The sequence below is a fragment of the Planctomycetia bacterium genome, from assembly GCA_016795155.1.
GTDB lineage: Bacteria > Planctomycetota > Planctomycetia > Gemmatales > HRBIN36 > JAEUIE01.
Map to the genome: position 1 here is coordinate 57,672 of JAEUIE010000025.1, position 49,660 is coordinate 107,331.

The following is a 49,660-nucleotide window of genomic DNA, read 5'->3' on the forward strand; positions in this document are numbered from 1 at the left end:
TCATGCATCATACCTTTTATGACTATCAACCGAGCCGGGGCACCATTCCATCACGTGTGAACGGAGTGATGATCGCTACGGAAACCGGGCCAGCTACTTTTTATGCCATCGAAGGACTGCAGGATCGAGGCGTCATGTTTGTTTCGCCTCAAGATCAGTGTTACGAGGGCCAAATTGTAGCAGAGCACTGCAGGGATAATGATCTCCCCGTAAATATTGCCCGTGAAAAGAAACTGACCAATATGCGTAATGCCAATGCCGAAAAAACCGTGGTGCTCAAAGCTCCTCGTCAAATGACTCTGGAAATGGCATTGGAATACATCGAAGACGATGAACTGGTGGAGATTACCCCCAACTCCATCAGGCTGCGCAAGATGCTGCTGAAAGAAGCTGATCGCAAGCGCTTCGATCGCTCAAACCGGGAAGGATAAACAACCTTCCACTTACATTGCAAGACACACTCATCCAACAAAACAACCCCCAAGTATGACTTGGGGGTTGTTGCATTGTTTCAACCTCTTCGCATTAGCGGCTATATCCAGCCTGCTGAATACCTGCCTGCTTCATCATGGAATTGATGGCTTCGCCGGCAGCTTCGCGAATGCGTGGGTCTTCATGCATGCAGGCCTGACTCATGAGTGCCACCACCTGAGGCCGGGTTGATTTCAGGGAAGTCAATGTCCGGATAGCAGCGATTTTGACAGCTGGAGAGCGATCCATTTGTACTGCCGTCATCAGCGCGTCTTCTACATAGGGTCGAACGGTAGGAAGAGTTGCCTGTTCCAGACGCTGAGCTGCCCACTGGCGGTTTTCCACTTCCCTGGATTGAGCCAGTACATTGATCAGGTGTAGAGTGTTGGCTACGGCATCGCCCTGGCCGTTATTCATCTGGTACATACCCATCGAAATTTGAGCATTCATGCAATCGCCAAAAGGCTGATTCAAGCAGGCGAATGGCACCACTTGCGGAGCACTGTAATAGGCACGCATGGAGCAGGAATTCATGGTGCAGAAGGCAGGGACTTCAGGTTGTGGTGGTGGTCCGCCGGGAGTTCCATTGCTGGCACTCAGACGCACACCAGGAACTGGTACATTGATGTCGCAGGTGCGGGCACGATGACCTTTGATACGACGGCCATGGCCTGCATCACAGTTGCCATCGCCACACTTGCCTCGGCAAGCATCGCAACTGCCTTCCGCACCACCGCATTTGGAGCAAGTACCAGCTTTGTTGTCAGCACAAGGGTCGCAGGCTTTGGTTGCAACTGGTGCACACACTTTAACAGGTTCGCAGGCAACCTTAGCAGGTTCGCAAGCAACCTTAGCTGGCTCGCAAAGTACTTGTGCTGGTGCACAAGCCACTTTGGCTGGCTCACATGCTTTGACTTCCACTTTGCACGGTGCAGGTGGGCAGGCAGTCTTCACCGGTTCGCACTTGGCAACAGGTGCTGCACATTCCACCTTAGATTGAGCACAGGGAGTGCATTGATCGCAATGCAGGGTGACCACTTCGTTGTTATCCAGTGCCTGGCAACGGTGAGTCATTACGCCGTGCTTATCGCGAGCGGTACCAAGCACTTTGTATTTGCGAGCAACGCCATTTTCGGTCACAGTAATCACTTCACAGCCACCTACCAGTTCACGGCCTAATGGTGCAGTGCTTGCAACAGGAGCAGCGGTAGTTGCCTGAACAGGAACAACCGGTGCAGGGGTTTTGATGACTGCTGGAGGAGCAGATTTAGCTACATTAAGCGTGGGTGCTGTTTGAACAGCTACTGGCGAGGTGGTAACAGGAGTTATAACAGGTGTCGTAGTAACCACAGTAGTTTGCTTAGCGGCAGGTGTCGTTACCACTTTGGCAACTTGAGTTGTTACAGGCTTGGTAGCTACTGCAGGTGAGGTAGCAGCAACTGTGGAAATGGATTTTACTTCTTCCTTCTTAGTCATCACTGGAACCAGGCCGCCATCCATCGCAGCTACTTTGCTGGAGGCAGCAGTCGTTGTCGCTGAAGTGACAGGCTGAACAGCCTTCGTGGTTTTGACCATTTCAACCGGTTTGGTTGCTTTAGGCATTTCCATGACTACTGGTTTGGCAGGAGGAACTGGGCAGCCAGTGGGGCACGTACTATTGGTCCAGCGATAAATCTTGATGCGATCCACCGCTGACTTGGCCTGGAGGTTTTCAACGAGTGTCAGCTGAGCGTTGGAGCCAGTAACCTGAGCCTGCATGCAGGGTGAACCATCATCGAGTCGCCAGACCTGAGTAATCACGGCTTTTTCCGTGGGATAGTTCTTTTCCACCACGGTAATGGTTTTGCCCAGACGCTGGTCGAGGGCGGGGAAGGCATCGTCAGCAAATGCATGGCAGCTAGTGGCCAGCAGGCAGACGAGCAAAGCAGGTGCGATACGGGACATTGCCTGGCTCTCCTTGTTATGCCCCAACGCGCTGCCTGTCGAAAGGCCCTCCGTGAACCTGTGCGGGTTTGTCCACGGAGTCGGTGCGTGCCGGGCGCGCGGCTTCTTTCTGTAATGCCTTCACTATCGGCTGGGGTACTTGACAGGCATGAGACGAACGAACCGAAGATGCAGAAGATGCACAACACAGGGGATTGAGGATGTTCAACTTAATTAAGTTGACGATTAGGTAATTTGGGTAACATGAAACTTTCTTATTCCAGCACATAAAAAAATCGAGGCATGAATCTACATGCCTCGACTTTCGATGATTCTGATTATTTACTGCTTCTTTGGCAATGCCAAGCCGTTGATCTTCACTTCTGGCATCTGCAGATCAACCAGTACGGGTTCACGAGTGATAAACTGACCCGTGTTTCCAGCCACATCGGTTACTTCCAGCTTGAGATAGACCTGGTAAGGAGTGTTGGCTGGAACTCGCCAACGGAAAACACCATTATTAGGCTGCTTGTCAACCACCAGCTTCCACGGGCCAGTTGGATTCTCAGCCCACTCAATCTTGACTGGCCCACTAGCCAGATTGGCATCGATAGCATTCCATTTGATGTTTACCAGGTCTTTGCTCCCGGGAACCGTATCAAGCGGCGTGATGAGTTCGCAGACTGGTGCTGTGATATCAACACCGACACGAACCGCAGGCAACTCTCCAGAACTTGGAGCAGACTTTCCTAAGCCAGCACGATTCTTGACAACCATGGTAAAGCCGTAGATGCCTTCACCAGGAACATCAACACTGAACGGCCGGTTGGCATCTTCACGTTTATCAAGCAGTTGCCAGGTTTTTCCTGCATCCAGCGTGTAATAGAGTTCCAGGATGCCAACACCTGACGGGCCTGCTTTAACTTCAAAATCAAGATCAAGATGGAGTGAGTTGCTCCACAGCACTGGTCCAGCGTTTCCCCGTTGAAATCCGGAATAACCACCGGTTGGATTATTACCTGCAGTTACATTGGTTGCTGCCTGAGGAATCGTGGAGGCAGGCTTAAAACCTGTTGGTGCATTGTTGTTCGCTGCGTTGCTTGCAGGTGCAGGCAAATTGCCAAGTGCAGGTGCGCTGCCCAGTGCTGGTATGGGATTATTGGTGGAAACCGGTGGTGGTAAAGTACCATCCACTTTGGGTGCTGCTTGATTCTGAGTGGTATTGCTGGTGGTCAATCCCAATGGTGGAACCATAGGTGCGGGTGGCAGCATGGGACTCGTATTTCCACTGCTTGCGTTTGCCTGACCGGATCCAACCTGGTTAGAGGTAACCATGGTGGTTGCCTGGATTTCTGTCTGATCTTCACCCAGGTTTCCAGCTTTATCCTTGGATGTCACTCGAACCGACACTGTGCCCATGGCACCGGTATTGAATTGCTTTTTGCCATTGGCAACGGGTGTCAATGCAACGGCTTTCCAGGCATTGTCACCTTGAGCCCGGTATTGCAGGGTCAGGGTGTTCAGGTCGAGGTGTTCGTCCTGAACATCCCACGAAACAGTGATCTGATCGTTCATGCGTTCCTGTGCCTGGACTTTGACAACAGGTCGCTTGGTATCAACGATAATCTTCAATTGAGGTTGAAGATCAGTCTCTTTGGCTGGCACAGTCTGCCCGGTACGGTTTACATAGCTGACGCTAAACCAGTATGTGCCATCCTGTGGCGCCAGGTATTTGAAGAATTCATCGGAGGGTTTTGCCGTGGCTTCTTTCTTCCACGTTTTACCCTGGTCTTGCGATACAAACAGTGTCAGCGACTGAGCTTCCTTGCGGATAGGCTCCGTTAGCGTGATGGGAATCTGCCAGTCGCGTTCAGAAAGATGTTCGATATCGTCCTGCGCGAACACATTCGACGTGACGAAAAGACCAGCGAATAGGATGCATACCAGACGTTGCATCGCAACACCTCCCCCGTTGGACAGCCTGAATTGTCCGACATGGTTTCAGGCTGATGACGATCAACCGTTCAGGTCCCCACCTGCATTGATCGCACCCCTGCGCATGCGCAGGAGTCTGTTATGGTCGTATCGGTCTTGAGTGCATGAGACTTGATGGAATTAATTCTTTTAATAATTCATGCTCAAGAAAAAGAAGATCAACGTAGATTCGTTTCAACAATATAGGGTAGATAGGTAAAATCAACTCTTCACAATCAAACTGGTCGGCCCACAAAAAATCCACGAATTACTGCGATCAATACCAACAACAGTGTAGTGCCCACAAGACAGATGAAGATGATCCACTGTGCCAGAAACTTGTCTTCATGCAGGGTATCTTCCAGTTTCTGATATCCAAGGTTCAATAAGGTTTCCTGTACCTCAGGTGCAAGGGATACTTTGAGTGTACCACCGTAAAGCGTATCTTTCACGTTCGAACTGGAACGAGGCACCAGTTCTTCCTGGTACTCTATCGCATCTTGAAAGACACCATGGTTTTTCAGCCAATCCAAATTCACCGTCGGGTAGTGCATCATCCAATTGACAGGCATACGTTCATTAATCCAGCGATGAACGCTTTCAACTGCTTTCATATACAGTTGGCGATCAACATCTTTCTGACTCTGGCTACGTTCGCGATCCTTGACTTCCACAATCCAGGAAGTGGGGATACGAGGGGCATTGATGGTTGTCTTGACTACCCTGGTTGTGGATTTAGTGTTCTTAGACTTGGCTGTTATATTTGCCGAAGTAATGGCTTTGCGAGCTTCTTCCATACCGTCTTGAGCCGTTTGCAAGCTGTCTCGTATAGATTCACGAGCTTGATCAAGCCCGGAACGCAGTTCATCACGGAACTCATCAACAGCATCGCTGAAAGCATTTTTCGGACTATGCCGCTCTTCCTTCACGGAACCCATCCGCATTTTGGTAAAGCCCAGAAATACACTGACGACTACCAGCAGAACGCCCAGTCCAACCCACCAACTGGTTCCAGTGCGATGTGAGTTCTTGGATCGACGACCCATGACCATAGCAAGAACGATCAACCCACCCATTACGATGAAGATGAAATTGAAGTTCAGGTTAAAGGTGCCGTTAGAACTCATGATTTTTATCTGGGTTGAATGTCAGTATAGATCATTCGTTTAAAGTAGTTGTCGATTTATGTGAATATCAGGCGGTTCGCCACCGTAGTTTGCGGGAGGCTCTGGGCAGTGGCGCCGACCAGGGACTTGCTAATTGTATCACGATATTGGCTATGGTGAGAATAATCACTACAGCAGGAATTTCTCTACTGGCATTCAGATTTTCCGTGACTGCCTTTTCATTGCCCAGCATCATGATTCCAACGATGAGATAGCCCACAATTCCAGTGATCACGGTGGACCAGAAGTTGAAACGACTGGTGCGATAGCGCGGCGTTAATTCCCACCATCGTAGTGCAAACAGACCAACTCCGAAAAAGAATGCATGGTAGACCATGATCCAGAGCGTCTGCTGCCCAATCTGGTTACTGGTAATCGTGCGGGCATCGAAATTCAGTGGGCTCATGAAGCCTGACATGGCTCCGATGCCCAGGCCGCATGCCAACAGGATGGATCGCCGTGGCCAGGGGTCCCCTGGTCTTCCATCCCAGATTTTGCCGGTGATAAGAACTGTCCATGTCGTCAGGATCAGAGCGTTGAGCATCCCAAGATACTCACGAACGTGAAAATCACCTTTCACCGGGCCAACAATAGCTGCCCAGATCATAACACCGAGAACCGAAAACAGAGTGGCTTGAACCATAGACCAGAGCAATTCTGAGATCTTGTCTCGCCCCCAGCTGCCGGAGGAACTTAGTGGTACCGTGGCAGGCTTGCTTGGAGTAGCAGGGTAAGGAGTTGTCAACTGGGATGGGCTACCAGCCAGGGCAGCCACTGGTACAGGCATAGGTTTGGGCATGCTCTTAGGCACTGTCTTGCCTGCAATCTTAGCCACTTCTTCAGCAAACTGGCTGAAGGTCTGATATCGCTCTGCTGGATTCTTGACCAGTGATTTTTCGATGACTTCCTTATACTCCTTAGGCACCAGGGATAAATCAGCCTGGGAGGTGAGATGCTTCATCAATATCTCGCCCACTGTTTCACCATCAAACGGTAGTTTGCCAGTCATCATCTCATACAGCATGACACCGGCAGCATAGATATCAACCTGCTTGCCGTAGTTACCTGTTGAGATTTCCGGAGCCATGTAATGAACTGTACCGATCGATTGTGTCTGCGGACTTTTCTGAGTGCCACTGATGAATTTGCACAGACCGTAATCACCTACTTTGACCAGACCATTCTCGATAAAAACGTTGGCTGGCTTCAGATCGCGGTGCACGATTCCGCTTTCATGCAGCGTCTGCATGGCCAGGCAGAGTTCCTGGAAAATACTCTGCACCTGATCAATGGGTAAGCCTTCTGCGTGCCGGTTCAATACATGCGACAGGCTCTCCCCAGCTACATACTCCATGATGACCCAGTTATCGCCCTGTTCATCCATCTTGATGTCGTAAAGGGAAACCAGGTTTTGATGCTTCAGGTTGATGCACTGCTGCATGCCACGCAGTTCAACTTCTGCATTGCCGCGTACCAGCTTGAGGGCGACTTCCTTGCCTGCTTCAGAAACGGCATAGTAAACTTCACCAAACCCGCCCTGGCCAATGCCACGCTTGATGACATATCCCGATAGCGGGCGATCACCAGAGGTATACACGAACTTGGACATGACGTCACCTTATGATCACACGGTGCAAAGCCTGCTGTGCACCGTAATTAATTTCCGAGAAAACGCGGACCGACCGATTCCAGTTTCAAGCGTACTTCATCTACACAAATGGTTGATTTCATGGTCACCGGCGTACGTCCCTTGCAAGCCTGACCATCTATTTCGTAAGGCCCGGAACACTGTATAGCCAGGCTTTCCCCCTGACGCACAATGGCCAGCGGGCGTGACAACCCTGGCACCATCACATGTGTTCCTTCATGATCTCCCATCAGGCAAGCATCCGACATCAGTAAGACACCATCGATGCTTAAGGGCAGACGATGCCGACTGATGAGTTCAAGCCGGGCTGTACCACTGACAGCAAGGGGTTGCCTGAAGCGTATTTTGCAGGCAGTCCCCAGGGTCAACTCGTCGCCATCCTTGAGTACCACTTTTTCTACAGGTTTTCCATTTACCTGTACCTGACGTACTGCTTCGAGTACATACCCGCCTTCTTTATCGCGGTTCAAGTAGGCATGCAGTCGGGAAACATCAGCAAACAGGGGAATGTCAACGGTGGCATCTCCCGTTGCACGACCCAGGCTCACGCGAGGCGACAGACATAACAGATACCCGCCCACTCCATCAATCCAGCATAACAGCCGTCTTGGTGCATCTTCAATGGAATTTTGAGGGTTGGCTTTCTCCTGTGCCGGTGCCGCCGCACCATGATCAGGTCCATGCAGAACCGTCGGGGGTTCCAGCATACGCCAGGCTTTTGCTCGTGCTTTCCTGATCTCGGCATGCTCTGGAGCTAATGCAAGCAGGTTATCTGCCAGTTTTACTACTTGTCGCCAATGCTGTTGTTCAACGGCTTGATGCAATTGATCACATTGTGCCGGGAACTCTACCTGATGTCTTTTCCATTCGGCATGCAGGCTCACCAGTGTAGGCACCTTTTGATACGCAACGCGCTCAATGGTCTGAATGGCCTGGAGAAATTCCCCTTGTTGTGCATGGTCACGGGCTACCAGCCAGGCTCTGGCTGTCTGTTCGTATTGTTCCAGTTCCTGTTGGGAAACGGGTTGATGCCTCATTGCTTCGATGAGGGCAAGTGCTTCGGAAGGCTGTCCCTGATCCAGTATGGATTTGACACCCGATAGTTTCAGATGAACGAGTTCGTTTTTCACCAGATCAATATTGGCTTGCGCTACACCGGCTTCCCGGGCATACTTGAGATCTTTCAAGGCAGCATCCAGGTTATTCTGCTTGCCGAGTTGCTTAGCCCGTGCCAGGAACGCAATGCCACAACGTAACAGGTATTCTTGAGTGTTCTGATGTCTGCGCAGTGATGGATTCTGAAGCAGATTCCAGGCTTCATCCAGCTTGCCAGCTTGGAGGGCTGTGTTGATTTGCCGATACATAAGCCAGGACTTCAGCATGGTTAAGAAAACGCAATCACGGAAACATACCCAGTACAACCACATTAGGTTGCACGGGGTTACCGAATATATCCTACATTCAGGCTATCAGATGTTCGCTGAAGACGGGACTGGATTTATCACGTTCTGCTAAAAACTGTATTCATCTATCGTTCAAATAGAAAACCACGGCAAAAATGTACTTTTTGCCGTGGTTTCATGGGTATCCGAAATTAATTCTTAACACGTTCCAGGTATTCACCTGTGCGTGTATCAATCTTAATGAGTTCACCTACGCCAACAAATGGTGGCACGGTAACCTTAAGGCCAGTTTCTGTAATAGCTGGCTTATATTGTGCAGCTGCTGTAGCGCCTTTCATCGAAGGCTCTGTTTCCGTTACATGCAACTCTACGGTTGGTGGCAGTTCAACGCTAATCGGATTTCCTTCATAGAACACAACAAATGCCTTCGTGTTGGGTTTCAGAAAACCCATCAATTCGCCTACCAGTTCAGGCTGCAGGGTTACCTGTTCGAAGTTTTCACTGTCCATGAAAACATACCCATCGGTATCCTGGTAAATGTATTCCATTTCCCGTTTATCAAGAAACGCTGTTTCAACCTTGTCCTCAGGCTTGAAACGCTTTTCCACCACGTTACCGGTCTTCAGGCTTTTGATCTTCAAGGTCAAGATGGCTCGCCAGTTGCCCGGCGTATGGAGAGAACGATCTACGACGCTATACAAATTGTTGTCTTCTCCAACAATGACCATTCCCTTACGTACTTCACTGTATTCAATTGGCACGACCAACACTCCAAGAATGGATGCCCAGGCATCCTCACTATTCAGTAGAGCTATTGTTATAGGACGGATAGTAAGGTGGAGAAGGTGAAGGCCTAAACTTCTTTGCCATGTGATGATATCCAATGAAGAATATCTTCAACAAATGGACAACCAGGTTCGAATTCGAGCGTATGGTGAGCAGACGGATATTCAATGATTGTGCTTTTGTCAGATTTCTGTTCCAGCCATAAACGGGTATCTCGGTTTCGAATGATACGATCCTGCCCTGCCAGCAGCAACAGCGTGGGAACGGGTTGTAATTTCTGGATGCGTTGCACGGCTTTGTCCAACCAGAAACTTTCTACCAGCAACCGGGCAGTTGCATGGTGCAACGATAACGGATCATGCTTTAAGTAATCTTGATTGCCTGGCTGAGCAGTAAACAACTCAGGATCATTAAGCGGAATGGGAAAATTCTTGAGCGGAGTAATGTATCTGGAACGGGCTATGCCCAGTCGAACTGACAATGGCGGTGATACCTGTGGAAATAAACCGGGACACAAGAGCACCAGTTGATCCATCACGGGTTGAGGTTCCGCGCACAGCATGGCTCCCAGTTTCCCGGCCCACGAAGTGGCCAGAAGTGTTACGGGAACATTTAATCCATCAGCTTGGATCAATTCGCGGATGTCACTCAGCAATCGCTGATAACTGGGTATGTCGCCACGGTTCTTCCAGTTCAGCCCGGAGCCACGGCGATCCAGATAAGTAACAATATAACCCGCTTCAGCAAACTTGCGTGATGATTTTTCATACCAGCCACCATGACTTTGAATACCGTGCAGGCAAACAAGATGTCCTTTCACCTCGCCATCAGGAACATAGGCACGAAAGTGCAGCGGATAGCCATCACTGGCTTTGAAGATCATGATCCGAGAAGTGACATTAGCCAAGGATCACCACCTTGCTTTGGGTGACTCTCTCAACTGCATCGTGATGGATTTGAATGCCAAGTCCAGGCCCGTTCAATGCAGCGGCTTTGCCTCCCACGCCGAAGGTTATGTCGTGCATGCCCAGCGATTCTTTCACCAGCCAGCGATCGTACGAGCCTTCCAGAGCCAGCAAACCTTTTACACTGCAAGCGAAGTGCCTGCCCGCTGCAGAGAGCACCGCAGTTTCCCCCACCTGACAACCTAATTGCAAGCCCAAGCGATGTTGCTGAGCAAACTGGGCCAGTTTCAATGTCCTGATGAATCCTCCACATTTGGAGAGTCGCAGGTTGAACAAGTCTCCCCACCTTTCCTGCACACATTGCTGTGCATCTGCCATACCGCAAAGAGACTCATCCAGCATCACTGGCATGGGGATGGCAGCGCGAATCCTGGCAAGTTTGCCGATCTCCTCATGCAGGACAGGCTGCTCTACCCAACGAATCTGAAAAGGCGACAACTGCTCCCAGTGCTCGGCGACTTCATCCACCTTCCATGCCTCATTGGCATCGAGACGCAGTTCCATACCCGATCCCATATACTTGCGGATGGTTCGCAAGCGTGCAACATCGTTCTGGCCTGCAATCCCCACTTTCACTTTACATTGCTTGAAACCAAACCAACGCCGTGTCATAGCCTGCATTGCCAGTTTGAAGCCGGTCGCTGATGTGATAGCTACGCTATACTGAATCCGATCTCGCGGTTGAAAGAGTTCAGGTGCGATGATGTTAGTAACCGAACTGAGGGGCTTCTGAAAATAATGTCCCCAGGCATCCAGCCAGGCGAGTTCCACAGCACAGCGGACTGCATGGGTGCTGATGCCACGCGCATCGTCCTGCTGGATGGAGGTAATATTCCAGCTTTCAATAGCACGAATGGCTTCTTCAAAACTTGCTGGACTGATTTTCAGGGGAGAAAGGTCATTCTTTTGCAGCACAGCAAGTGCTGATGCAATCGTTTCACCCGTGACATAATCACGGGGAACTCCTTCGCCATATCCTACTATGCCATTTCCGAGATGGCATTCCATCAGCAGATTGTCCGTCTCACGACGTTCATGAGACGCATGCTTGATGGGCTTGCGTAGCGGAATGCGTATGTGGCGGGCAACCAGCTTCTGGATATTCATCCTGATTATTTAGTCTTTGCATTGCTTAATGCAAGCAGGGCAAAGGCGGTAACCAGGTTGGCATCGCCTTCCATCCATCGGTCCTGTTCGTTCACCCAGCTGCCGTCGGACTTCTGGGTTTTGGCCAGTTGCTGAATCAGGTCTTTGCGCCAGTCATGCTTGTTACCTTTGCTGTCTTCCAGGATATCCATGTCGAGAGCCAGCAATGCTTTGGTCATCATGTTGTAGCCATAGTACAATCCATGCTTTTCCCGGCCTGGTGGCATACCGACGTTCACTTCCATCGAGTAATTCTTCTTGATCCACTTGATGGCTTCCTGCACCCGCGGATCATTCTTGTCAACGCCTGCGTAGATCATACTTTTGACGCCTGCATAAGTAATACTGGCGTAACCCGGCCCGGGACTTGCATCGCTTTGATTGGCGTTGGCTTTGGTTTCGGCTGGATTGTAGATGAAGCTGCCATCGTTGTAGGTAGCTGCCCAAGGCTGATCCTGATGTTCTCCTTTGAGATTCTGACTTCGACTCAGAAAAATTGAAGCCTTTTTAAAAGCAGGATTATCGGATTTGACACCTGCTGCCTGCAATGCTTCCAGAGCAAAGCTGCTGTTGCTCATGTCAGGACGACTTTTGCTGTCGTAGCCAAAACCACCGTAGAATTTATCCTTCGTGGTCAATCCTTCGGTTTCATCCCATTGTAAGCCAATCAGGAACTTGGCGCCAGCATCGACCACCGATTGATACTTACCATCCCTGTTGGCAGCAGCGAATGCCATCACATTTACTGCTGTTACATAGTTCTTGAGTTGCTGTTTGGGGTTATTGCCAGCGATGTGTCCTTCTTTAGTGTTGATGAGTTTTTCCAGATATCCCAGAGCATTCTGAATCATGGGATCACTGATAGGCACTTTGCCGGTCTTGAGTAAAGCAGTGACCACGATTCCGGTGATTCCTATATGCCTGTCACCACTCCAGCTGCCATCAGGGGCCTGAGTTTTCCTCAGGTAAGCAATGCCCTGATCAGTCATTTTATTCCATGACTCAGAAGTATCTTGACCATGCAGAGAAAAGACACAAACTCCGGTTAATATCAGTACAAGACAGGCGCTTACAATACGCATGGTACATCTCACAGATACGAATTTGGGTGTCACTATAGTGTCTTCAAATGCCTCTATGGCACGGTAATTATAGACTGAACCACCATGATTCTATCTCGTGTCAGTGCAACCTATTGAGCAAAGACTTTCCTCAACAGTGCCAGACTCTTGGGGATGGCAGTCTCTGGCAATTCCTTCCCTTCAAACTCCAGGGACACAAATCCCTTGTAATGATGTTTCTTGAGCAAAGCAGCAATGCGTTCATAGTCGAGCTCAAGCGTGTACCACATGCCTCCACCATAGTAGGTTTTGGCTTGCACCAACACCGTGTCAGGTGCAAGTTGTTCGAGTTTGGGGTAGGGATCCTCGAGGAAATTTCCAGTATCCAGAGTTACCTTCAGCCATGGGGATTTCACGGCATCAATGACTCGTTTTACGCCTTCGGGAGTTAACCCGAGTCCCCAGTGGTTTTCCAGACCCATGACGACTCCACATTTCTCAGCCACGGGGATCAGTTTCTCGAAGCTGTCGATCACCCAGCCGAAGCCATCGTCCTCCGTATAGCCCTGTAAGCGTGGTTCGATGCCTCTGTTCTTCATCAACTCATCGAAGTTTTTGCTGGTGTTCCATCGACCGGTGTTAACCCGCATGGTGGGAATACCTAACCCATAAGCCAGTTCCAGGCATTTCGCTGTGTGTTCGATGTTCTTCTTACGCTCTTCCACACTGGGTGTAAGAAAAGTCTGATGGGTGGAAAACCCACAAAGGGATAGGCCATTGATGAATGCCCGACGTTTGAGCTTCTGCAAAGTTGCAGACGACTCATCAGTCATCTGTCGATGCAATATTTCGAAGCCGTCAAATCCCATTTCTCCTGCCTGGTCGATGTTCTTTTCCAGGTCACGCCAATCGTCATGTTTGAATTGCCAGAAAGAGTAACTCGAAACGCCGATCAGATTAGGACGACGTACAGAATGAGTGGAATCGCTGGCGAAGCTGAATCCAGGCAGGACCACACTTGCAGCCAGGGTGCCCAACAATTGACGACGATGGGTAAGCATGGATGACTTTCCTGAAGAGATGCAGTCGTTTTACATGAACAACACCTGTTCGCCATGCCAATCCATCTGAAGAAACCTGATTGATTGACTTGGCTTAACCCCACTCTTCGCTGTGGTTACCCATACAATGTCCGCCAGGGCCTTCGTATCTGGCAAGGATGGTTATGAGCCGGCTTGGATCAAATGTAGTACACCAGTTTCGTCAATTTTTCGGAACCAAATCGCAGCGACGGTTTGCCAAGGCAGCACTGCAGATTAATGCCATCCGTTACTGGGAAAGTGTTTACGAGAAACTTTCTGAACCCGAGATTAAGTCCACCAGCCAGAAATTGCGTGGCAGAGCGCGAGGGGGTGAAAGCCTCGACAAGATGATTCCTGAAGCTTTTGGCCTGGTATGTGTCGCCGCCAAACGCTCGGTCAACATGAGGCCTTTCGATGTGCAACTGGCTGGCGGTATGGTGCTTCACTTTGGTGCCTTGGCAGAACTTGCTACTGGTGAAGGAAAGACGCTGACAGCTTCATTGCCTACCTATCTGAATGCCCTGACAGGCAAGGGCGTTCATGTTGCCACGGTTAACGATTACCTGGCCAAACGTGATTATGATTTGAATCTGCCTATCTTCGATTTACTCGGCGTTTCAGGCGGCGTTCTCCAGATGAAAATGCCCGACGATAAGCGGTATACCGCCTACCGTCAGGACATCACCTACGGCATGGCGTCCGAATTCGGGTTCGATTTTCTGCGTGATCGTCTCAAGGTGCGTGGACAAGGGCAGACCGGAGGGATTCCATTTTATCGTGCTTGGGATGCGGATGGAGGCAATGAGCAACTCAGGCAGCAACTTGATGCCAACACCCAACGCGATTTTAATTACGCCATCGTCGATGAAGCGGATAGCATCCTGATTGATGAAGCCCGAACGCCGTTAATTATCAGTACTGCCAGCCGACCGGCGACCCCTGAAGAAAGCGTGGTCTATTACTGGGCAGACAAAATTGCCCGACAGTCACGTTACGAAGAGCATTTCACCTACGATCAGAAGAAGCAGAAAATTGAACTGACCGAAGCAGGCCGCCATCTGGCACGGTACAGCAACCCGCCCACAGGCGAACATTCACATGCCATGGATAAGCTGTTTGAGGCTGTTGAAAAAGCGATTTTTGCCCATGTACGTTATCGCAAAGATCAGCACTACATGATTCACGAAGGCAAGATCATCATCATAGATGAATACACAGGCCGTCGCATGCCGGATCGACACTGGCGAGCTGGTCTGCACCAGGCAGTGGAAGCCAAGGAAAATGTCCAGGTAACAATTGCCAGCGATCATGCTGCCCAGGTAACCTTCCAGGCCTTTTATCGCCTTTACAAGAAGCTGGCAGGTATGACGGGTACGGCTCACCCCAATGAACGTGAATTTGCGCGAGTTTACAAACTTCCCGTGGTGGCTATTCCCACCAATCGGCCCATGATTCGTCAGCAGTGGCCTGATACGGTTTTCCCAACAGAAGATGTAAAATTCCAGGCAGTTGCTGCCGATGTGAAAAAGCTTGTCAATCAAGGCCGCGCTGTGTTGATAGGTACCCGCTCGGTGGAAAAATCGGAACGCCTCAGCGAGAAACTGAAAGCACTCGATATCAAACATGAAATCATCAATGCCAGACATCATGAAACAGAAGCAATCGTAGTTTCCAAGGCAGGTGAGCCGGGTGCTGTTACCATTGCCACGAATATGGCTGGTCGTGGCACGGATATCAAATTAGGCAAAGGTGTCGCCGAGGCAGGTGGTTTGCATGTTCTGGGTACAGAACGACACGATGCAAGGCGAGTTGATCGACAATTGGCAGGACGTTCTGGACGGCAAGGCGATCCGGGCAGTTGCCAGTTCTATCTTTCCCTGGAGGATGAATTGCTCGAGGCATTAGGTTCCAATCGGCAGGAGCAATTAAAACAACTGGGCAGCAGCGGGAAAAATGTTGATTGGCAGCAATATCAGAAACTCTTTGAAATTGCCCAACGAAGGACAGAACGTAAGCACTACAAACAGCGTGTGGATTTAATGGTCTATGAAAAACAGCGTCAGGAAATTCTTAAGGAACTCGGTGCGGATCCTTATGTAGATTAAAAAAACCTGCGGAATGAACCGCAGGTTTGAATGTATTTTTCTCGCTGATCACTCTTTCTTTTCCTTTTCCTTGCTCTTGGAACTGCTGCTTCCCGAACTACGTGAGGAGCCGCTTTCCTTGGAGCCTGCTGAACTGCCACGAGGCGGTTCGGTCCTGGAACGGGAACCGGCTGCCTCAGTACCACTTGAGTTGCCTAAAGTTTTTGGTGGAGTATTCTGCTTGAGGGGCGGCAAGGTCTTGCTGCCTGGACCTCCCGTTGCCCCAGTTCCTGCCTTGGTTGGATCATTTTTCATAGGAGGAAGTCTGGTTTCACCAGTCTTTCCTGCTCCAGTCTTGGAGTTGGAATTTTCGTCATTGTCCCGTGTTTTACCTGCTGTATTTCCAGGGTCATTTTTCATGGGAGGTAACCGGTTATCACCTGTTTTGCCTGCACCCGTTTTGGATGATGCTGAACCAGTATTGCTCGCACCTTCCTTGTCTCGATTAGTACCGGCATTGGCATTACCAAACCGCTCCATCGATTTGCCAGCCGTATTCGGATTCCGATTGATTCTGCTGACACTGTTGCCTGGAATAGCTGGTGGCAGATTTGAAGGCTGTCCACCCAGAGAACCAGCAACAGGATTTTTGCCGGGCGTCTTGTCGCCATCATCAGTACCGCGGTTTGTTGGAATCTTAGACACGATAGGCGACTTCGGAATGTTTACGGTACGAATCTTGGTTGCAGTTTGGCCGGTATTGCCCGTCTTGCCTGGTGCAGTGCCATCACCTGCAACGCCACCTCGTTCTATCTTCACACGCTCCATACCGACTTTGCGAACCTCTGCAGCGGTTTTACCGAAATCGCGAGCCCTGACATCATTGATCTTCTCTATTTTCATGGGGGCATCAGGGTTCTTCGCCAGATTAGCTGTATACGTCTTCATCGGCTTGGCTAATGCCATCTGATTCACATTGACGTTGTTATTGACAATCTTCGTGTTGTTATTGTTGATGGTGATATTGTTGATAACCGTCTGCTGGCTCACAAATGTTCGGGCAGGGCGAAGATTGACATTGTCGCGGTAACGTTCGTATCCTAGGCGGACCTCAACCCCCCAGCGGGGATTAGTCCGTCGATAGTGTGCTTCGTAGTAAGCGAAGTCTCCGGAGTAAAAACGGGGGCCACGAGCTACCGTGAAATTAAACCAGGGAGTAATGCCAACCGACAGATAACTGGTAGCGTAATAGTCGCCGAAATAATAATGCCCGTAGGCTGGCCTGCAGAAGAAGTGTGGTGTAATCACGTCAATATCCAGACACACTGCTGGGCGATAGATGTAGCCTGGGCGATAAACCACTGCTCGATCAAAGTAGCATGGAGCAAACAGAATGCCTCGACGGCGAATCGACCAGTCCCAGTATCCATCGACGAAGATATAGCCTGATGGTGTCCAACAGTAAGTTGCAGGCACCCAGCACCAGCCGGGTTGACTTGCAATCCAGTATCCGGGTCTCCATAAATACCGAGTATCCCGATAAACATAAGTTCCGGGAACCCAGATGTGATCTTCTGAAGGTGCAGTGGGCGGTGCTCCGCGTTCCAGAGATTCCGGTGGAGCTTCATCAATGATCTCTTCGTCATCGATCTCTGCATTGGCCCAATATCCACTCACCCATTGGTGCTGGCCTGCTTTTTCATTCCAATAGCCGGGCATCCATTGACGGCCAGGCGGAAGAACGCGCCAGAATCCACTGATCCACATGAAATCATTTTTCTCTTCATCCCAGCTCCAGTAACCCCCGAGCCAGGCAACATTTTCGCCTTCAGGTTTTTCATCGGGAGGGAGTTCTTCTACCGGTTGGGGGGGCTTTTGCGGTATCAGCAAACCAGGCTTCGGATTGAATACGGTTGGCTGCCCGAATGCCTCATGGATAGGACCACGGGTCAGTACCTGCTGGCCATTTTCCATGGTACCATTGTTGGAGTTATCTGCTGCCCCCTGAGCAATGATTACTGGCTGCATGGTGGCAACGCTTAACAATGCTGCACCGATGGGTAACAGGCTCCATTGGATGATTTTCTTCAGTGTCATGTAATTCTCCTTCATCTCGTGAGCATGATAACGGGTGTGATAAATTTGCTCCAGCCCGATCACCACAGATACCCACTAGACGTGAAAACCATTAACATTTGCGCGAGAACTCAAAATTCACCGTTTTCTACGCTTACCCCCTGACCCCTCACCCCTGAATAAATACCTGCAAATCCATGACATTGGTTTCTGTTAATCCGGTTTTGAGCAACCCGCCTGTGGCCTGAAAAAATGGATAGGCATTCTGACGCTGTAAAAACTCATCGATTCGCAGTCCCTGCTGGTGAGCAAGCTCTAGTATTCTCATGTCTGCGAAAGCTCCTGCTGCATCGGTTGGTCCGTCTTCACCATCAGTACCAGCACAGAGTAAGGTAATATTCTCGAACAAACCAGGTTGGCTGAATCCTCTCTTCTCCAGTGCTGATAAGAATGCCAATGCCATCGATTGATTCCTGCCCCCTTTGCCTGGCTGAGCGGGAAGTTTCACTGTGGTTTCACCACCGGAGATAATACAGCGAGCCAAAGTACTATCAGCGACTGGCCAATGTTCAGCCATCCACTGACCTGTTTCAACCGCATCACCGTCCCAGCACTTGTCAATCGTTTCAACTTGATAACCCATACGCTCTGCCAGTGCAGCAGCAGCCTGGACTGCCAGTGCATTGTTGGCAACGATCTGATGAATAAGCCTGGGTGATTCAACAGGCTGTGTTTTGAGTGTTTCGGGATGTTTGCCTGCTGCTCCTTGCTCAAGATACTTCAAAACAGAAACGGGAGCGTGGGATAACAAATCCTTGCGGTGTAAAACCTCCAAGGCCTCTGCAAAGGTTGTGGGGTCAGTTGCTGTGGGACCAGAAGCAATTACATCAAGTGGATCGCCGATGACATCAGAAATAATCAGGCTGATCAACTGTCTGTTGCCTTGAGATGAAAAACAGCGACGAGTCAATCCACCCCCTTTGAACTGTGAAAGGTGTTTGCGGACAGCATTGAGTTCACCAATGGAAGCACCCGCTGCTGAGAGTTGCTGACTGACTTTTACCTTGTCTTCCAGTGAGACCTCAGCCACGGGTGCACAAAGGATGGCTGACCCGCCTCCGGAAATCAGACACAGAATCACCGCATCCGCTGGTGACTGATCAACGAGTTCCAGCATCTTGATGGTGCCAGCTACCGCTTGCGGAGTGGGAAAGTTATAGCCAACAGGCCTGGCTGCGTGCAGATGGATGCACTGAAGAGATCGGTGTTGCGATCCTTCAGGCACATTTACCCACCCTTTGATATTCGAAGCAGGGATGCCCTGTTGCAGCAGGAATGTCTCGGTGGCTTGGGCCATAGCGGCTCCAGCCTTGCCACCGCCAATTACAACATATCTTTTCTTGGGAGGCCAGTGACCCACCTGTGAAGCCAATGTACTGAGGAAGTGAGGCATGCAGCGGGCTGGTTGCACGGCATTTACACCCGCCTGCCATATTTCCAATGCTCTGATTCGCCCCATTTCGTTCTTATTGTGCATGGTTTACCGCCTGTTCGGGTTGATTCCACCCCATCTGACTCATCTTGGCCATGACATTTTATGATGACTGGTTTACAATCTCCTCACTGGTTTGACTCTCGTGGGAGCATCTTTGTGGCGTTGCCTCGTGTTTTTGTTACTCGTCGAATTCCAGATGCTGGTCTGCAGCTATTGCAAGGCCAGTGCGATATGGATATCTGGTCTGAACCATTGCCACCACCTTACGAAATTCTCAAGCAACGATCAGCAGATTGTGCCGGTGTATTAAGTCTGCTTACAGACAGGATTGATGAAGAATTTTTTGTGGCATGTCCCAGGCTGAAAGTTGTCAGCAATTTCGCAGTAGGTTACAACAACATTGATGTAAAGGCAGCTACTGCTCGCGGAATTCGTATTGGCAATACGCCGGGCGTATTGACCGATGCCACTGCAGACATTGCCTTTTGCCTGCTGATAGCCGCCGCCCGCAGGCTGGTGGAAGGACATCAATATTCTCTTTCCGGGGAATGGAAAACCTGGGAACCGCTCGGTCACATCGGACTTGATCTGGCAGGCAAAACCATCGGCATTGTCGGCATGGGCCGAATTGGTTATGCGATGGCAAAACGTTGCCACGGTGGGTGGGGTATGAATGTTCTCTACACCAACCTGATTCCTCATGAAGATGCCGACAAACAATTGAATGCGAAGCAGGTTGAACTCGATCAGCTACTGGCTGAAAGCGATTTTGTCTCGGTGCATGTTGACCTGAATCCATCTACCAGACATTTGTTCAATGCCGCTCGCTTCAAGCAGATGAAGAAAACGGCGGTATTCATCAACACTGCCCGTGGCCCCATTCACGATGAACCTGCGCTGTGTGAGGCACTCAAGAAGGGGACTATCTTTGCTGCAGGTCTGGACGTCACTGATCCTGAACCTCCTGATCCTGCTAATCCCATTTTGCGGTTGCCCAATATCATCGTGGCGCCACATATCGCCAGCGCCACAGTGCAAACGCGCAATGCCATGGCTACTATTGCTGCTGAAAATTTACTTGCCGGGATTTCCGGCAAACCTCTTCGTCACTGTGTGAACCCATAGGGAGTTCGATTGTGAAACAAGCATACATTCTCGTCAGCCTTACAGTTCTTGCAGTTACCTCCTTCGCATATGCCCAGCCTCCCAAAAGTGATGGTCTGGTCAAGGAAGGTGATACCTTCAAGCACGAGGCATCCAAAAGCTCCCTCAAGGTGAATAAAGAGTGGGAACTGGTTGATACCAGGAATACCGTCCAAGTGCCTCACGTTGCCTTAAGGAAGGCGTTTGGAGGCGTTGATGTCATCGTCACCTGGACCAAGTTGCAGGACCTCAAGTTTGATGAAGCAGTTCAGCTTGAAGTGGAACAGCTTGCACAGAGTTATGGCAAAGATAAAGTGGCGAAAAAGGAACCGATCACGATCGACAATAAGTCCGTTGCTGTTATCGAGTTAGCTGAAGGACCAGACCGAAATAGCAAGCAGGCAGGACTGGTCTATCTCATCGATGCCGGTCCGGATGCCAAAGAGCGCTGGAAAGTGAAAATGCGGGTCATTCTGGATAAATCGAGTATGAATTCTGGGCTAAAGTCGATAAATGAACTTCTTAAACAATTCCAGTGGTAATGGTAAACTTTAACCGTTATAATAATTTTTCGCCGAAACAGATTCGCCTGAAATTGCTATGCTTTGGGTGATTTATGAACAAATCCTTGCTTTGTGTTGGTGGGACCAATCACGGAAAAGTGATTCCCATCATGGTTCAGGAGTTTCGCATTGGCCGCGATGCCATGTGTCATCTGCGACCTGCGAGTACTGACATCAGCCGTTTGCATTGTGCGATCGTGTCTCATCCTGATGGACGCATGTTCCTTCGTGACTATGCCAGCAGTAATGGTACCATCATCAATCATCGTTTCCTTATTGGTGGTGAGTATGAACTGAAGGATGGCGATTACCTTGAAGTAGGGCCGCTTGCATTCCGCTTCCATTGCCAGGATGCCGCTCCTACCACCTTGAAAACAGGTACGGTAATTACCTCCTCGGCGCCAGCTCAAACCGTGCGTCCGGTTGTACCTGCACCAGTAGTTCAGGCTGCAACTCCCCATCTGCCTGGGCTAACTCATGTATCCTCGGTACCGCGTCCAACGCTGCGTGATGAGTCAGCCCTCGAAACGACTCCGGATTTCCTGACGGAAAGCAACATCTTCTCGGTTCACGACGAAGACCTGTTCCGTCACGATACCCAGCCTAATATGAAAGCCATTAAGTAGACTGCCAGATCATCGCTGATAAATAGGCAGATAGCTCAGCGGCGTTGAGAGAATAATAACCGCAATGCTTGTCTGATACACTGGACCTGGAGGGTTTCCCTCCAGGTCTTGTGATTCCCAGGCGCCGCTCGGTGCCTGTCGGGGCAACAGTACCGAACAGATATCGGAATACCAGTTCTTCCAAGCCTCGCCGCCGACAATATGCATGGCATGGGCAGCATAGTAGTGACCATACCAGAAGTATTCACGTGCCCGAAATCGCCGCTCTTTTGATGTATCCCGCTGCAGATACTCGATAGCCTTGGCAACATGCTCATGATCGTATTTGCCACATAGTTGCAGAATGCAGGCACCCGCAGCGGTTCTTGCAAACCCGGGATGCTTCTGTCCAGGCTGATAGTTATAGCCACCTGATGCTGCATCCCGGCAGGCATCAACGTATTGCAATGCACGCTGCATCACTACATCAGGCACATTGAGGCCACTGTTCTTGGCAGCGCGCAAGGCCATCACCTGCATGATGGTGGCAGAGATGTCAGCATCATGCGGATTGGGATCATATCGCCAGCCACCCTGTGGACTTTGACAACGGATGATCAGGTCCAGTGCTTTCTCCAGCACAGGCTTGAGTTCTTCATCATGGCCCATGCCATAGAGTTCAGCCAGCGCCAGGGTTGCCATGCCGTGGCAATACATGTTGCCACCACGGCCAACCAGATAACCATCACCTTCCGCGCGGGGAGAGCTGATCAGAAACCGTGCTCCCTTGGCTACCACCGGTCCATATTCCCCCTGGCCTGGAACATGCCCCTGCGACATGAATGCCAGAATCGCAAACGCAGTGATGGCGGTATTGTGCGGATAGCGGGATTCGCTCCACGAACCATCGGGGTTCTGCTTGCTTGCAAGCCAGACAAGTGCCTTCTTGCATGCCAGCTTTCCTGCTGGCGACAGTTTCACTTCGTTATCTGGTGGCAAACTGAGCACAGACAGAGGCACAACTATCATCAAAACCAGGGTAGCCAGCACATGCTTCATGGTAATGGTTCTGCTTACTTTTTGCGGGGTTCGCTGGCAGCTTTTCCACCAGCAATGTTTTCAAAATAGCGCTGAATCTGCGCTGCATGTTCGGGAGGCAGCTTTTCGCTCAACGCCTGCATGATCAGTTCACGCTGCCTGGCAGGCAGATTGACAAAAGTGCTGCTACCTTGCACGTTGTTCTTTTCGGATTTGGCATTACCATCTCGTTCGCCGTTCTGCGTTGGGTCGCCTGATTGCTTCTTTTCCTTGGCATCACCCTGGGCGGACTGGTCACTCTTGTTTTGCGACGATTGATTCTTGGCCTGCTGTTTACCCTGTTGCCCTTCTTTTCCTTGCTGCTGTTCCTGATTCTGAGCATTCTGCTCATTACCCTGCATTTTTTCCATGGCAGCCAGTGTTTGCTGCAGAGACTGCAAGGCCTGGGTCAACTGTTTGGATGCCATTTCCTGATGATTCTTGGCTTGTGATGGAGTTTGCTGGTCCAGATTTTTCTTGGCCTGTTCCAGATCGTTGCGGGCTTTGTTCAGCGAGGATTGAACATTTTCCGGTGACATGGCCTTGGCCTGATCGATGGCCGCCTGGGCCGATTTAGTGGCGGCTTCAGACTGTTTCATGGATTGACTGTTTTTGGAAGCATCCTGTTCTGCCTGGGCTGAGTGCTTCGCTGCCTGCTGACTCTCCATCAAAGCCTTGGCAACGTGTACTGCTGCTTCCGCGGGCATGATCTTGTCCGGATTTTGCATGGCTTCTGCTGCAGCTTCTTCAGCCTGCTTTTTGGCGAGAGCATCGCTGACATTCTGCTGAGCTTTCTGCAGTTGTTGAACTGCCTCTCCTGTTTCCTTGGCAGCTTGTGGTGAATCATTCTTGCGAATGGATTGTGAAGCCTTCTGCATCTGCTGACTGGCTTCTGTCGTGTTCTGGGAGGCTTCCGGTGATGCCTGTTTCAGGTCTTTGGTCAGTTGATCAGTCTGCTTTTTAGCTACATCCTGTTCCTGTGCCAGTTTCTCCTGAGCATCTTTGTTCTGTGCAGATTTGTTTTCCTTGCCAGCTTCTTGAACTGCCTTGTTGATTTCGGTTTCCTTATTGACAAGATCCTGCAACTGCTTGGCGGCCTGTTCCAGTTGATCAATCTGCTCCCTGCGTTCCTTCATGGCCTGCACTTCAGCTTCCAATGCAGCACGTGCCTGCTGCAGTTCCTTGATGGCTTTAGCCTGCTGTGCCTTGGCAGGATCTCCCTGTTGAGAATGCAACTGTTCAGAGGCAACATGCATCGATTCAGCAGCTTGTTGGATAAGCTGTTTAGTCGTTGGCTGGGTTGCCAGTGGCTTGGCAATAATTTCTTCGGTGCGTTCTGCCAGTTGTTGCTGTTTGGGTGCCAGCGGTTTCAAGTCTGAAGATGTATTCTGCATCACGTCGTTGGTCTGTTTCTGCAATTGCTTCTGATCGGCAATGATCTTGTCAATTTGTTCGATGGCACGTCGCAGAGCTGCCAGGGGATCACGCTGTGCCTTCTCTTCTGTTGCGCACAGTTCATCCAGTGTCTTTTTGGCTTGTGCCAGCTTATCAGTTGCCTGTATTTGTGGTTCAAGTGCTTTATTTGCTTGTCCATCTCGCAGTGACTGTTTAGCCAGTTGCATAGCCTGTACAGACTGATCCAAGACTGCCGCCGTATCTTTGGTGATCTCCTGAATCAATTCTTTCAGATCGCGTGTCTGAATGAGCACTTCCTGCTGCCGAGCCGATTGGCGAGCTGAAAGTTGTTCCTTGTCATTGAACTGATTCTGCTTGGTATCTTTCTGCCTGGGGTCCTTCTCAGCAAGAGTTTCCTGACGAAGTTGGTTTTGCAGTTGAAAGAGTTGTTCGGCCCTGCTGCGGGCTTCCTGCAGTACGCCGAGCTTATCAGCAGGAGTGCGCAGCGTGCGAGCCAGTCTCGCGAGGTCATTCTCTGCCTGCATCTGTCGATCTTCAGCTTCACGCGGATTACGGAATCGCAAATGATTAGCTGCTTCGCGCATGCTTTCCAGCATGTGACGTTCATTGGCGATGGCAAATACCTTTTCCAGCCGGGGCTTTAATTCATCAGGCAAATCGGATTTCATTTCCCGCAATTTCTGCAACACGACGTCCGTTTCGCGCGTGAGGTCATCCTGCCTCATGGCATGTTGCTGGGGAGAATCGAAGCGTGAATTGCGACGTGGGGCAGCGCCACTTTTGCGCTGTTGTTCTACATTTAAAACCAACTCACGGAGCAATCGCTGTTCATGTGAGAGTTTATCGAGCCGCAGGGCTGCTTGTTCTACATTGCGAACCAGTTCGAAACGGGAAAGAAGTGTACGAATCTGGTCGAGCACAACCTTGTGCTTGTCCTGCGCCTGGTCAAGCTGCTTATCCATCTCAACCAGAGTCTTTGATTTTGATGCTGATTCAAATTGCTTCAGTATCTGCTCCATCTGGTCCCGGCTCAGAGTCTGCAGTGATGCTGCAGCTTCCTTCATGATCTTCTGCTCAGCGGCAGAATCCAACTGGTGATACGAAAGTACTTTCAGAATGGTTTCGAGTCGTTGTGCAGTGCGCCTGGCATCAGCTTGAGCCAGCTTCTGCTGCATCAACTGTTGGGAAATTACCAGCCCGCTGGTGGCATCGGGGGCGGGCTGATTTTTAGGTGGATCATCCGCTCGGACCATCTGGGTGATGGGCAGAAGAATCAGCAGACCGAGAACTGGCCGGATATTGAAAAACATGTCGTTGCCAGGGTAAAGACCAATCTTGATATGGCTAATCTACCCTGTTAGACGTGTCAGGAGAAGCTTAGAGTGAGTATGTGAGTGAATTATCAGAAGTGAAAAAGGGGCCGCGAATGGCCCCTTTAGCAGTTACCCGGATTCTGTTCACTCAGCGTCTTGCTGTAACAGCAGTTCGTTTTGCCTTGCGGCGTCGATACCACATCACACCTGTCATGCTGATTCCCGCCAGTGAAATCATGGCCAGGCTGGCAGGTTCAGGCACCGCAGCGCCGCCGAAACTGATCTGGAAGTTGCTCGCTCCGAGCATAATGCCTTCACCATTCTTGGATCCTGGACTGAACCCCCATTGAACCACATTATCAGGTGGATTGTTGAAGGTGGTGTCCCGAATGCCAACCGTCGCCAGTTGTCCCATGTCGGAGGTGTTGCCGAACACCGTATTATCGTAATTGAATACGATGCTGCCATCACTTTCATTCAGGCTGACCTGGAAGCTGACCAGATTCGATGGTTTGCCATTATTGTAATGCTGCATGGCAGACCATTCGAAAGTCATTTTCTGATTACCGGGGGTACCCGTCAATTGAACATATAATCCAGGCCCGCCCATTTGCATGCCACGTGCAATCAGGTCATCGAAAAAGGGCGCAATGGCAGGCTGGTTGCCAAACGAGGCTGGCTCTGTCATCAGGTTGACAGGAATCACAGTGGTGCTGGTGGTACCAAATACCAGGAACCCATTAGCTGAGGCAAAAATGGGATTACCCGCAGGAATAGTGGAATTGAAGAATCTGAAATTGAAGGGCAAAGACAGATTCGCATATCCATCGTCTTCAGGCACTGCCAGGCCGCCGCCAAACTGGTAGTAAAGCGTATCTGGACGACCTGCAATGGAGGTAAACGGCGCAGGGCTACCCTGGGCTACATATCCATAGGGTGATACTACCTGCGTTATGTAGGGGTCAGCTATCGGTGTTTGTGCTGAAAGCTGGCTGGCAAGCAGAAATATTCCATAAACCGCCAGAGTAAATCGCAGGGATCGCTTCATCCGTGTGCTCCTTCCTTGGATTGCGGAGCGCATAGCTTCTCAAACGCTCTGGAATCATCATAACAATAGACCAAATCCCTGCCAAGCTCAGTTCATGTGCCTGGCACATTGGTATTAAGAGTGATCTTAACTATCGTAATGGGAATAACAGGTCAAACTTGACAACCATGACTGACGTTTTCACACCAATTCCTGTATTCCGTTCTGGCCATCACCAGACCATCGTAGGTTACTTGTTGCGCCGCTGGCAGCGAGCACTGCAGGCCACTCTCCATCGACTGGTTCTGCCTGATGGAGATTGTCTTCATATTCATGATTCAATCCCGACGAGTTGGCAACCAGGTCAACCGATAATCATGATTGTGCATGGGCTGGGTGGCTCGCATACTTCCGGAAGTGTGTTGCGATTGGCTTGGGAATTTTTCCGCCATCGGTTCCGCACGGTCCGCATCAACCTGCGAGGCAGTGGTGAAAGTCTGCCTGAAGCAAAGAAGCCATATCATGCCGGCTGTTCTGCTGATATTGTTCATGTGCTGGAAACCGTCAATAAATGGTCTCCCACTTCCCCATTGTTTTTGATTGGGCTGTCACTGGGTGGCAACATCGTTCTGAAGCTGGCGGGTGAAGTAGAACAGCAACAGTTTCCCCAGTTGAAGAAAATCTATGCGGTTTCTCCACCAGTCGACTTGGAGAAATGTTCACAGCTTTTATCCTTGCCGAAGAATGCCGTCTATGAAAAGCGCTTTGTGGCCGAACTGATTGAAATGGCACAGCAACGGGCCAGGTTTCATCAGCAGCAATTGCCTGAATTGTCCCGATCGCTGACACTCAGACAATTTGACGACATTTATACAGCTCCCAGCATCGGATATTCTGGAGTGGAAGAATATTACGAGAAGGCCAGCAGCAGACATGTCTTGTCACGTATCACCATTCCAACACACATCCTTTCGGCAGAAGATGATCCTATGATCGATCCGATACCCATTCGGGAATCACCTCGATCCAGATCGGTAACCATTCAATTGACGCCGTTTGGCGGACATCTGGGCTTTATCAGCAGGCCTGGAAAAGGGGGCTGGTATTGGCTCGAAAAGCAACTGCTGCAGCAGATTACCAGTACTCTTCAAAATGAAGGTTCCCTTTGATTTTCAGTACCCGTGAATCGGCACGGAATCCCCGCTCTTCCAGGATTTGCACCAGGCCAACTGGATCAGGAAATGTTTTAACACCCGTCTGTTTATCCACCTTGGGTGCACCAATCATCTGCGGATTGCCACACAGGTAAACATGCGTATGTTCCGGCTGCAGGGCATGTCCAAGCTGGTGCTCCAATTCGCCTGAGGTTACCAGATCCTGCAGATAGCGTTTGCTGAGTTGGGCAGGTTCCCGTGTAGTCAGCGCCAGGTATTTGTAATTCGGAAACTTCTGCATCAATGCTTCATGTACTTCCCGATATGCCAGATCACGAGCCAGCCTGGTGCAGCAGGCTGAGATGATCCTGCCAGTATGTCCTCGGTGCAGCAGTTCCCACAACATGTAATTATTCGGTGCTTCTCCGGTGCCGGTAGAAAAGAAGAGAATCGTTTCATCAGGCGAAATGCTGTCCAACGTGTAGAATCCGGTGATTTTGTCTCCTGCAAACAGCCGTGCACCTTCTTCCAGTTGAAACAGCCGTGGCGTCAACGCGGGCACTTCTTCTGCCGTTTCAGTACCTCGAACCAGAACGATATAGAATTCGAGTTCAGTCAAAGGATTCTGAATAAGTTGGCCGGAAGTATCAAGCAAAGGATGAGACAGCGAATATTGCCGGCGAATGAGTCGCGATAATGCTTCTTCAGTGAGATTTTCTGGTGCAGATAGTGGATGACGAGGCTCCCAGGCGCCAAGACCCAGAGTGGTGTATTGGCCTGCACGATGTGGCATGATCGGATGGTCTGGCTTAACCCTCAAGATCGCCAGTTCATCATGCACCATGCGTTTGCTGACCAGAGTCGCCTGATAATGCTGAGCTTTTAATGCCTGGATGCTGGAATCTGGAAGAGAATGCATCATCACTCCTTTTCAACTATTATATACCCTGATTCGTGATGTTCCGTTAAGGCTTGCGACTGTTCAAAGATGTCCACTCGTCCTCCAGACTGGCAACTGCCCCGTGGTGTAACGCCAGGCTTGTGGGAATATCTCCATGAACCACAAGTGGCTAATCAATATCTGGAGCATGTGGAATCTTCGCCTTTCGCGTTAGCAGATCAACGCTTCGTGGAACAACAACTCACAACGCCCTGCAAGGTGATTGATCTCGGTTGTGGTCCAGGACGTAGTATTCTCCCTCTTGCCAGACGTGGATTTAAATGCACCGGTGTTGATTTGTCGGAAACCATGCTGGAAAAAGCAAGGCAGAGGCTGACTGAGCATTCGCTTGATGCAACGTGTGTACAGGCTAATCTCGGTGAAGCGCTACCTTTCGCTGATGCATCTTTCGATGCAGCTCTCTGTTTGTTTGGCACTTTGGGCATGTTACACCCTGCTGACGTCCGTAGTTCTTTGCTGAGTGAGGTGCATCGAATACTGATACCACAAGGTGTATTGCTGCTTCATGTTCATAATCGCTGGCCATTGCAAGGCATTAAAACGCTTTACTCACAGAATGCAGTCATGACGTTGCCTTTCCATCGAGGTGTCAGCAATCTGCAGATGAAGTTGTTCACTGTTCCTGAAATCAAGGACACGCTGGCTTACGCCGGGTTCGTGTTTGATACACTGGAATATATCAGTGCCAGCGACCCTCACGGACGTTACACGGGCCAACGCTGGCTGGCTCCCTACCGTGCAGATGGTTTTCTCCTGGCCGCCCGATCCAAGTCATGAACGCAGTAAGCACAAGACCACTTATTCTTTTGCCTGGTCTGGGTGCTGATGCACGGATGTATCGCGAACAGAAGAAGGCATTTCCTCAACTGGTAGTTCCGAACTGGATCGAGCCTTTGTCTGGTGAATCGCTCCAACAGTATGCAAAACGCTTCGCACGTGAAATAAATCCAGGTAAACCATTCTTTCTGGGTGGCTCCTCCCTCGGCGGAATCATTGCACTCGAAATGTCACGCTACATCAACCCCGATGCACTATTCCTGTTCGCATGTGGCCGTTCGCATAAGCAGATGACACCCTGGCTCAGAAAGGTTCGTTCGCTGGCTGCTTTATCGCAGATTCTGCCCTGGAATACTGCCAGCCTGGTTTCAGAACTCGGGCTTACCCTGGCGAACCCTGTTATCCCTTCGACGGTTCGATCCTTGATGAAACATCTGCATCACCGCGAGATACCGTTTGTTAAATGGGGCCTGCATGCTGTTTTGCGATGGGAGTCACAATGGCATTCAACGGACGTGCGAGTTCACCACCTTCATGGCGAAAAAGATCCGTTCTTTCCGGCTTGCGTATCTGGTGCATGTGAAATCGTAGCTGGTGCCGGGCACTTGTTAACCCGAACCCATCATGATGCTGTTACGCGGTTCATTGCTGCAAGGATAGATCAGGAAGTGCCCCATTCCTGTCGCACGACTTCAGAATAGCCAGGCCACGCAGAATCAGGCAACAGACTACGCCAGGCCTGACTATTGAGTGATACATCAGAAGGCCGAGTTTCAGAAGACTTCATGGATGTCTGTGTAACCCCCTGCACGAGTTGTGTGGAGACGCCAAGCAAGTTTGCCAGGGTACAACCCATTTCATATCGCGAAAGCCGCTCCGGTCCTCCCAGGTGTAATAGCCCAGAATAGTCACTGGTTGCAAGTCGGATCAACGCTTCTGCAGCAGCCTGAATGCCCAGTGGTGTTCTCCATTCATCAGTGAATAACTGTATAGGCTGACCTTGCCTGAGTGATTGCACCTGCTGATCGAAAAACAATCTTCTTTCTTTTGTCCCTTTACCCACCAGCAGGCTCAGTCTGCACACGAGATGTCCAGGATGATGCAACACAACTCGTTCCCCATCCAGCTTGGATTTGCCATAGAGTGTCTGTGGACAGGGTGGATCGTGCTCACTGTAATTCCCCTGACTCCCATCGAATACCAGATCCGTAGAGACATAGATCAATCGGGTAACACCTGCCACACATAATCCCACCAATTGTCTGGTAGCTTCTCCATTGATGCGGAAAGCTCTCACCGGATCACGATAACATTCTGCAATGGTGGATAACGCTGCAGCATGAATAACAGCAAGTGGTCTCGCCTGACAGAATGCCGCAGCCACCTGTTCTGGATCTGTCAGTTCCACAGGCATGAACCGTGCATCAAGATTCATGGGTAATAGCGAGCCGTGCCGCGGAGATGTCCAGGCAGTTACCTGGTATCCCGCTTTGCAGGCAGCTTTGACCAGCCGCTGCCCCAAATGACCAGAAGCTCCGGTTATCAACAATCGCATGATTCAACCATCAAGTTTGATGCGTGCAATTTAACAGATCAACTCTCTGAATGCGATGAACTTTGCACTTTTCTCTTTCATCATGCATGGTCACGATACGAACCATTCGATTAATGAAAAATTACTGTACTTGGACATATTCTCTTGCTACGATCACCAGCACTACTGGAAGAGGCTATTCGATGGAATGGTCTCAAGTAATACAACTCATAGGAAAGGTGCTCCGCCCATGCGACTGGTATCAATGACCCTGGCTCTCGTATTGTGTTGTGGCTTGGCAGGTTGTGGTAGCGATAAGAAACCACCATTGGGTGGCACGCAGGCTACATCCACCGCCAACCCCATCGTTTCAGCCGCCAACCCCAAAAAGTAATACATAGATTGGTTCGCAGCAATTCCAAGGAGTTGCTGTGAACAGTTTCCATGTTGGTGACTGTTTTCTTTTGATTTGCTTTCCATGAATGCTGGTGATCAACAAACTGCCTCCGATACCAGGAACATGGATTCTGTTTCGGAGGGAAACGGAACAGCTAAAGAAAAAAAACAGGGAACAGTTGCTGCTGAACAAGAAATGCAGCAACTCGACGGATTTGAGTTGGTCGAAGAAATCGGTCGTGGCGGCATGGGAGTGATTTTCCGTGCCCGCGATCTCGCCTTTGATCGTGATATTGCCATCAAGTTTCTGCAGAATCGTTACACCAGCACTTCAACTCATGCACTGCGATTTCTCGAAGAAGCTCGCATCACCGGGCAGTTGCAACACCCCGGCATACCAGCAGTCCATCAAGTAGGCCGTCTGGCAAACGGGCGTCCCTTTCTGGTCATGAAACTCATCCGTGGTTTCACACTGGACCAGATTATCTGGAACAAGAAATCCAAGACAGATAGAAGTATTGTCAAAGGCGATCACATCATTCCTGAAAACTATCTGGGGATCTTTGAATCCATCTGTCAGGCAGTGGGTTACGCCCATGCCCACCATGTCATCCACCGCGATCTCAAGCCACATAACATCATGGTTGGTGCGTTTGGTGAAGTACAGGTTATGGACTGGGGATTAGCCAAATATATTCAGCCCGATGTCCAGCAACGCAATCTGGAATTTGAAAAACAGGATCCATTCATCACACTGGCTGCAGATGAAAGTGAAGTGCGAACCAGCAACTCAAACCTCACCGCGGCAGGCAGTGTATTGGGTACGCCGGGATACATGGCACCTGAACAGGCTCTGGGGGCCAATGAACAACTCGATACGCGCGCTGATGTTTTTGGTTTGGGTGGCATCCTCGCTACTATGCTGACCGGGCAACCTCCCTTTGTTGGAGAAAATCCTGATGCTACCAGGATGCTGGCGGCACTCGGTATGATCACGCCTTGCTTCGAACGGCTCGATTCCAGCCAGGGTGATCCTGATCTCATCGCACTGGCCAAACGCTGCCTGGCCGTGCAACGCGGTGAACGTCCTTTGGATGGCGGAGAGGTTGCCAAAGAAGTTGCCCGATTGAGAGCCTTGGCCGATGACCGAGTAAAGCAGGCGGAAGTGCAACGGGCCAAAGCGGAAGTCTATGCTCAAGAACAAAGGAAACGCTGGCGAAATACACTGTGGGCAGCATTGATTGTTGTCTCCGTCTTGCTCGCGGGAATCATTGCATCGACTTGGGGTTTTCTCCGTGCTGCTGCCAAGGAAGCGGAAGCAGTCAAGTCAGCAGATCAAGAACATCGCGCCAAGCTCGCAGAGAAAGCTCAGCGGGAAAAAGCGGTTGCAAAGGAAATGGAAACGCAATCTATTCTCGATTTCATGCTGAACAGAGTAATCGCCGCTGCCCGACCGGAGAATTGGGAAGGCGGGAAAGGATATAACGTCAAGCTGCGCGATGCCTTGGACGGTTCACTGCAATTCATCAGCGAGGAATTCAGCAAACAGCCTGTGATTGAAGCAAGGCTGCGATTAACGCTCGGTCAGTCATTCTGGTTCCTGGGCGACTATGCCCTGGCTGAAAAGCAATTGTCGCAAGCCAGAGAACTCAATGAAAAACACCTTGGCTCAACTGACAGGCAGACCATTCAGTCCATGCTGGAACTCGCCAAGGTGCAGTCTTCCCTGGGGCAACAGGAACCTGCCCTCAAGTGGCGAGAGCAGGCTTACCGCACTTGCCTGGAAACACTGGGAGTGGATGAACTCCTCACTCAGCGTGCCATGAGTGCATTGTCAGCCAGTTATGAGAAACTGGGGCGACATAGCGATGTCATGAAACTGCGGGAAGATGTCGTCAGGCTGGCAAAACAGAAACTGGGTGCCACCCATGCATTCACTCTGATATCCATGACCAATCTGGCTCTGACCAATTATCAACTGGGAAAGCGTGACGAAGCCATTGAGATGTTGAAGGAAACAGCGGCTCTGCAGGAAAAGCATCATGGAGCAACGAATGTCTACACCCTGGCAACCTTGAGCAACCTGGCTGTCTACCTTGATCATCTGGGTAAATACACGGAGTCATTACCTATACATCTGAAGGTGCTTGATGCAAGGCGTGTCGCCCTGGGACAGGACCATCCCGATACTTTGAAAACCATGCGAAACCTGGCGTTCAGCTACAATGCCCAGGGCCGTACCAGCGAAGCGTACGACATAGTTCGCAGTGCTCTGCCTCTCCACGAGAAACGTTTGGGCAAGGATCATGCAGAAACACTGGTATGTCTGCAGTCGAACATCACATGTCTATTTGATCTGAATCGCAGCAACGAGGCAGTACCCCTGATCAACGACTGTCTGCAACGCACGAAGGGGCAGCCCGCAAACAAAGATCTGGAAAGTGTCATGTACCTGCTTCGCTTCCGTCATGAACATGGCCAGCGTTCGATGGCTTCATGCATTGCCACACTCGCTGAATGGGAAAAGCTGCTGCCTCTGGATGGCGAGAACACCTTTGAACTTTGCCTGGCCTGGGCGCAACTGGCACAGCTCAAGAAAGAAAATGGCAGCGATGGAATTGCAGAGGCAGACAAAGCCATGGGCTATTTGCAACAGGCCAGCGAAAAGGGGTGGAATGTTGTGAAAGCCATGGAAGATGATAAAAACCTGGCAGGTTTGCGAGGTCGCGATGACTTTCGGGTGTTGATGACGAAGTTGAAGGGGAAGAAGTAAAAATTGACTTTCTTGATTGATCCGTTGAGTTCTTAACTTCTTTTGTAGGCTAGTGATTCAGCCTCAATCGCCTTAGCAATTTTGATCGTGATCCGACAAAGTGGTTGAAAAAAATGCCTCAACCAGAGGTCGAGGCATGTCGTGAAAGTGTCAAGAACGTTTGGGGTCGCAGCTGCTTACTTCGTGCGCGGCCCTATTACATATTCTTGATGATCGCCTGGCCGAACTCGCTGCACTTCACTTCCTTGGGGTTGTGTCCTTCCTGCTTCATCAATCGGGCGAAGTCGTAGGTCACCGTCTTCTGCTCGATGGCAGCGTCCATACCCTTAATGATGAGGTCAGCTGCCTCGTGCCAGCCCAGGTGGCGGAGCATCATCTCCGCAGAGAGAATAACCGAGCCAGGGTTCACCTTGTCAAGGTTGGCGTACTTCGGAGCAGTGCCGTGGGTGGCCTCGAAGATGGCGTGGCCTGTCACATAGTTGATGTTCCCTCCAGGAGCGATGCCGATGCCACCGATCTGGGCAGCGAGCGCATCCGAGAGATAATCGCCATTCAGGTTCAGCGTTGCAATCACATCGAACTCATCAGGGCGAGTCAGCACCTGCTGCAAGGTGATGTCGGCAATGGAGTCCTTGATCAGAATCTTGCCCGCTTTGAGCTGTTCTTTCTGCTCGGCATTGGCGGCATCTTCACCTTTGGCTGCTTTGGTCTTCTCCCACTGCTGCCAGGTGTAGACTTTGTCGCCAAACTCACGCTCTGCCAGAGCATAGCCCCATTTCATGAAGGCGCCTTCGGTGTACTTCATGATGTTGCCTTTATGCACGAACGTCACCGACTTGCGCTTCAAGTCGATGGCATACTTGATTGCTGCACGCACCAGGCGTTCTGTACCTTCCTGCGAAACAGGCTTGATGCCGATGCCTGCAGTATCGGGGAAGCGAATCTTGGCGAAATCCTTGGGGAACTCCTTCTTGAGAAACTCCAGCACCTTCTTGGCCCGATCGGTGCCTGCTTCAAACTCAATGCCTGCATAGATGTCTTCCGTGTTCTCGCGGAAGATCGCCATGTCGACTTTCTCCGGTGTCTTCACAGGTGAGGGTACACCCTTGAAGTAACGCACAGGGCGCAGACAGACGTAGAGGTCCAGCTTCTGGCGCAATGCAACGTTGAGCGAAGTGATCCCGCCGCCAACGGGAGTCGTCAGCGGGCCTTTGATGCCGACCAGATAATCGCGGAAGGCGGTGAGTGTTTCTTCAGGCAGCCAATCGTTCTTCAGCTTGAAGGCCTTCTCGCCTGCCAGCACTTCCATCCATTCGATCTTCTTCTTACCGCCGTAGGCTTTGTTCACTGCAGCATCGATGACTGCCACGGAGGACTTCCAGATATCAACGCCTGTGCCGTCACCTTCAATAAAAGGAATAATGGGGTTATCGGGTACGTTCAATTTGCCATCCGTGAGGGTGATTTTCTGACCAGCCATGAGAGGGTGACTCCGTGTTAAAGCGAGAGTAGGACGTTAGCTGTTTTAGGGGAATGGAGGGCGGTAGCTAGTGCTTCACGACCTTGAGAAATGAGAATAGGGAAGCAGCCCCTAATCAGGGGCTGACAAAATAATCATCATGTTCTTAACTGCGACAGAGCACTACTTCTTCCGCTCTTTGGGTTCAAACAGGCTGTTATCGAGCTTGGCTTTGAAGTCGAGGTAGAAATGCCCAGAGACAAACCCAACACCCTTAACCACCTCAGGATACCAGATTCCCGAAGGACTACGATTGAGCTTCTCGACTTGTCTCCAGAGCAATGGTTGATTCTTATCATCCCATTCGCCAATGTCATAACGCATCACGAGATAAGTACGGGTCGGATCAACCCAGTAACGCTGAAGACGGGCAGAAGACTGAGATACAGTTTTTGAAAGCCTTGAATGGATGAGTGTGGTTCCCTCAAGTCCTTTCTCCTGGTGAGGCTTGACTTCTACGGTGTAAATCTGAGTTCCGATCTGGGGAAGTGGATAGCCGATGATCTCAGGTAGATAGTTGCGGGCATAGCCACGGTCCCAATCTATTGATGCTGAGAAGGTTTGCTTCTTATACTTTTCAATGCCTCTTTCATTAAGCAGATGGTTCTGCGCATCCTGCGTGTAAACAAACTTACCATCACAAACTTCCACCGTCATCCATTCCGCCTTCTTCGCTTCGTCCAGCCACCATGCTGTCGGATCTTCTAACTGAGCGGGCGGCTTAGCCATGTAAAAGTTCTTACACATTTCGATCCGCCACTTACTCTCCTTACGCCAAATCAACACATAGGGAGTATTGCCTCGGACAAAGACACCCCGATATGCATCGAAATTATCACGACTTTGACGAATCACATCAACAATATGCGCCAGGCCTTCATTGGGGTAGCTGTCAACTAATTTGATGGTTTTCGCGAATCCCAGATCGTAGATATCGAGCGGCCCCTGTTCGGGATAGTCGATCTGAAACTGCAACTCATTCGGCTCATCCTTGCTGCGTGGCGTCAGGTTTTTGATGATGAGCTTCTGAGCTAAATGAGTGCCTGGATCCACCTGAAAGATCATGGTTACACGCTGATCTTTGTTGTCCTGCATCTGGCACTGAAGATGATACTCGGTCAACTTCTTGCCATTGCTGGTGATGTCGTGTCGTTCCTGATGAACCACTTCCAGGCGTCGTTGAATCGTGCCCTCCAACTCATTCTTGTTCTGCAGAATGTCGGTGAATAACCTGTTCGTGGCCAGCAACGACTTACGTGATTCATCGTCTTCAGGCAGGCGAAAGATCGTCTTGGCCGAATCATCGTAACGGTAGATGACTTTCAGCTTGGAATCGTGATAGACCGCATCGCCTCTTCGCCAGGCGAGAATGCCTCGTGGCAGGCTGATCCAGTTCACACTGGGGTATCCACCAATTGTAGAGGACATTCTGATCCACTGCTTCTGCTGCATGGCCTGCACAACTTCGGCCCAACTGTCGTTCGGCCAAGCCAACCATGCGATGAACAACGTGATGCTCGCTGCCAGACTTGTTGCCAGCCAGAACCGGCGCTGCCTGCGACGTTTGAGGATCATTGGTTCAGGCCAGTTCTCGATCCGATCCACCATTCTGCGGATGGCAGCTTTGGAAACAGGTTGTTCCTTAATCTGGTCCACTGCTTTCTGCAATGCCCCGGTCAGCCGATCATCGAAGGAGTTCTCAGCAGTGTTCATGATCAAACCTCCTTCCAGATGGGTTCCATGAGCGTAGCAAGCTTGGTGCGAGCCCGAAATAGGGTCATACCCACGGCAGCCGTTTCCATATCAAGCGTCTTCGCGATCTCGTCGTAAGACAAGTCTTCAAAGTAGCGCAGGCAGAAGACAGCTGCTTCATGCTCACTTAACTGCTGTAGCGATTCACGCAGCTGTTCACCGAGTTCTCTGTTTTCCATTGCAACATCGGGGGTCAGCGAATGGGTTGGCTCAGCTACGCTATCGAGCGCTGGGCTGGGCCGCCGTTGCCTAAGTCGATCAATGGCCCGACAGACCGCCATCCGTCGCAGCCAGCCACCCCAATTCCTTACCGTTTTGTTCTTCCACTGCTTTACTGCTTCGGTAAAGACATCCTGGACGACGTCTTCAGCATCCGCAGCATTTCCCAACACCCGGCACGCCGTTGTGTAGACCATCGGTCCCCAGGTGCGCACCAGAACGTACCAGTTGGGTTCCACCCGTGCTCCTGTCTTCCAGTAAATTGCCTGTTCACTTATCTGTCGAATCAAGAGAGGTGTTTATAACATCTTTCATAAGATATCGCCTATGGGATGGTTAACCCTGGATGCCATGACTGCCCTGTTGCTGCGGATTACCCCATCACTCTTTGAATGGGCGTTGATCCTGCTTCCATTAACTATTTACCTACTTTGGCTCGGCTTCGAAGTTGGTCGTAAGAAGCAACCATATGTTCTCACAGGCAAATCGGATACCTGGCTGCTGCTCTTCGCCCTGTCAGGTTTTTTTCTGATTGGACCGTTTACCTGGATCATTTCCCGCACCGCAGAAAAAGGTTTTTCAACGTATGCCATTGCCTATGCAATCTATCTGGCGGTTCTGATTCTCCTCGCCATGCTCTGGTTGCGTTCCCGAAAACAGAGCCTGGTGATCTACAACATTGAAGCAACAGCTTTTGAAAGAGTCTTTCGCCAGGCTCTCGACAGCATATCGGTTCCGTACCTGATGGTGGCAGGCCACATCAGTTTCAACAATCAGCAGCTTCTGATAGATATCGATCCTACTCCATCCCTATTCTGCGTTACTTTGAAATGGAATGGCGATAAGGCACTCTGGACTCCATTAGAGAACTCTCTCCGTACTGCAATGTTGAATGTAACGACCGAGAGAAACCCTGCTGGAGCTTTGATCCCGCTCTATGCCGCAGTCTTCCTCTGTTTTATCAGTATGAGCACCGTACTCTACGTCTGGTATTTGGCGTTTGTCTTCTGATTTACTTTCCGTAATCCGCCGGCTTCTTTCCTTTGACATGCCCATCGAATTTGAATGGGCTTGGTTTAAATTCACCAACAATCGTCACCTCGCTTTTGGCAGGTATCTTGTCCTCCAACCCCACCGCCCAGTAACAGCCGTTGACTAACATTCGTCGTGTACCTTCACTGGCTAAATCCTGAGAGGCGCCCATCGTCGTCGTAAAAACTCTTCCTGTTTTGCCTGAGTCGCTGGTGTAACTGTTAGTCCATGCTACCGGCATCATCGGATTGTTCAGTTTTCCTTTCACTCCAGCAGAAGTGGATTCCAGGGTTTCAGTGACTTCACCCATGACGAGAGGTTGGCACGAAGATCGCAAAGGCAGATTCACCGTATAGACATCGGTCGTGCCGAAGATATCACCATCAGCAATGCCTCGCAGAATGGGATGTTCTTTCTGATTGCTTACCAAAAGGCCTCGAGTTCCCTGCTTGCCATGCTGGCCATGGTGGTTCACCCAGGTTTCACCGAGAATGTGCTTGCCGAACCCACCCTTCCATTCCTGTCCAGTGGTGGAAAACTTCATGTAGCTGCGAGGTTTCTTCGTATCCATGTTAAAGGCATGGGTGGCAGTACGCATTCCCACCACCGGTTTGCCAGACTGAATATAGTCGGCAATGGGTTTCATCTGTTCATCAGGCAGATCGCGATAGCGGGTGAAAATCACCATGAGGTCAGCATCAGCCAATGTCTGGGTGCCTGGGATATTGTCACGAACATTGGGATTGATGGTTCCATCCTTGGGATCGATGGCGAAGAGAACGGTACACCGGAAGCCATGATGTTTCGCCAGTATTTTGGCGAGTTGAGGCAACGCTTCTTCCGAACGGTACTCTTCATCGCCACTGATGAACACGATGTGCTTGCCTGCACCGGGGCCTTGTCCAGCTAGAATCTCCAGCCAGGGTTTGTCTTCCGCGATTAAACTGGAGTAACAGAATGCAGATACCAGGCAGGCAACGAACAGGTTTCTCATGATGATGCTCAGGTAGGTAATATCTTCCGTACGGATGAGTATAACCTGAGCAGTGCCAACTGTCAGCTAGTGAAATTAACGAAGATAATAAGGTTCCTGTTTCATCAGGGTCAGCATGATATCCACTGGCTCTTCCACCGAAGCATCGGGCAGGAACTCAGACATGCCTTCCGAGGCTGCTAACTGAATCGCTGCTTCAGGTCGTCCGCGATAGCACCAGAGTGAAACAACCTGCCTGAGCACTTTAGCCCGGCGATAACATAACTCCCACGCACACTGCATATCCTCTTCGCGCAGATCAGATTCTGGGATACTTTCCGCTTTGTTGACAAGCCATTCCACCAGCACACGTGCTTCCGGATCAGCCAGTCCATAAGTGATGCGTTCATCGTGCATCACCCGCTGGATACATTCGGTTGTCATCATGAACAGGCATCCCCCGCAACTTGTCAGAACTTTTCCCCCGAACGTCTGACGTACGCCCTATAACAGCTTTTTCTTCAGACACAAGCCGAGTTGCTGGAGCCAATTGACATAGTTAAAAACGGTCGGGTTATGTAAGGTAAAAGTGTTACGTTTTTCAGGTGCGAATTGGATGCGACAAGTTCTCTTCACCATACCTTTGCCTTGGGGCAACAGTCATATTCCCGTCTTTGGCTTTGGGCTGATGCTGGTGCTGGCATTTATCTCCGCAGCCTGGCTGGCAGGCCGTCAGGCAAAAAAAGAAGGCTACCGATCATCCATTCCCTGGGATGTAGGGCTTTATATTTTCATCGCTGGCGTCATCGGCGCCAGGCTGCTTTCCATGTTTGTGGACCAGAAACCACCCAAAGACTTCATGGATGGAATCTTCCAGTTCTTCAAAATCTGGGAAGGCGGGCTGGTGCTCTACGGTTCGATCCCAGGCGGCCTGATTGGCTACTGGATTGCCTGGAAAACCATTGCTAAACCCAACAAGGTTCGAACCCTGCAGATTGGTGATTGGCTTGCACCATCCATTGCATTAGGTATTGCCTTTGGTCGCTTGGGATGTTTCCTCAATGGCTGTTGTTATGGCGACATGGCTGATCCGGTAGCATTTCCATCCGCGATGACAGTTCAATTTCCAGCCAACAGCAACCCACACAGCGATGTCGTCTGGATGCGAGGCTGGCAAACCACCTACGGCTTTCAACTGGGAACGACCCAGGCAGATGATTGCATGGTGAAAGCAGTTGATACCGGCTCGTCTGCTCAGCAGGCAGGGCTTCAGGTGAATGACGTCATCGAAGCGATTAACCAGAAAGTCACTCTGACCAGAAAAGAACTGATGGATGCGCTGCTGACGGTGAAACCCTATGAAACCATGCAGGTTACCGTAAAGCGTGAAGGCAAAAGTGTTCCATTGTCCTTTGTTCCGCCGCCAAGTTTGCCACTGATTCCCACGCAACTGATGATGGCACTCGATGGGGTTATTTTGTGTGTCTTATTGTTGACCTATTATTCTATTCGCCGCCGGGAAGGTGCTGTGATGGCGTTACTGATGATGACCTATGCGGTAAACCGCTATCTCATTGAACAGTTGCGTCTTGATAATCCCGAATACATCGGCAACTTCACCATTTCGCAAGCCATAAGCCTGGGATTGTTTGTTGCAGGTTTAATCATGATGGTGCTTGTGCAGTGGAAAGGCAGACCAGCACTGCAGCCTGCCTGATGTAACATCGAACGGGTGCCGGGTGCCACCGTTTCGGTACTCCGTAACGGTGCTAGACTAACCGCATCATGAAGCACTTACGAAGATAACTCGCTAGGCTTAGCACCGTATGCTGGGTGTAGTTTTTAGGTGTTCGCGAGAGTCAAGCACTGGCACGGAGTACCGAGCCAGTGGCACCCATGCACCCTACGGGACTTTCGCATCACGCTTCACGAAGGCGATCCGGCGATTCTGATAATCGAACACGATCTGAAACGGCTTCAGCAGTTCGACACCGATAGACCCGATGGTACCATGATCGCTGGAAGGACCAGTTTCGGAAGTGTGGAAAAGGGCTGCCACATCCTCATGGCGATGGCCGCCAATCTCGAAATACTTCAGCTTACCCGTCTTGGCTGCCAGTTCCCCGCCCCTGTTGATAATGTCTTTGAGTTCACGGCCCTCGAGCAGGTTCATCTTCTTCACGGCCGGGGAATGAAAGGATACCATATTTGTTGGGATATAGGTGAGGTAGAAGACTCCCTTGTGCCCTTCGAATTCGGCTTCCACGCCGAGGACTCTGGAAACGTGGAGCTTCTGCCAGTTCTTCTTGCCTCGTTCCTGCTCATAGGTTTTCGGGTCGTAAAGAGCGACTTGAGAAGTGACATAATCGAGTTCGATGACACTGCAACGGAACGTTCCCTGGCCGATGATCCCGGCAATGGGAACACCACTGGCATCATCGAGTTCCTCCGAAAGCTCCTTGTTAAATACGAGCGGGTCATGAAGTATCATACGGCCCAGGGAAATCGTTTTCGGCCTGCTCCAGTAGGCTTTCACTTTCCCGCCGACGGCTCGTAACTCCGCTTCACCGTAGGTATCCAGTCCCAGCTTCTTGGCAGTTCGCACATGAAGGACATTGCCTGCCGTTCCGCTGCCCAGAAGAAACCAGCCAACATCCTGGCCATTGACGAGGGGGCGAACCAGCAAATCGCCCGAATTGGACTTCTTTACTTCCAGTAGTGCGGTTTTGCTGGCGTCAAACGTCACATTCGTGGGGGGAGAGATCTGGGGCCGGAATGGGTTATCACTCGTTTTGGTGGCGGCTGTCGCCGAGTCCCATTGATGGCTATGCTTCGTATCACCTGCCGCAATTATCGCGATTTCGATGTTCCGTGGCAATTTCATGCCCTCATAACTCAACGTTTCATTCCACGTTATGGTCCAATACTCGCCTTCGACTGTAAACTTGCATTTTTGGGGAAGCAACGACTTCTTGTCGATGCTGATGGTTCCTGTGAGCTGGCTGAGTTCGTGAGAGAATTGCAACAGATACTGATCGGGTAAGGCTAAATCCTTGGCGAAAGTGAAGGTCATTCCGGAAGATTTGTCGATCCAGAGACCGGAGTTGAGAACTCCCCAAAGCAGACTTAGCCGAGGCTTGCTCGGTTCCAGAAGGTCGGACGCCCCATCGTAGTCTTTCTCCCAGACATCTTTGCCGTCATAGCCAAATAACGTGGTTCCGAGTACAGAATCCTTCTGCTGGAGGAAGTGGCCCTGGCGGTTGAAGTGGATTCGTATCTTGCCCCGAATACCGCTTCCGGAAATGTATTTGCCTTCCAGAATCAGGCCAGCTTCAGGGATTTTCTCCAGCGAGAAATTCATTGCCTGCCGCACTCGCTGCATGATCTCATCCGCGCTTGGGGGTTTGTCTTGCTGGATACCGATCAGACCGGTGAGCAGCAGAAGTGCGATAGACATGACTATCTCCTATATCGCTCCACCCTTGCCAGCACACGGCATGGAATAAGAGACGATCTGGACTCCCGGCTACAGGCAGTATGAGATATCATCGCAAAAATGCGATAATCAAACTCATCAGAAAGAAACCAACCATATCGTAACCCAGATCAATGGCGTACAACTTCCACGACCAGCCGGAAAACGCATAGTGCTTGGCAGAGCCTGCTGCAAAGACTGCTCCGCCCAGCAGCAGTGTAGTGACAAAAGCCGCCAGCAATCGGGTTTCCGTCAGTGGTGTCACCCAACTCAGAACAATAGCGATGGCGATGGCATTCAGCACTGCACCCAGAAACGAGATCAGATACGGTGTTGGATCGCGAGTATCGAGTTGCTCCTTGCGTTTGTGCAGTGCTTTCAGCCAGGTCTCACCAAAGTAGCCGTACCAGAATGCACCGAGTGCAAAGTGAACGATGGCTGCACCAATGATCACCAGCCAGGGAAGTGTGAATGGCATAGTGCACCTCATGGCAAACAGGTTCTGGATATTGAAGATACCCAACCAGTGCAGAAATGCCAGTAAAACTCAGTCGTTTAATCTGATCAAAGTTCCCTCTCCCCACTGGGGAGAGGGGAGCAGATCAGTCACTTAACGGGGGAAGTGCTTCCAGACTCTTGAGGCCCATGAGCTCCAGGAACTGCCTGGTTGTGCCATAGAGCACAGGCCTGCCGAGCGATTTATCGCGACCGACAATGCGGATCAGTCCCTTTTCCAACAGTGTTCGCAACGCTTCAATGCACGAAACACCACGTAGCGAATCGAGATCAGCCCTCGTAATCGGTTGCTTGTACGCAATCATCGTCAAAGTTTCTCGCGAAGCTGCTGTCAGGTTCAAGTGAGGTGCAGGCTGCAGTTTAAGCAACCAGGGCACAAACTGTTCCCGCGTGCGGAGTTGCACGCCTCCTGCAAGCTCGACCAGTTGTAGTGCACTATCATCAGCATCATAGAGTGTTTGCAGTCGCTGGATCATGCGTTTGACCGTATCTGTTGAACGAATCTTCAACAACGATGCCAGTCGTCTGGGCGTAAGCGGTTCGTCAGCTGCAAAAAGCAGGCTCTCCAGAATGGCGAGTTGCTGATCGCGCACCAGAGGGCCTTGGCCTGATGGCGATAAGTCTGATGCGAAAAATAGTTTCCAGCTTGGAAGCTTGCGTTCCAGGTCACGACCGGTTTGACCAGGTAGCGATAAAACAGGTTGGTGCAATAATCGCTTCATACCGTAATGGTTTCATCATCAGACAACATGCCGGATTACGGTTGATACTGTAACATGAAGCATAAAGCTAGAGCAAAACACGCTGGATTACTTCATGCCCGAAGGTCTGTCCATTCTTCTGTCTGCTGGTCTTGCCGCCATCATTCTGGTTACCCTGATTGCTGTCTCCGCGTTGTTTTTCATCTGGCTGGAACGCAAAGTATCGGCACGCATTCAGGACAGGCTCGGGCCAACCCGTGTTGGCCGGTTCGGCTGGATGCAGACTCTTGCTGACGGCATCAAATTACTGGCCAAGGAAGATTTCATCCCGGCCCAGGCAGACCGCTGGCTGTTTCGCCTGGCACCCTATTTGGCGTTTCTAGGTGCCTTCCTGCCATTGATGATCTTGCCCTTCGGTGCAGGTCTTTTTGCGATAGAATCCGGTGCCTCCGTGTTTTTGCTGCTTTCTCTCACGAGCCTGGAAGTATTTGGCGTCATTCTCGCTGGCTATGCATCAGGCAACAAGTGGTCACTCTTTGGAGGCATCCGCGAATCTGCCCAGATGGTCAGCTATGAAGTGCCACGAACACTCTGCGTGGTGATAGTGCTGATGACGGCAGGCACGTTGAACCTTTACGAGATTGCCAGGCAGCAGCAGGGATTCATTTGGAACTGGTTGATCTTCCGCGATCCGTTTCTGTTTATTTCCTTCTGGGTCTTTTTCACATGCGGAGTGGCAGGCTGCAAGCGTGCCCCGTTCGACCTGGCTGAAGCGGAATCAGAACTCGTTGCAGGGTTCCACACCGAATACAGCGGCTTGCGCTGGTCGCTCTTTTTCATGGCAGAATATGGCAGCATGTTTGTCATCAGTGGGTTGAGTTGCGTGCTCTTCCTCGGTGGCTGGCAGTCGGGCCTGCTTCCCATCGATCCGGTGCAGTGGCTTGGTTACATTGCAGGCAACATCGTCAATGCCATCATCTTCATGATGAAATGCTGGCTGCTGGTAACAGTCATGATGTGGGTGCGATGGACTTTACCCAGGTTGCGTATTGACCAGGTGATGACAACGTGCCTGAAATACCTCGTTCCTATTTGCTGTATCTGCTTGATCGGCTCAGCTCTCTGGCCTTTGCTGTGGAACACGCTGCTGCCCGGCTGGATGAATTGGCGGGTGCATCCGGGCATCCCGGTCATTACTCCGGGGATGCCATGACCCTTAACGATTTCATCTTCTGGTGCCTGGCATTGTTCACTGGTGGCTCAGCCTTGGCTACGCTGGTGTCATCGCAACTGGTGCGCTCCGCAGTCTGGCTGCTGTTTACTCTCGCTGGTGTTGCGGGTCTCTATTTCCAGTTAGGCTTTGAGTTTCTCGGAGCGACCCAACTGCTCATTTATGTGGGTGGCATTCTTGTTCTTATCGTGTTTGCGATCATGCTCACAGCTCAGGGGCCTCAGGTAAAATGGTTGATACCAAAGTGGCAGTGGCTGCTTACCGCATGCATTGCAGGTGGCTTGTTCGTTCTGCTCATCATCAGTTTGAGTTCAGTTGACTGGTCAAGTTATCAGCCAACATCGGTGAAGTCGCCAACAGATGCCAGCAATACGGACAGACTTTCATTAACATTGCTAGGGTCAACACAGGGTGAGCAACCTCAGCCTTTACCTGCAGTGCCAACGCAAAACAGGCAGATCGTTCATAATCTGCTGGTGTTCGAAATCATTTCCGTGCATTTGCTGGTGGTGCTTATTGGCGCTGCCTACCTTGCTCGATCCAAAAGACTGCGGAGAGATGTTGCATGACTGTTACCCTAATGCATTATCTTGTCCTGGCTGCGATACTCTTTGTGGTGGGCTTAGCCTGCATCATCGCCAAGCGCAATGCCATTGGCACACTCATCGGCGTCGAACTGATTCTCAATGCTGCAGGCCTGAACCTAGCTGCTTTTGCCCGCTATCAGCCTGCATTTCAGTTGGATGGTCAGGTATTCACCATCATGGTCATCGTGCTGGCAGCAGCAGAAGCGGCCATTGCCTTGGCTATTGTTCTCAATTTTTACAACAATGCTGGCACGGTGGATGTTGATCAGGCTCAGGAACTTCAAGGATGATTGATCCGGGCTGGATATATCTGGTAGCTGCCTCGTTGCCCGTGTTGGCCAGTATTCTGCTGCTGTGCCTGCGACGATGGAACCGCTCCTGGACAGCATGGATTGCCGTTGCTGCGCTGCTGGGTTCAACAGTTCTTTCCTGTATTGGTGCATCACTTTTTCAACAGCATATCCAGCAATCCCGCGATCAATTGCAGGCTGTGCAACCCTGGGCATCGTCCATCACCTGGATGAGCCTGTCACATCTGGGTTACGATGGCATCGGCAAGCTGGGCTACAGTTATGATTCGCCGGCAATTGAGTTACGATTGGGGTACTGCATAGATGCGTTGACTTCCATCCTCATTCCTTTCATTGCCTTGGTCGCGCTGGGAGTTCACTTTTTTGCCATGCGATCCATGCGGAAAGAACTGAAGGCTGATCTCTTTGATCCCATTGCTCATCTGCATCGGCCTGGTCGTTACACCAGTTTCTTCATGCATCTCAGCTTCTTCACTGGTGCCATGCTGCATCTAGTGCTAGCTGATAATCTACTGCAGATTTTCCTCTGTTGGGAACTCGTTGGTCTGGCCTCCTATTTCCTGATCGGCTTTTACCGTGAGCAGGAAGCTGCCCGGACTGGTTCACTCAAGGCATTCATCATGAACCGTGTCGGCGATGCAGGGTTCCTGATTGGCATCGTCATTCTGTTCACCTATACCGGAACGCTCAACCTGATCACCGTGAAGGAAGAAGTTCGCGACATTCTCGGTAACGTGGTGATGGAAGATGGCCAGCCACAATGGCGTATTGCACAGCTCAGCCTGAGCGATGCCCTACGAACGCCTATGAAAGATAGCCATGATGATGCCTTTGCAGAAAAGGGTGCTGAGGCTGGCACGATGTGTCGTGTCAACCACGTCACCACCCGAACAGGCAGAAAAAAACTGGAATTGGCAGAGCAGGGCAGTCATATCGTGGTCTGGAATCAGGAAACACTGAATGGCCACTACGATAAACCCGATCGCCGACGCTTTGATGCTTACGATCCGGGGAGAACCGGTGGACATGGCATGGGTCTGCGTACCGTTCCTTACTGGATGCTGACTCTGGCCGGTCTGGGGCTGCTTCTGGGCTGCATCGGAAAGTCGTCGCAGTTTCCTCTGCAGACCTGGCTTCCTGACGCGATGGCAGGGCCAACTCCTGTCAGTGCACTGGTGCACTCTGCAACCATGGTCGCTGCGGGTGTCTATCTGTTAGCGAGAATCTTTCCACTGCTGTTGCCTGAAGTGTTGCTCACCGTTGCCTATGGTGGAGTGTTTACTGCGTTCTATGGTGCTACATGTGCCCTGGTGCAAACCGATCTGAAGCGCATTCTCGCATATTCAACTCTCAGCCAGCTCGGGTTGATGTTTGCATCGCTGGGCGTGGGCGGTTGGATCATGGCACTCCTGCACCTGGCAACCCATGCTTGCTGCAAGGCACTTTTGTTTCTCGGCACCGGGGCAGTGGTCGATAGTTGCAACGGCGTACAGGATATCACTCGGCTGGGTGGTCTGCGCCGCAGAATGCCCGTGCTGGCAGGTCTATCCCTCTTTGCCTGTTTGTCTCTTGTCGGGCTTCCTTTGTTGCCGGGCTGGTACAGCAAGGATGGCATTCTGGTTTCACTGCTCAGCTTTGCATCCCTGAATGTGAACCATCTGCTACTGATCGTAGTGCCTATGGTAACAACGCTGCTGACCGCGGCCTATTTGACGCGTTTCTGGTGGCTGATTTACATGGGCAAGCCCCGCGATGAAGCAGTTACCAACAGTGCTCAGGATGTCAGCGGTTTGCTCCGTTGGCCCTTGATCGTTTTGGCCATACTGTCGCTGGTTCTCGTCTGGCTGCCCACACCCTGGGCCATGGATAACAACTGGCTTGTCAAGCATTGGCAACTCAGTGAACCATCCTCCGTTCGTGAAGAAGGTGTTTTGCCATTAGCCGCGGCTGCCGAGCAGTTGGCGAACGGCTATTTCAAGAGCGAAAGCTGGTTACGACCTCTCTATGAAGCAACTTCACTGTCGCCCCACGTGCTCTCCATGCTTCTTGCATTTGTGACACTGGCAACCGGTGTTGCACTAGCCTGGAACAGATGCCGGAATGTTGATAAACCGTGGCCATTGTCCGCCAGCTCTTTCCAGCGTTTCTTATTTAACGGCTGGTATTGGGATGCATGGATTGACAGACTGATAACCCGGCCTGTCCTTCGCCTCGGGCATCTTTATCAGATCATGGATCGCTGGTTTTGGGATGAAATCATCCATCAACTGGCACGCCTGGCTCGTGGCATCGCATGGATTGAAAAGCAGTTTGATGAACGCATGGTGGATGGCATTGTCAGGCAATCAGCAGTATTAACGCAATCAGGTGGAAAAACACTGAGAGCTGTGCAGACAGGAAGTTTGCGAACGTATGTGATGTTGGCGATGGCAGCAGCCATCCTGTTAAGCCTGGTGATCGTGATTTGGACGTTATGGTTGAAATAATGAGTTACCTGTTCGTATTTCTTTTAGCCAGTTTGACTGAAATGGTTATCTCATGATGATTAGCTTGTTTAGCCAAGCGACCTGGATTCGCAGAAAACATAAGAAAAAGTAGCCAGAAAAAGCGAAAAAAATCGCGCTTTGCCATTGACCAGCCTTGCAAAGCGGCTATCACCCCAACCCTTGAGTGGGGTTTCTGCGTACGTGTCCAACGGAGCTTTCAAGCTCGCCGGGGAAACGCAACGGGACGCCCAGTTTGTCTGGACTACAGCAGCACCTGGGGGAAGGTGATGTTGCCAGATGAAGGGAACCGGAAGGTTGGACACGAAAGGAGGATGCAGTGATTCGGGCTAAATCCTTGGCATGGATCGGCGGAGTGGGCTTGCTGGGATGGACTCCAGCTGCTGTGCTGGCACAGGGGCTGCCCTTACCGCCTGATAACACGGTGCCTGTACAAGTTGCACCTCCTGCGGATGTGGTGCAGACAGGCGGTGAACAATCACTGAAACCACGTGACATCCTGAAAACGGGTGTCGAGAACCATCGCAAGTTCGAATTCGAACTGGCGGAGGTCTATCTGAAGCGTGCCGCCGAGCTGAAAGCGAGCCTTTCTGCTGCGGAGCAGAAAGAACTGGATGCGACAGTGCAAAGCAATGCGAAAGCATTGGCGATGCGCAAGTCGGGCCAGGAGATGATCAAGAAAGCAGGCGAGGCCTACAATGCCGGTCGCTATCAAGACGCGGCTGCCATTCTCAATGGCCTCAAAGGCAATACCTACCTGGCTGCCCAGGATCGTCAGAGTGTGAGCACTCTGAATGACCTGCTCAGCAAGACGGGCAGCG

Annotated in this window: 42 protein-coding genes (1 of these 42 running past the window's edge); 17 read left to right on the forward strand and 25 right to left on the reverse strand. The window is 50.9% G+C overall.

Annotation, left to right across the window (positions count from 1 at the left end; all coding sequences use genetic code 11):
* Positions 1-431, forward strand: partial view of a translational GTPase TypA gene (gene typA, locus JNJ77_10260; protein MBL8822959.1) — the end only. Its footprint begins 1,411 nt before the window's first position; 431 of the gene's 1,842 nt are visible here — the last part of the coding sequence; the start codon falls outside the window, past its left edge; its stop codon occupies positions 429-431.
* 94 nt (positions 432-525) lie between these two features.
* On the opposite strand, the gene JNJ77_10265 is transcribed toward typA, so the two are convergent.
* The 10 genes from JNJ77_10265 to JNJ77_10310 form a co-directional block, all read right to left on the reverse strand.
* Positions 526-2,415 (reverse strand): hypothetical protein, encoded by a 1,890-nt coding sequence (locus JNJ77_10265; GenBank protein ID MBL8822960.1) that lies wholly within the window; start codon positions 2,413-2,415, stop codon positions 526-528.
* Positions 2,416-2,736: 321 nt separating this feature from the next.
* Positions 2,737-4,350: a hypothetical protein gene (locus JNJ77_10270; GenBank protein MBL8822961.1), complete on the reverse strand. Its 1,614-nt coding sequence runs from the start codon at positions 4,348-4,350 to the stop codon at positions 2,737-2,739.
* Between the two features lie 254 nt (positions 4,351-4,604).
* Positions 4,605-5,495 carry a hypothetical protein gene (locus JNJ77_10275; protein ID MBL8822962.1) on the reverse strand — a complete coding sequence of 297 codons (891 nt, stop codon included), beginning with the start codon at positions 5,493-5,495 and terminating at the stop codon, positions 4,605-4,607.
* A gap of 67 nt (positions 5,496-5,562) precedes the next feature.
* Positions 5,563-7,143 (reverse strand): serine/threonine protein kinase, encoded by a 1,581-nt coding sequence (locus JNJ77_10280; GenBank protein ID MBL8822963.1) that lies wholly within the window; start codon positions 7,141-7,143, stop codon positions 5,563-5,565.
* 47 nt (positions 7,144-7,190) lie between these two features.
* Positions 7,191-8,546: an FHA domain-containing protein gene (locus JNJ77_10285; GenBank protein ID MBL8822964.1), complete on the reverse strand. Its 1,356-nt coding sequence runs from the start codon at positions 8,544-8,546 to the stop codon at positions 7,191-7,193.
* A 230-nt stretch (positions 8,547-8,776) separates the two neighbouring features.
* A complete protein-coding gene (gene efp, locus JNJ77_10290) occupies positions 8,777-9,313 on the reverse strand; it encodes an elongation factor P (GenBank protein ID MBL8822965.1) in 537 nt (178 codons plus the stop codon).
* Between the two features lie 125 nt (positions 9,314-9,438).
* The gene (locus tag JNJ77_10295) at positions 9,439-10,278 is read right to left on the reverse strand and encodes an alpha/beta fold hydrolase (protein ID MBL8822966.1); all 840 of its coding nucleotides are present in this window, start codon (positions 10,276-10,278) and stop codon (positions 9,439-9,441) included.
* The gene (locus JNJ77_10300) at positions 10,271-11,443 is read right to left on the reverse strand and encodes a dipeptide epimerase (protein ID MBL8822967.1); all 1,173 of its coding nucleotides are present in this window, start codon (positions 11,441-11,443) and stop codon (positions 10,271-10,273) included. Before JNJ77_10300 ends, JNJ77_10295 begins: the two co-directional genes overlap by 8 nt.
* 5 nt (positions 11,444-11,448) lie before the next feature.
* Positions 11,449-12,564, reverse strand: a complete 1,116-nt coding sequence (locus JNJ77_10305; GenBank protein ID MBL8822968.1) for a terpene cyclase/mutase family protein — start codon at positions 12,562-12,564, stop codon at positions 11,449-11,451.
* A gap of 110 nt (positions 12,565-12,674) precedes the next feature.
* A complete protein-coding gene (locus tag JNJ77_10310; protein MBL8822969.1) occupies positions 12,675-13,604 on the reverse strand; it encodes a sugar phosphate isomerase/epimerase in 930 nt (309 codons plus the stop codon).
* A gap of 158 nt (positions 13,605-13,762) precedes the next feature.
* Here JNJ77_10310 and JNJ77_10315 point away from each other — a divergent pair, with 158 nt between their 5' ends.
* Positions 13,763-15,730: a preprotein translocase subunit SecA gene (locus tag JNJ77_10315; protein MBL8822970.1), complete on the forward strand. Its 1,968-nt coding sequence runs from the start codon at positions 13,763-13,765 to the stop codon at positions 15,728-15,730.
* Positions 15,731-15,778: 48 nt separating this feature from the next.
* Here the strand turns inward: JNJ77_10315 and JNJ77_10320 are convergent, their stop codons facing one another.
* Both JNJ77_10320 and JNJ77_10325 read right to left on the reverse strand, forming a co-directional pair.
* On the reverse strand, positions 15,779-17,806 hold the full coding sequence (locus tag JNJ77_10320) for a YXWGXW repeat-containing protein (protein ID MBL8822971.1): 2,028 nt from the start codon (positions 17,804-17,806) through the stop codon (positions 15,779-15,781).
* A 148-nt stretch (positions 17,807-17,954) separates the two neighbouring features.
* Positions 17,955-19,322: a DUF4147 domain-containing protein gene (locus JNJ77_10325; protein ID MBL8822972.1), complete on the reverse strand. Its 1,368-nt coding sequence runs from the start codon at positions 19,320-19,322 to the stop codon at positions 17,955-17,957.
* A gap of 114 nt (positions 19,323-19,436) precedes the next feature.
* Between JNJ77_10325 and JNJ77_10330 the strand changes: the two genes are divergently transcribed.
* The 3 genes from JNJ77_10330 to JNJ77_10340 all read left to right on the forward strand — a co-directional run bounded on the left by JNJ77_10330 (position 19,437) and on the right by JNJ77_10340 (position 21,612).
* On the forward strand, positions 19,437-20,405 hold the full coding sequence (locus JNJ77_10330; GenBank protein MBL8822973.1) for a D-glycerate dehydrogenase: 969 nt from the start codon (positions 19,437-19,439) through the stop codon (positions 20,403-20,405).
* Positions 20,406-20,416: 11 nt separating this feature from the next.
* Complete coding sequence (locus tag JNJ77_10335) at positions 20,417-20,965, forward strand: hypothetical protein (GenBank protein ID MBL8822974.1); 549 nt, start codon at positions 20,417-20,419, stop codon at positions 20,963-20,965.
* 74 nt (positions 20,966-21,039) lie between these two features.
* Positions 21,040-21,612, forward strand: coding sequence for an FHA domain-containing protein (locus JNJ77_10340; protein MBL8822975.1), 573 nt, complete (start codon positions 21,040-21,042; stop codon positions 21,610-21,612).
* A gap of 9 nt (positions 21,613-21,621) precedes the next feature.
* Here JNJ77_10340 and JNJ77_10345 read toward each other — a convergent pair whose 3' ends face one another.
* The 3 genes from JNJ77_10345 to JNJ77_10355 all read right to left on the reverse strand — a co-directional run bounded on the left by JNJ77_10345 (position 21,622) and on the right by JNJ77_10355 (position 26,445).
* The gene (locus JNJ77_10345; protein ID MBL8822976.1) at positions 21,622-22,650 is read right to left on the reverse strand and encodes a hypothetical protein; all 1,029 of its coding nucleotides are present in this window, start codon (positions 22,648-22,650) and stop codon (positions 21,622-21,624) included.
* Between the two features lie 14 nt (positions 22,651-22,664).
* Complete coding sequence (locus JNJ77_10350) at positions 22,665-25,394, reverse strand: hypothetical protein (GenBank protein ID MBL8822977.1); 2,730 nt, start codon at positions 25,392-25,394, stop codon at positions 22,665-22,667.
* A 151-nt stretch (positions 25,395-25,545) separates the two neighbouring features.
* Positions 25,546-26,445, reverse strand: a complete 900-nt coding sequence (locus JNJ77_10355) for a PEP-CTERM sorting domain-containing protein (GenBank protein MBL8822978.1) — start codon at positions 26,443-26,445, stop codon at positions 25,546-25,548.
* A 167-nt stretch (positions 26,446-26,612) separates the two neighbouring features.
* On the opposite strand from JNJ77_10355, the gene JNJ77_10360 reads away from it, so the two are divergent.
* Complete coding sequence (locus JNJ77_10360) at positions 26,613-27,593, forward strand: alpha/beta fold hydrolase (protein ID MBL8822979.1); 981 nt, start codon at positions 26,613-26,615, stop codon at positions 27,591-27,593.
* Here the strand turns inward: JNJ77_10360 and JNJ77_10365 are convergent.
* Positions 27,559-28,497 carry a ferredoxin--NADP reductase gene (locus JNJ77_10365; GenBank protein ID MBL8822980.1) on the reverse strand — a complete coding sequence of 313 codons (939 nt, stop codon included), beginning with the start codon at positions 28,495-28,497 and terminating at the stop codon, positions 27,559-27,561. The genes JNJ77_10360 and JNJ77_10365 overlap by 35 nt on opposite strands.
* Positions 28,498-28,566: 69 nt before the next feature.
* Between JNJ77_10365 and JNJ77_10370 the strand changes: the two genes are divergently transcribed.
* Both JNJ77_10370 and JNJ77_10375 read left to right on the forward strand, forming a co-directional pair.
* Positions 28,567-29,316, forward strand: a complete 750-nt coding sequence (locus tag JNJ77_10370) for a class I SAM-dependent methyltransferase (GenBank protein ID MBL8822981.1) — start codon at positions 28,567-28,569, stop codon at positions 29,314-29,316.
* A complete protein-coding gene (locus JNJ77_10375) occupies positions 29,313-30,017 on the forward strand; it encodes an alpha/beta hydrolase (GenBank protein ID MBL8822982.1) in 705 nt (234 codons plus the stop codon). Before JNJ77_10370 ends, JNJ77_10375 begins: the two co-directional genes overlap by 4 nt.
* On the opposite strand, the gene JNJ77_10380 is transcribed toward JNJ77_10375, so the two are convergent.
* A complete protein-coding gene (locus JNJ77_10380) occupies positions 29,978-30,871 on the reverse strand; it encodes an SDR family oxidoreductase (protein MBL8822983.1) in 894 nt (297 codons plus the stop codon). The two genes, JNJ77_10375 and JNJ77_10380, sit on opposite strands and share 40 nt — an antisense overlap.
* Positions 30,872-31,100: 229 nt before the next feature.
* On the opposite strand from JNJ77_10380, the gene JNJ77_10385 reads away from it, so the two are divergent.
* Positions 31,101-31,244, forward strand: a complete 144-nt coding sequence (locus JNJ77_10385) for a hypothetical protein (GenBank protein MBL8822984.1) — start codon at positions 31,101-31,103, stop codon at positions 31,242-31,244.
* Positions 31,245-31,370: 126 nt separating this feature from the next.
* The gene (locus JNJ77_10390) at positions 31,371-34,019 is read left to right on the forward strand and encodes a serine/threonine protein kinase (protein ID MBL8822985.1); all 2,649 of its coding nucleotides are present in this window, start codon (positions 31,371-31,373) and stop codon (positions 34,017-34,019) included.
* 196 nt (positions 34,020-34,215) lie between these two features.
* On the opposite strand, the gene icd is transcribed toward JNJ77_10390, so the two are convergent.
* From icd to JNJ77_10405, 3 genes are all read right to left on the reverse strand, one after another.
* Positions 34,216-35,499, reverse strand: coding sequence for an NADP-dependent isocitrate dehydrogenase (icd, locus tag JNJ77_10395; protein MBL8822986.1), 1,284 nt, complete (start codon positions 35,497-35,499; stop codon positions 34,216-34,218).
* A 162-nt stretch (positions 35,500-35,661) separates the two neighbouring features.
* Positions 35,662-37,251 carry a hypothetical protein gene (locus tag JNJ77_10400; protein ID MBL8822987.1) on the reverse strand — a complete coding sequence of 530 codons (1,590 nt, stop codon included), beginning with the start codon at positions 37,249-37,251 and terminating at the stop codon, positions 35,662-35,664.
* 2 nt (positions 37,252-37,253) lie between these two features.
* Positions 37,254-37,799, reverse strand: coding sequence for a sigma-70 family RNA polymerase sigma factor (locus JNJ77_10405; GenBank protein MBL8822988.1), 546 nt, complete (start codon positions 37,797-37,799; stop codon positions 37,254-37,256).
* Between the two features lie 37 nt (positions 37,800-37,836).
* Between JNJ77_10405 and JNJ77_10410 the strand changes: the two genes are divergently transcribed.
* Positions 37,837-38,520, forward strand: coding sequence for a hypothetical protein (locus JNJ77_10410; protein ID MBL8822989.1), 684 nt, complete (start codon positions 37,837-37,839; stop codon positions 38,518-38,520).
* Position 38,521: 1 nt separating this feature from the next.
* Here JNJ77_10410 and JNJ77_10415 read toward each other — a convergent pair whose 3' ends face one another.
* Positions 38,522-39,535, reverse strand: coding sequence for a ThuA domain-containing protein (locus tag JNJ77_10415; protein ID MBL8822990.1), 1,014 nt, complete (start codon positions 39,533-39,535; stop codon positions 38,522-38,524).
* A gap of 75 nt (positions 39,536-39,610) precedes the next feature.
* The gene (locus JNJ77_10420) at positions 39,611-39,961 is read right to left on the reverse strand and encodes a hypothetical protein (GenBank protein MBL8822991.1); all 351 of its coding nucleotides are present in this window, start codon (positions 39,959-39,961) and stop codon (positions 39,611-39,613) included.
* A 169-nt stretch (positions 39,962-40,130) separates the two neighbouring features.
* Between JNJ77_10420 and JNJ77_10425 the strand changes: the two genes are divergently transcribed.
* A complete protein-coding gene (locus JNJ77_10425; GenBank protein ID MBL8822992.1) occupies positions 40,131-41,231 on the forward strand; it encodes a prolipoprotein diacylglyceryl transferase in 1,101 nt (366 codons plus the stop codon).
* Between the two features lie 186 nt (positions 41,232-41,417).
* Here the strand turns inward: JNJ77_10425 and JNJ77_10430 are convergent, their stop codons facing one another.
* The 3 genes from JNJ77_10430 to scpB form a co-directional block, all read right to left on the reverse strand.
* Entirely contained in the window at positions 41,418-42,971 is a 1,554-nt protein-coding gene (locus JNJ77_10430; protein MBL8822993.1) for a retropepsin-like domain-containing protein, read from the reverse strand.
* Positions 42,972-43,059: 88 nt separating this feature from the next.
* Positions 43,060-43,467 carry a DUF1761 domain-containing protein gene (locus JNJ77_10435; protein ID MBL8822994.1) on the reverse strand — a complete coding sequence of 136 codons (408 nt, stop codon included), beginning with the start codon at positions 43,465-43,467 and terminating at the stop codon, positions 43,060-43,062.
* A 124-nt stretch (positions 43,468-43,591) separates the two neighbouring features.
* Positions 43,592-44,227: an SMC-Scp complex subunit ScpB gene (scpB, locus tag JNJ77_10440; GenBank protein ID MBL8822995.1), complete on the reverse strand. Its 636-nt coding sequence runs from the start codon at positions 44,225-44,227 to the stop codon at positions 43,592-43,594.
* Between the two features lie 94 nt (positions 44,228-44,321).
* Between scpB and nuoH the strand changes: the two genes are divergently transcribed.
* From nuoH to JNJ77_10465, 5 genes are all read left to right on the forward strand, one after another.
* On the forward strand, positions 44,322-45,419 hold the full coding sequence (gene nuoH / locus JNJ77_10445; protein ID MBL8822996.1) for an NADH-quinone oxidoreductase subunit NuoH: 1,098 nt from the start codon (positions 44,322-44,324) through the stop codon (positions 45,417-45,419).
* Positions 45,416-46,006: an NADH-quinone oxidoreductase subunit J gene (locus JNJ77_10450; GenBank protein ID MBL8822997.1), complete on the forward strand. Its 591-nt coding sequence runs from the start codon at positions 45,416-45,418 to the stop codon at positions 46,004-46,006. Before nuoH ends, JNJ77_10450 begins: the two co-directional genes overlap by 4 nt.
* Positions 46,003-46,314 (forward strand): NADH-quinone oxidoreductase subunit NuoK, encoded by a 312-nt coding sequence (gene nuoK, locus JNJ77_10455; protein MBL8822998.1) that lies wholly within the window; start codon positions 46,003-46,005, stop codon positions 46,312-46,314. Before JNJ77_10450 ends, nuoK begins: the two co-directional genes overlap by 4 nt.
* Positions 46,311-48,821, forward strand: coding sequence for a hypothetical protein (locus JNJ77_10460; protein ID MBL8822999.1), 2,511 nt, complete (start codon positions 46,311-46,313; stop codon positions 48,819-48,821). Before nuoK ends, JNJ77_10460 begins: the two co-directional genes overlap by 4 nt.
* A 337-nt stretch (positions 48,822-49,158) precedes the next feature.
* A partial coding sequence (locus JNJ77_10465; GenBank protein MBL8823000.1) for a hypothetical protein occupies positions 49,159-49,660 on the forward strand: 502 nt, incomplete at its 3' end.

What these genes read in the sequence shown, in the direction of transcription:
- JNJ77_10265 (MBL8822960.1), bottom strand. Translation starts at nt 2,415, where the DNA reads ATGTCCCGTATCGCACCTGCTTTGCTCGTCTGCCTGCTGGCCACTAGC.
- JNJ77_10270 (MBL8822961.1), bottom strand. Translation starts at nt 4,350, where the DNA reads ATGCAACGTCTGGTATGCATCCTATTCGCTGGTCTTTTCGTCACGTCG.
- JNJ77_10275 (MBL8822962.1), bottom strand. Translation starts at nt 5,495, where the DNA reads ATGAGTTCTAACGGCACCTTTAACCTGAACTTCAATTTCATCTTCATC.
- JNJ77_10280 (MBL8822963.1), bottom strand. Translation starts at nt 7,143, where the DNA reads ATGTCCAAGTTCGTGTATACCTCTGGTGATCGCCCGCTATCGGGATAT.
- JNJ77_10285 (MBL8822964.1), bottom strand. Translation starts at nt 8,546, where the DNA reads ATGTATCGGCAAATCAACACAGCCCTCCAAGCTGGCAAGCTGGATGAA.
- efp (MBL8822965.1), bottom strand. Translation starts at nt 9,313, where the DNA reads ATGGTCATTGTTGGAGAAGACAACAATTTGTATAGCGTCGTAGATCGT.
- JNJ77_10300 (MBL8822967.1), bottom strand. Translation starts at nt 11,443, where the DNA reads ATGAATATCCAGAAGCTGGTTGCCCGCCACATACGCATTCCGCTACGC.
- JNJ77_10305 (MBL8822968.1), bottom strand. Translation starts at nt 12,564, where the DNA reads ATGCGTATTGTAAGCGCCTGTCTTGTACTGATATTAACCGGAGTTTGT.
- JNJ77_10310 (MBL8822969.1), bottom strand. Translation starts at nt 13,604, where the DNA reads ATGCTTACCCATCGTCGTCAATTGTTGGGCACCCTGGCTGCAAGTGTG.
- JNJ77_10315 (MBL8822970.1), top strand. Translation starts at nt 13,763, where the DNA reads ATGGTTATGAGCCGGCTTGGATCAAATGTAGTACACCAGTTTCGTCAA.
- JNJ77_10320 (MBL8822971.1), bottom strand. Translation starts at nt 17,806, where the DNA reads ATGACACTGAAGAAAATCATCCAATGGAGCCTGTTACCCATCGGTGCA.
- JNJ77_10325 (MBL8822972.1), bottom strand. Translation starts at nt 19,322, where the DNA reads ATGCACAATAAGAACGAAATGGGGCGAATCAGAGCATTGGAAATATGG.
- JNJ77_10340 (MBL8822975.1), top strand. Translation starts at nt 21,040, where the DNA reads ATGAACAAATCCTTGCTTTGTGTTGGTGGGACCAATCACGGAAAAGTG.
- JNJ77_10345 (MBL8822976.1), bottom strand. Translation starts at nt 22,650, where the DNA reads ATGAAGCATGTGCTGGCTACCCTGGTTTTGATGATAGTTGTGCCTCTG.
- JNJ77_10350 (MBL8822977.1), bottom strand. Translation starts at nt 25,394, where the DNA reads ATGTTTTTCAATATCCGGCCAGTTCTCGGTCTGCTGATTCTTCTGCCC.
- JNJ77_10355 (MBL8822978.1), bottom strand. Translation starts at nt 26,445, where the DNA reads ATGAAGCGATCCCTGCGATTTACTCTGGCGGTTTATGGAATATTTCTG.
- JNJ77_10360 (MBL8822979.1), top strand. Translation starts at nt 26,613, where the DNA reads ATGACTGACGTTTTCACACCAATTCCTGTATTCCGTTCTGGCCATCAC.
- JNJ77_10365 (MBL8822980.1), bottom strand. Translation starts at nt 28,497, where the DNA reads ATGCATTCTCTTCCAGATTCCAGCATCCAGGCATTAAAAGCTCAGCAT.
- JNJ77_10370 (MBL8822981.1), top strand. Translation starts at nt 28,567, where the DNA reads ATGTCCACTCGTCCTCCAGACTGGCAACTGCCCCGTGGTGTAACGCCA.
- JNJ77_10375 (MBL8822982.1), top strand. Translation starts at nt 29,313, where the DNA reads ATGAACGCAGTAAGCACAAGACCACTTATTCTTTTGCCTGGTCTGGGT.
- JNJ77_10380 (MBL8822983.1), bottom strand. Translation starts at nt 30,871, where the DNA reads ATGCGATTGTTGATAACCGGAGCTTCTGGTCATTTGGGGCAGCGGCTG.
- JNJ77_10385 (MBL8822984.1), top strand. Translation starts at nt 31,101, where the DNA reads ATGCGACTGGTATCAATGACCCTGGCTCTCGTATTGTGTTGTGGCTTG.
- JNJ77_10390 (MBL8822985.1), top strand. Translation starts at nt 31,371, where the DNA reads ATGGATTCTGTTTCGGAGGGAAACGGAACAGCTAAAGAAAAAAAACAG.
- icd (MBL8822986.1), bottom strand. Translation starts at nt 35,499, where the DNA reads ATGGCTGGTCAGAAAATCACCCTCACGGATGGCAAATTGAACGTACCC.
- JNJ77_10400 (MBL8822987.1), bottom strand. Translation starts at nt 37,251, where the DNA reads ATGAACACTGCTGAGAACTCCTTCGATGATCGGCTGACCGGGGCATTG.
- JNJ77_10410 (MBL8822989.1), top strand. Translation starts at nt 37,837, where the DNA reads ATGGGATGGTTAACCCTGGATGCCATGACTGCCCTGTTGCTGCGGATT.
- JNJ77_10415 (MBL8822990.1), bottom strand. Translation starts at nt 39,535, where the DNA reads ATGAGAAACCTGTTCGTTGCCTGCCTGGTATCTGCATTCTGTTACTCC.
- JNJ77_10420 (MBL8822991.1), bottom strand. Translation starts at nt 39,961, where the DNA reads ATGATGACAACCGAATGTATCCAGCGGGTGATGCACGATGAACGCATC.
- JNJ77_10425 (MBL8822992.1), top strand. Translation starts at nt 40,131, where the DNA reads ATGCGACAAGTTCTCTTCACCATACCTTTGCCTTGGGGCAACAGTCAT.
- JNJ77_10430 (MBL8822993.1), bottom strand. Translation starts at nt 42,971, where the DNA reads ATGTCTATCGCACTTCTGCTGCTCACCGGTCTGATCGGTATCCAGCAA.
- JNJ77_10435 (MBL8822994.1), bottom strand. Translation starts at nt 43,467, where the DNA reads ATGCCATTCACACTTCCCTGGCTGGTGATCATTGGTGCAGCCATCGTT.
- scpB (MBL8822995.1), bottom strand. Translation starts at nt 44,227, where the DNA reads ATGAAGCGATTATTGCACCAACCTGTTTTATCGCTACCTGGTCAAACC.
- nuoH (MBL8822996.1), top strand. Translation starts at nt 44,322, where the DNA reads ATGCCCGAAGGTCTGTCCATTCTTCTGTCTGCTGGTCTTGCCGCCATC.
- JNJ77_10450 (MBL8822997.1), top strand. Translation starts at nt 45,416, where the DNA reads ATGACCCTTAACGATTTCATCTTCTGGTGCCTGGCATTGTTCACTGGT.
- nuoK (MBL8822998.1), top strand. Translation starts at nt 46,003, where the DNA reads ATGACTGTTACCCTAATGCATTATCTTGTCCTGGCTGCGATACTCTTT.
- JNJ77_10460 (MBL8822999.1), top strand. Translation starts at nt 46,311, where the DNA reads ATGATTGATCCGGGCTGGATATATCTGGTAGCTGCCTCGTTGCCCGTG.